At 65.5% G+C, this 54,674-nt stretch carries 59 protein-coding genes (2 of these 59 only partly in view); 20 read left to right on the plus strand and 39 right to left on the minus strand.

The annotated features are described in order from the left end of the window. The 4 genes from HPF_RS18625 to HPF_RS18640 form a co-directional block, all read left to right on the plus strand. Positions 1 to 170: the end of a nucleotidyltransferase domain-containing protein gene (locus HPF_RS18625; protein ID WP_133157488.1), read on the plus strand. 475 nt of this gene lie to the left of the window's left edge; only the last 170 of its 645 coding nucleotides appear in the window; its start codon lies beyond the left edge, outside the window; the stop codon is at positions 168 to 170. After that, complete coding sequence (locus HPF_RS18630; RefSeq protein WP_133157489.1) at positions 148 to 564, plus strand: hypothetical protein; 417 nt, start codon at positions 148 to 150, stop codon at positions 562 to 564. The genes HPF_RS18625 and HPF_RS18630 overlap by 23 nt, the downstream gene beginning before the upstream one ends. 226 nt (positions 565 to 790) lie before the next feature. Continuing rightward, entirely contained in the window at positions 791 to 1,330 is a 540-nt protein-coding gene (locus tag HPF_RS18635; RefSeq protein ID WP_133157490.1) for a helix-turn-helix domain-containing protein, read from the plus strand. After that, the gene (locus HPF_RS18640; protein ID WP_133157491.1) at positions 1,323 to 2,033 is read left to right on the plus strand and encodes a nucleotidyl transferase AbiEii/AbiGii toxin family protein; all 711 of its coding nucleotides are present in this window, start codon (positions 1,323 to 1,325) and stop codon (positions 2,031 to 2,033) included. The genes HPF_RS18635 and HPF_RS18640 overlap by 8 nt, the downstream gene beginning before the upstream one ends. Before the next feature lie 116 nt (positions 2,034 to 2,149). Here the strand turns inward: HPF_RS18640 and HPF_RS18645 are convergent, their stop codons facing one another. The 3 genes from HPF_RS18645 to HPF_RS18655 are packed head-to-tail and all read right to left on the minus strand — an operon-like array spanning position 2,150 to position 5,374. Next, complete coding sequence (locus HPF_RS18645; RefSeq protein WP_133157492.1) at positions 2,150 to 2,611, minus strand: tellurite resistance TerB family protein; 462 nt, start codon at positions 2,609 to 2,611, stop codon at positions 2,150 to 2,152. Between the two features lie 26 nt (positions 2,612 to 2,637). Further along, on the minus strand, positions 2,638 to 3,552 hold the full coding sequence (locus tag HPF_RS18650) for a DUF3014 domain-containing protein (RefSeq protein ID WP_133157493.1): 915 nt from the start codon (positions 3,550 to 3,552) through the stop codon (positions 2,638 to 2,640). A 58-nt stretch (positions 3,553 to 3,610) separates the two neighbouring features. After that, entirely contained in the window at positions 3,611 to 5,374 is a 1,764-nt protein-coding gene (locus HPF_RS18655; protein ID WP_133157494.1) for a T6SS phospholipase effector Tle1-like catalytic domain-containing protein, read from the minus strand. 140 nt (positions 5,375 to 5,514) lie between these two features. On the opposite strand from HPF_RS18655, the gene HPF_RS18660 reads away from it, so the two are divergent. Both HPF_RS18660 and HPF_RS18665 read left to right on the plus strand, forming a co-directional pair. Further along, complete coding sequence (locus tag HPF_RS18660) at positions 5,515 to 6,336, plus strand: hypothetical protein (protein WP_079365446.1); 822 nt, start codon at positions 5,515 to 5,517, stop codon at positions 6,334 to 6,336. Positions 6,337 to 6,431: 95 nt separating this feature from the next. Continuing rightward, positions 6,432 to 6,836, plus strand: coding sequence for a hypothetical protein (locus tag HPF_RS18665; RefSeq protein ID WP_066157845.1), 405 nt, complete (start codon positions 6,432 to 6,434; stop codon positions 6,834 to 6,836). Between the two features lie 27 nt (positions 6,837 to 6,863). Here the strand turns inward: HPF_RS18665 and yghU are convergent, their stop codons facing one another. After that, positions 6,864 to 7,688, minus strand: a complete 825-nt coding sequence (gene yghU / locus HPF_RS18670) for a glutathione-dependent disulfide-bond oxidoreductase (protein ID WP_133157495.1) — start codon at positions 7,686 to 7,688, stop codon at positions 6,864 to 6,866. A 129-nt stretch (positions 7,689 to 7,817) separates the two neighbouring features. Between yghU and HPF_RS18675 the strand changes: the two genes are divergently transcribed. After that, positions 7,818 to 9,365 carry a sensor histidine kinase gene (locus tag HPF_RS18675; RefSeq protein ID WP_165961742.1) on the plus strand — a complete coding sequence of 516 codons (1,548 nt, stop codon included), beginning with the start codon at positions 7,818 to 7,820 and terminating at the stop codon, positions 9,363 to 9,365. A 19-nt stretch (positions 9,366 to 9,384) separates the two neighbouring features. Here HPF_RS18675 and HPF_RS18680 read toward each other — a convergent pair whose 3' ends face one another. Beyond that, entirely contained in the window at positions 9,385 to 10,344 is a 960-nt protein-coding gene (locus HPF_RS18680; RefSeq protein ID WP_066157837.1) for a chemotaxis protein, read from the minus strand. Between the two features lie 168 nt (positions 10,345 to 10,512). Between HPF_RS18680 and HPF_RS18685 the strand changes: the two genes are divergently transcribed. After that, the gene (locus tag HPF_RS18685; RefSeq protein WP_133157497.1) at positions 10,513 to 11,142 is read left to right on the plus strand and encodes a hypothetical protein; all 630 of its coding nucleotides are present in this window, start codon (positions 10,513 to 10,515) and stop codon (positions 11,140 to 11,142) included. Here the strand turns inward: HPF_RS18685 and HPF_RS18690 are convergent. Next, entirely contained in the window at positions 11,139 to 12,077 is a 939-nt protein-coding gene (locus HPF_RS18690; protein ID WP_133157498.1) for a M14 family metallopeptidase, read from the minus strand. The genes HPF_RS18685 and HPF_RS18690 overlap by 4 nt on opposite strands. A 43-nt stretch (positions 12,078 to 12,120) precedes the next feature. On the opposite strand from HPF_RS18690, the gene HPF_RS18695 reads away from it, so the two are divergent. The 9 genes from HPF_RS18695 (at position 12,121) to HPF_RS18735 (ending at position 21,960) form a co-directional block, all read left to right on the plus strand. Continuing rightward, positions 12,121 to 12,438 carry a DUF2322 family protein gene (locus HPF_RS18695; RefSeq protein WP_133157499.1) on the plus strand — a complete coding sequence of 106 codons (318 nt, stop codon included), beginning with the start codon at positions 12,121 to 12,123 and terminating at the stop codon, positions 12,436 to 12,438. Between the two features lie 243 nt (positions 12,439 to 12,681). Then, complete coding sequence (asd, locus tag HPF_RS18700; protein WP_066157830.1) at positions 12,682 to 13,812, plus strand: aspartate-semialdehyde dehydrogenase; 1,131 nt, start codon at positions 12,682 to 12,684, stop codon at positions 13,810 to 13,812. Between the two features lie 282 nt (positions 13,813 to 14,094). Further along, positions 14,095 to 16,707 carry a FimV/HubP family polar landmark protein gene (locus HPF_RS18705; protein WP_341785640.1) on the plus strand — a complete coding sequence of 871 codons (2,613 nt, stop codon included), beginning with the start codon at positions 14,095 to 14,097 and terminating at the stop codon, positions 16,705 to 16,707. A gap of 47 nt (positions 16,708 to 16,754) precedes the next feature. After that, positions 16,755 to 17,552 (plus strand): tRNA pseudouridine(38-40) synthase TruA, encoded by a 798-nt coding sequence (gene truA / locus HPF_RS18710; RefSeq protein ID WP_127805379.1) that lies wholly within the window; start codon positions 16,755 to 16,757, stop codon positions 17,550 to 17,552. 5 nt (positions 17,553 to 17,557) lie between these two features. After that, entirely contained in the window at positions 17,558 to 18,232 is a 675-nt protein-coding gene (locus tag HPF_RS18715; protein WP_133157501.1) for a phosphoribosylanthranilate isomerase, read from the plus strand. 42 nt (positions 18,233 to 18,274) lie between these two features. After that, entirely contained in the window at positions 18,275 to 19,567 is a 1,293-nt protein-coding gene (trpB, locus tag HPF_RS18720) for a tryptophan synthase subunit beta (protein WP_133157502.1), read from the plus strand. Beyond that, positions 19,564 to 20,373, plus strand: a complete 810-nt coding sequence (trpA, locus tag HPF_RS18725; RefSeq protein ID WP_133157503.1) for a tryptophan synthase subunit alpha — start codon at positions 19,564 to 19,566, stop codon at positions 20,371 to 20,373. Before trpB ends, trpA begins: the two co-directional genes overlap by 4 nt. A gap of 52 nt (positions 20,374 to 20,425) precedes the next feature. Then, positions 20,426 to 21,304, plus strand: coding sequence for an acetyl-CoA carboxylase, carboxyltransferase subunit beta (gene accD / locus HPF_RS18730; protein ID WP_133157504.1), 879 nt, complete (start codon positions 20,426 to 20,428; stop codon positions 21,302 to 21,304). Further along, positions 21,301 to 21,960 (plus strand): LON peptidase substrate-binding domain-containing protein, encoded by a 660-nt coding sequence (locus tag HPF_RS18735; protein WP_066157803.1) that lies wholly within the window; start codon positions 21,301 to 21,303, stop codon positions 21,958 to 21,960. Before accD ends, HPF_RS18735 begins: the two co-directional genes overlap by 4 nt. On the opposite strand, the gene nagZ is transcribed toward HPF_RS18735, so the two are convergent. From nagZ to HPF_RS18845, 22 genes are all read right to left on the minus strand, one after another. After that, positions 21,961 to 23,052, minus strand: a complete 1,092-nt coding sequence (gene nagZ / locus HPF_RS18740; protein ID WP_133157505.1) for a beta-N-acetylhexosaminidase — start codon at positions 23,050 to 23,052, stop codon at positions 21,961 to 21,963. It lies immediately after the preceding gene. A 1-nt stretch (position 23,053) separates the two neighbouring features. Then, positions 23,054 to 23,446, minus strand: coding sequence for a holo-ACP synthase (gene acpS, locus HPF_RS18745; RefSeq protein WP_133157506.1), 393 nt, complete (start codon positions 23,444 to 23,446; stop codon positions 23,054 to 23,056). Further along, positions 23,443 to 24,219 (minus strand): pyridoxine 5'-phosphate synthase, encoded by a 777-nt coding sequence (locus HPF_RS18750; RefSeq protein ID WP_207959209.1) that lies wholly within the window; start codon positions 24,217 to 24,219, stop codon positions 23,443 to 23,445. The genes acpS and HPF_RS18750 overlap by 4 nt, the downstream gene beginning before the upstream one ends. Before the next feature lie 2 nt (positions 24,220 to 24,221). Further along, the gene (gene recO, locus HPF_RS18755; protein ID WP_133157508.1) at positions 24,222 to 25,022 is read right to left on the minus strand and encodes a DNA repair protein RecO; all 801 of its coding nucleotides are present in this window, start codon (positions 25,020 to 25,022) and stop codon (positions 24,222 to 24,224) included. Between the two features lie 6 nt (positions 25,023 to 25,028). Further along, positions 25,029 to 26,060: a GTPase Era gene (gene era / locus HPF_RS18760; RefSeq protein WP_133157509.1), complete on the minus strand. Its 1,032-nt coding sequence runs from the start codon at positions 26,058 to 26,060 to the stop codon at positions 25,029 to 25,031. A gap of 39 nt (positions 26,061 to 26,099) precedes the next feature. Further along, positions 26,100 to 26,804 carry a ribonuclease III gene (rnc, locus tag HPF_RS18765; RefSeq protein ID WP_066157787.1) on the minus strand — a complete coding sequence of 235 codons (705 nt, stop codon included), beginning with the start codon at positions 26,802 to 26,804 and terminating at the stop codon, positions 26,100 to 26,102. A gap of 34 nt (positions 26,805 to 26,838) precedes the next feature. Further along, complete coding sequence (locus HPF_RS18770; RefSeq protein ID WP_066157784.1) at positions 26,839 to 27,186, minus strand: DUF4845 domain-containing protein; 348 nt, start codon at positions 27,184 to 27,186, stop codon at positions 26,839 to 26,841. A gap of 26 nt (positions 27,187 to 27,212) precedes the next feature. Then, the gene (gene lepB, locus HPF_RS18775) at positions 27,213 to 28,193 is read right to left on the minus strand and encodes a signal peptidase I (protein ID WP_424955181.1); all 981 of its coding nucleotides are present in this window, start codon (positions 28,191 to 28,193) and stop codon (positions 27,213 to 27,215) included. Next, on the minus strand, positions 28,193 to 30,001 hold the full coding sequence (gene lepA, locus HPF_RS18780; RefSeq protein ID WP_066157781.1) for a translation elongation factor 4: 1,809 nt from the start codon (positions 29,999 to 30,001) through the stop codon (positions 28,193 to 28,195). The genes lepB and lepA overlap by 1 nt, the downstream gene beginning before the upstream one ends. 517 nt (positions 30,002 to 30,518) lie before the next feature. After that, complete coding sequence (locus HPF_RS18785; RefSeq protein WP_207959211.1) at positions 30,519 to 31,961, minus strand: DegQ family serine endoprotease; 1,443 nt, start codon at positions 31,959 to 31,961, stop codon at positions 30,519 to 30,521. 112 nt (positions 31,962 to 32,073) lie between these two features. After that, positions 32,074 to 33,108: a MucB/RseB C-terminal domain-containing protein gene (locus HPF_RS18790; protein ID WP_207959213.1), complete on the minus strand. Its 1,035-nt coding sequence runs from the start codon at positions 33,106 to 33,108 to the stop codon at positions 32,074 to 32,076. A 7-nt stretch (positions 33,109 to 33,115) separates the two neighbouring features. Continuing rightward, positions 33,116 to 33,766: a sigma-E factor negative regulatory protein gene (locus tag HPF_RS18795; protein WP_241559736.1), complete on the minus strand. Its 651-nt coding sequence runs from the start codon at positions 33,764 to 33,766 to the stop codon at positions 33,116 to 33,118. Between the two features lie 42 nt (positions 33,767 to 33,808). Beyond that, on the minus strand, positions 33,809 to 34,453 hold the full coding sequence (rpoE, locus tag HPF_RS18800; protein ID WP_133157511.1) for an RNA polymerase sigma factor RpoE: 645 nt from the start codon (positions 34,451 to 34,453) through the stop codon (positions 33,809 to 33,811). Positions 34,454 to 34,510: 57 nt separating this feature from the next. After that, on the minus strand, positions 34,511 to 34,966 hold the full coding sequence (locus HPF_RS18805) for a hypothetical protein (RefSeq protein ID WP_133157512.1): 456 nt from the start codon (positions 34,964 to 34,966) through the stop codon (positions 34,511 to 34,513). Between the two features lie 32 nt (positions 34,967 to 34,998). Continuing rightward, positions 34,999 to 36,243 (minus strand): beta-ketoacyl-ACP synthase II, encoded by a 1,245-nt coding sequence (gene fabF, locus HPF_RS18810; RefSeq protein ID WP_066153365.1) that lies wholly within the window; start codon positions 36,241 to 36,243, stop codon positions 34,999 to 35,001. A gap of 7 nt (positions 36,244 to 36,250) precedes the next feature. Next, positions 36,251 to 36,490 (minus strand): acyl carrier protein, encoded by a 240-nt coding sequence (gene acpP, locus HPF_RS18815; protein WP_066153362.1) that lies wholly within the window; start codon positions 36,488 to 36,490, stop codon positions 36,251 to 36,253. A gap of 102 nt (positions 36,491 to 36,592) precedes the next feature. After that, entirely contained in the window at positions 36,593 to 37,354 is a 762-nt protein-coding gene (fabG, locus tag HPF_RS18820; RefSeq protein ID WP_133157513.1) for a 3-oxoacyl-ACP reductase FabG, read from the minus strand. A 14-nt stretch (positions 37,355 to 37,368) separates the two neighbouring features. Continuing rightward, positions 37,369 to 38,319 carry an ACP S-malonyltransferase gene (fabD, locus tag HPF_RS18825; RefSeq protein WP_133157514.1) on the minus strand — a complete coding sequence of 317 codons (951 nt, stop codon included), beginning with the start codon at positions 38,317 to 38,319 and terminating at the stop codon, positions 37,369 to 37,371. A 59-nt stretch (positions 38,320 to 38,378) separates the two neighbouring features. Then, positions 38,379 to 39,356 (minus strand): beta-ketoacyl-ACP synthase III, encoded by a 978-nt coding sequence (locus tag HPF_RS18830; RefSeq protein WP_133157515.1) that lies wholly within the window; start codon positions 39,354 to 39,356, stop codon positions 38,379 to 38,381. Between the two features lie 19 nt (positions 39,357 to 39,375). Continuing rightward, a complete protein-coding gene (gene plsX, locus HPF_RS18835) occupies positions 39,376 to 40,437 on the minus strand; it encodes a phosphate acyltransferase PlsX (RefSeq protein WP_066153348.1) in 1,062 nt (353 codons plus the stop codon). A gap of 149 nt (positions 40,438 to 40,586) precedes the next feature. After that, entirely contained in the window at positions 40,587 to 40,769 is a 183-nt protein-coding gene (gene rpmF / locus HPF_RS18840; protein ID WP_011794326.1) for a 50S ribosomal protein L32, read from the minus strand. Positions 40,770 to 40,899: 130 nt separating this feature from the next. Next, positions 40,900 to 41,454, minus strand: coding sequence for a YceD family protein (locus HPF_RS18845; protein ID WP_066153345.1), 555 nt, complete (start codon positions 41,452 to 41,454; stop codon positions 40,900 to 40,902). 47 nt (positions 41,455 to 41,501) lie between these two features. On the opposite strand from HPF_RS18845, the gene HPF_RS18850 reads away from it, so the two are divergent. After that, the gene (locus HPF_RS18850) at positions 41,502 to 42,116 is read left to right on the plus strand and encodes a Maf family protein (RefSeq protein ID WP_066153343.1); all 615 of its coding nucleotides are present in this window, start codon (positions 41,502 to 41,504) and stop codon (positions 42,114 to 42,116) included. After that, on the plus strand, positions 42,113 to 42,910 hold the full coding sequence (locus tag HPF_RS18855) for an SAM-dependent methyltransferase (protein ID WP_066153340.1): 798 nt from the start codon (positions 42,113 to 42,115) through the stop codon (positions 42,908 to 42,910). The genes HPF_RS18850 and HPF_RS18855 overlap by 4 nt, the downstream gene beginning before the upstream one ends. Positions 42,911 to 42,922: 12 nt before the next feature. Here HPF_RS18855 and galU read toward each other — a convergent pair whose 3' ends face one another. The 7 genes from galU to HPF_RS23785 form a co-directional block, all read right to left on the minus strand. Further along, entirely contained in the window at positions 42,923 to 43,810 is an 888-nt protein-coding gene (gene galU, locus HPF_RS18860; RefSeq protein WP_079365468.1) for a UTP--glucose-1-phosphate uridylyltransferase GalU, read from the minus strand. A gap of 26 nt (positions 43,811 to 43,836) precedes the next feature. Then, the gene (locus tag HPF_RS18865; protein ID WP_127807345.1) at positions 43,837 to 44,820 is read right to left on the minus strand and encodes a S49 family peptidase; all 984 of its coding nucleotides are present in this window, start codon (positions 44,818 to 44,820) and stop codon (positions 43,837 to 43,839) included. Between the two features lie 11 nt (positions 44,821 to 44,831). Next, on the minus strand, positions 44,832 to 45,206 hold the full coding sequence (locus HPF_RS18870; RefSeq protein WP_371836591.1) for a Rieske (2Fe-2S) protein: 375 nt from the start codon (positions 45,204 to 45,206) through the stop codon (positions 44,832 to 44,834). A gap of 9 nt (positions 45,207 to 45,215) precedes the next feature. Next, entirely contained in the window at positions 45,216 to 45,875 is a 660-nt protein-coding gene (locus HPF_RS18875; protein WP_133157516.1) for an HAD family hydrolase, read from the minus strand. 90 nt (positions 45,876 to 45,965) lie between these two features. Beyond that, a complete protein-coding gene (locus HPF_RS18880) occupies positions 45,966 to 46,316 on the minus strand; it encodes an H-NS histone family protein (protein WP_243721619.1) in 351 nt (116 codons plus the stop codon). A 34-nt stretch (positions 46,317 to 46,350) separates the two neighbouring features. Next, complete coding sequence (locus tag HPF_RS18885) at positions 46,351 to 47,337, minus strand: RluA family pseudouridine synthase (RefSeq protein WP_133157517.1); 987 nt, start codon at positions 47,335 to 47,337, stop codon at positions 46,351 to 46,353. Positions 47,338 to 47,613: 276 nt separating this feature from the next. Further along, positions 47,614 to 47,970 carry a hypothetical protein gene (locus HPF_RS23785; RefSeq protein WP_207959215.1) on the minus strand — a complete coding sequence of 119 codons (357 nt, stop codon included), beginning with the start codon at positions 47,968 to 47,970 and terminating at the stop codon, positions 47,614 to 47,616. On the opposite strand from HPF_RS23785, the gene HPF_RS18890 reads away from it, so the two are divergent. Next, complete coding sequence (locus HPF_RS18890) at positions 47,969 to 50,872, plus strand: Rne/Rng family ribonuclease (protein WP_133157518.1); 2,904 nt, start codon at positions 47,969 to 47,971, stop codon at positions 50,870 to 50,872. The two genes, HPF_RS23785 and HPF_RS18890, sit on opposite strands and share 2 nt — an antisense overlap. Before the next feature lie 105 nt (positions 50,873 to 50,977). On the opposite strand, the gene HPF_RS18895 is transcribed toward HPF_RS18890, so the two are convergent. The 4 genes in view from HPF_RS18895 to hemC are tightly spaced (at most 3 nt apart) and all read right to left on the minus strand, a layout consistent with a single transcriptional unit that may run on beyond the window. Continuing rightward, positions 50,978 to 52,291 (minus strand): heme biosynthesis protein HemY, encoded by a 1,314-nt coding sequence (locus HPF_RS18895; RefSeq protein WP_341785642.1) that lies wholly within the window; start codon positions 52,289 to 52,291, stop codon positions 50,978 to 50,980. Then, on the minus strand, positions 52,291 to 53,433 hold the full coding sequence (locus tag HPF_RS18900; RefSeq protein WP_133157519.1) for a uroporphyrinogen-III C-methyltransferase: 1,143 nt from the start codon (positions 53,431 to 53,433) through the stop codon (positions 52,291 to 52,293). The genes HPF_RS18895 and HPF_RS18900 overlap by 1 nt, the downstream gene beginning before the upstream one ends. Next, on the minus strand, positions 53,430 to 54,275 hold the full coding sequence (locus HPF_RS18905; RefSeq protein WP_243721620.1) for a uroporphyrinogen-III synthase: 846 nt from the start codon (positions 54,273 to 54,275) through the stop codon (positions 53,430 to 53,432). The genes HPF_RS18900 and HPF_RS18905 overlap by 4 nt, the downstream gene beginning before the upstream one ends. A 3-nt stretch (positions 54,276 to 54,278) precedes the next feature. Continuing rightward, positions 54,279 to 54,674, minus strand: the 3' portion of a protein-coding gene (hemC, locus tag HPF_RS18910; RefSeq protein ID WP_127807342.1) for a hydroxymethylbilane synthase. Its footprint extends 561 nt past the window's final position; 396 of the gene's 957 nt are visible here — the last part of the coding sequence; its start codon lies beyond the right edge, outside the window — the gene reads right to left on this strand; it ends in the stop codon at positions 54,279 to 54,281.

The raw sequence follows: 54,674 nt of genomic DNA on the forward strand, positions 1-54,674 counted from the left end.
CCAGCCAGACATTGGGCCGCACGATCAACCCGGCGCTGTACGCCGCCGCCGATTTCCGAGCCCGGCTGCAGGGCGACAATGCGTTCATCAACCGCGTGATGCAACAGCCAAAGATATGGCTGATCGGCCAGGAGGAATCACCGCAGCATGAGCCCACTCCACCCACTTGAAAACCTGAGCCGCATGGGCGGCTCGCTCAAACCGGAACCGCCCGACGCGGCCGAGATCGCCGGCTTGCTGCGCACAGGCCGCGCCCGTCTGGCGGATGCAGGCAACACCACGTTGGCGTTGGAGAGCCGCTTCGACCTGGCCTACAACGCGGCACATGCGCTGTGCCTGGCCGCGCTGCGCGCCAAGGGCTACCGCGCCGCCAACCGCTACATCGTCTTTCAGGTGCTACCGCACACGCTGGGGCTGGGGCCCGAGGTCTGGCGCGTGCTGGACCTGTGCCACAACAAGCGCAACCAGGGCGAGTACGAGGGCTTGCTGGAGGTGGACGAGCGGCTGGTGAAGGATCTGATCACGGCCACGCAGAAAGTGGCCGACGCGCTCGGCGCAGGGTGACTCCGACCTTATTGCGCTTGTCTTCGCCCTCTGCGGGCAGGCGCCCGGCGCCGACCAGCGCCACCACCTGGAACTCCGGCCCTTTGCTGACGTGCAGCGTCAACACCTTGATGCTGTCGTGCGCGGGGTCGTACACGCCCAAGTGCTTGATGGCTCACATGGCCCAGATAAAAAAAGTGTTTCCCATAGTTGACATTTCAGCCATATTAAACAGAATGGGAAACAAATGCCAGCCAAACCACCCCTTCCGACCGCCCAAAGCACCGCCCAGCTGCAAGCCTTGGGCACACAGCTTCGCGCGCGCCGCAAGGCCTTGCGGGTGAGCAGCACAGCGGCAGCGGAGGCAGCAGGAATGTCGCGGGTAACGCTGCATCGCATCGAAAAGGGAGAGCCTTCTGTGGCGGCCGGCGCCTGGGCCAACGCCATGGCGGCGCTGGGTATGTCGCTGGTGGCGCTGAACGCCGAAGACGCCCAAGCCACGCGCCCCGAAGATGTCAATGGGCCGAATCTGGCCAACTGGATACCCGTGCGTGTGCGCCTGGCGGACTACCCGCAGCTCAAGGCACTGGCCTGGCAGGTACACGGCACCGAAGCGCTCACGCCCGTCGAGGCGCTGGGCATTTACGAGCGCAACGCGCGCCATCTGGATACGGCGGCCATGTCGCCCGCCGAGCAGGCGCTGCTTCTGGCCTTGCAAACGGGTCTGGGCAAGGGCCTGGGCCAGGGATTGGGGGATGCGGCAGCAGTGGGTACGCCCGATGTTTGAACGCCCGCACCACCAGCGCATAGCGCATGTGCTGGCCGCGCTGGACGGCGATGTGCTGCGCCAGCACGGCTGCCTGTTTGGCGGGGGCACCTGCATCGCTATGCGACATGGCGAGTACCGCGAATCGGTGGACATCGACTTTCTGGTATCCGACGCAGCGGGTTATCGGGAGCTGCGCCAATTGCTCACCGGGCCAGCCGGGCTCAACGCGGTGATGCGGCCCGGAGCGCAGCCATTGACCATGCTGCGCGAGGTGCGTGCCGATCAGTACGGCTTGCGAACGGTGGTGCAGATGGACGGCCAGGCGATCAAGTTTGAAATCGTCCGCGAGGCCCGGATCGCACTGGAGGCGCCCGGCCCGGACGATGTGGTGTGCGGCATCGCCACGCTGACGCGGCTCGACTTGGCGACGTCCAAACTGCTGGCCAACTCAGACCGTCAGGCGGACGATGGCGTGTTCAGCCGCGATGTGATCGATCTGGCGATGATGGACCTGCGCCTGCCCTTGTTGCGCACGGCACTGACCAAGGCCACACAAGCCTATGGACCTGCCGTAGCGCGCGACCTGACCAAGGCAATTGACCGCCTGCAAGAGCGCCAGGGCTGGCTGGATCGGTGCATGCAAGCCATGGCGATGACGATGCCCAAGGCGGTGCTGTGGCAAAAGATCCGGACCCTGCGCAGGGTGTTGAAGACCCGCTGAGTTCGGGGAATCCGCTGGCGCACCGCCCGCGTAACCCCTGCACAAAACAGCCGCGCTGCCTCCCGCCTGTCTTCGCACTTGACGTTCCTGGCGCCGTTCAGACAGGATCGGCCCTCTCAGGCTGCCGCCGCCTTCGCCCGCATCTTGGCGGCGATGTACTCGCCATGGGTCACGTGCAGCAGGCCGGCGATCTTGCTGATGACGTAGTTTTCGTGCGCGTCCAGGTGGGCGTCGGCATAGGCCACGTGCCACAGCGATTCGACCAGTTCGATCTTTTGCGGATGCGTCAGGCGGTCGTTGACCCGGCTGGTGAAGGCATGGAAGTCGTTGGCGGTGCGGGCGGTGTCCTGCGCGAGCGCCATCAGGTCGTCCACGGACGCGGGCTGCAGCGCAAAGCGGTCACTGAGCGCACGGATCACGGCCTGGTGCTCGGCCACGGTGTGGCCGTGGTCGGCGCGCATCACCTCTACCAGCAGCACGGCGGTGGCCAGGTGCAGCGCCTGCTCGGCCTCGGCGGCCGAGTGGGCGGGGTCGATGTCGAGGAAGGTATCGAGCAGGTGCCGGAAGGCTTTGAGCATGGGCGGGGTCGTTTTTTTTTCAGGGCCTACTTCTTCACCAGATGCCCGCGGATGTCGGCCAGCTTGGCCTGCAGGCGGCGCTGGTTGTCCGCGCCGACACGCAGCAGGATCTTGCGCCCGGCCGACAGGTTCTGCAGCTGCGGGTCGGCAAACTCGTAGCGCACCCAGGGCAGTTGCGAAGGCACGGAACCTTTGACTTCCACCAGATGCACAGCCGGCGCCTGCGCGGGCACGGGTGTGTCGATGAGGTGGTCGATCACCTGCACCAGCCGGTCGTTGAAGTAGCGCCCCGGGAAGCCCTGCTCCGCGTAGGCCTGCTGGACCAGCGGGTAGAGGCGGCGGTACATGCCCACCGCCTGGGCGGTGTCGACCGACTCGATCAGGCTCACCAGCGGCTGGTAGCGCCGGCTGTTGTCGGGGTGGATGGTCTCGGCGCCGTCGGCGCTGTTGCGCTGGGTGGTGAAGCGTTGCGGCGTGGGGCTGACGGGCCAGACGGTGACCGGCGCGTGCGGCCGCGCGAGGTTGTCCACGGTGGCTACCACGTGAGGAAGAAAGCCGTCGATCTGCAGGAAGTTGAGCACGTTCTTGCGGCCGATCAGTCGCTCCAGCATCTGGTTCACCTGCGGCCCGGCGTCGGCCAGCGCAGGCAAGGGCTCTTTGTCGGCCTGGCCGTCGGCGCCGGGTTCGGCGGCGTCGATGGGGTGTTCGACGGCGGGTGTGGTGGGTGCGGCGGCGGGAGCGGCTGGCTGTACGGGCTCGGCGGGTGCGGCAGGTGCGGCGGCAACCGGTGCGGCTTCGGGTGCGGGCACCGCCTGGTTGCGCTTCCAGGCGTAGTAGCCGCCTGCGGCCACCAGGGCGAGCACGATGGCCACCACGAGCAGGGAGGGAGTGCGGGAAGGTTCGGGGGGACGGTACTCGTCGCGATCCAGTTCAGGTTCCATGGGCCTCATCTGCGCCGTAGCGGGTGGACAGGCGGACCATCCTACGCGTCTGGAGGGGTCAGGTCCACCCTGCGCCCCGACCTCCCGCCCTGCCCGGCCACAGCACCAGCCACACCACCCCCACCAGCCCCAGCCACTTCAGCAGCGCGAGCAGCGACATCAGCGCGCCGGTGATGGCCGCGACGAAAAAGTACTCGCTGTGGGTGAGCGTGACCGTGAGCCAGGTGAACAGGTTTTCGCCGACGTCGGAAAACACCATCAGCGGCAGTGCCCAGCCCAGGCGGTTGAGCCAGCGCGAAACGGGCTGCCCGACGCGCCGCAACCCGGCGCCGCGCGCAAACCCGGCCACGCAGAAGCGCGACAGCACCTGGGCGTAGGCCACGATGAGCCCCAGGTCCCACAGCAGCGACCAGCGCGGTGAGCCGAACAGGTTCACTTGCTGCAACCCCGTGATCAGGCCCTCCCAGATCTGTCCCCTTTGGACAGCGGCCAGACCGTCGTAGAACCAGAACATCTGCCAGCGCACAAAGTCCAGGTTGGTGGCCAGGAACGCCGGGTAACTGGAGACCGCCTGCCACAGGTCGGCCCGGAAGCTCAGTTGCGCATAGTGTTCGGACTTCAGCAGCATCTGCCCGATGCCGCCGTACAGCACCAGGAAGGCCAGGCACCAGCCGAGGATGGGCAGCCAGGGCCGGGGCCGCGCCCAGTCGGTGTCTTTCGGGAAGGCCACGGCAAGGGACTGGACGCTGGGGTGTTCTTCGGCGGGGATGGTCTGCCGGCCGCCGGCGCCGTCGTCGACCCGGCCCGGCGTGCGCACCGCCATGCCGGTGACGGCCCACAACGGGGTGCGGTGCAGTTCGCTGTGGGCCACGGGCACCAGCGGCTTGGGGCTGGGCAGGTCGGCGTACAGCGCTTCCAGCACCTGCTGGTCGCTCATCGGCTGGCCGTCCGCCGTGTTCAGGCGAAGGCCGCATTGCACGGCCTCGCCCACCAGCCAGCCCATGGCGCGGTCGGCCAGCGCCAGCCGGTCGGGCGCGTAGCCGCCCCCCACATCGCAGTGGGCGCCGGAGAACCAGAGCTGTTTGAGCGACACGGGCAGGCCGCGATCGGACCGGTACTGGCCGTTGGGGTCGACGTACTGCCGGGGAGCGAACTGCGCGCGGTATTCGTCCAGGGCCAGCGCCTGCCGGACGTTGAGGAAGCGCTTGCCGCCCACGTCGGCGCGCGCGGTGAACTGTTTGGAAAACGGCGGCATGCCCACGGACGCCACCGTGTCCCAGACGCCCACGAAATGGATGTTGACGTGCTGTTCGAAGGGGTCGGCGAACAGTTGCGTGGCCTGCCGGGCGATGCGGCGCGCGCTGTCGCCGCGGCTGTCGCGGTCCGAGAAGTAGACGTGCAGCAGCGACGGCACCATCGAGACCATGTGCGGCTGCAGGATGCCGAACATGTTGACCAGCCCCGCCACGCTGCGCGCCGTGAAGGCCCCGCGGGAAAAGCCGAAGACGTAGAGCTCGTCGCCGGGCTGGTAGCTCGACATGAGGAACTGGTAGCACTCGGCCATGTTCTCGTAGACCCCGCGGCCGAAGGCCAGGCCGGCCAGCCGCTCGCCGTAGCGGTTGATGCTGTCCCACACGGTGGCGCCGGGCAGCTCGCCCGGGTTGCCGACGCCGGGGTCGTAGAACACCAGCTGCTGCTCATCGCCGTGGGTGCGGAGCAATTGGCACAGCCGCACGACGTTGGTGTCGTTCTCGCCACCAGTGAGGTTGTTGTTGGTCCCGTCGCAGCAGAGCACGATCTGGCGTGGCGTCGAAGCGTTCATGGGTCTGCTCCTTCACAAGCCGTGGGAGCTGCAAGTGTGATCCGAAAAATGACCGGCCACTCCCCCCTGAATGAGGGAGGCGCAGGCCTGCGTTGAGGAGTAGCTTGGCAGCACCTCTCACCAACCATTCGGAGGTTTCCATGGGCGACACGAACGACAAGCCACCGGCCAAAGAGGGCTGGCTGGTCAAGCTGAATCTGGTGCTGACGATGGTGCTGGCGGCACTGGGTTTCTGGCTGAACTTCAACTCCCAGCAGCAGAAGCTGGCCTTCGACGAGCAGAAGCTGGCCATCGAAAAGCTGCAGTCCCTGCTGGCCACGAACCGCGATCAGCGCGAGGAGCGCGGCTCGCGCGAGCAGATGCGGCTGCAGCTGTTCGACAAGGTGTCGGTCTCCCTGCAGAAAGGCGAGGACCGGCATGTCGAGGCGGCGCGCGCGCTGGTCGAAAGCCTGCTGTCCACGAACGACCCGGTCGAGTCCGAGCTCCGGGTGGGCCTGATCCGCGCGCTGTCCCTGGGCGCGCCGCCGGCCAAGCAACAGGAGCTGATCGAGGCCGCCAACAAGGAAGCGACTTTCAGGACCGAGCAGAAGGCACTGGAAGCCGACGTGCTGCGGCGGGCGGAAAAGCCCTTTGCACGGGAGAGCCCCCTGGCTGCATACCGGGTGGATGTCTTCTACTGCGCCGGGGTGTCGGCGGCCGCCAATGAAAGCAAGGCCCAGTGGGTCCAGAAAACGCTCAGGGAACGCATCGCTGGCATACAGGTGCGGGTCAGGGAACTGGCGCCGTCCATCAACGCCAGTCCGGGCTATGGCATCACCCGCAGCGAGGTGCGGTATGAAACCGCCACGGAAGCCCGCGCCGCCGAAGAGCTGGCCAGCATCCTCTCCACCGGCGGCACCCGGCTGCCGCTGAGGCCCGTGAACAACGCCACGCCCCTGTACCTGAGCGTGTTTGCCTGCTGACCTGCGGCTTTGTCCTACACGCGCCTCAGGCTTCGTCGGACGCGCGGGCTCTGCGGGTTCAGGGATGATCGGTCCACCATCACAGGAGACCCACCATGAATGCACTGGCTTGCAGCGTTTTCTCCGTCGCCCTCTGTGGATCCCTCGTCCCTGCGTGGGCCGCGGGCGACCGGCCGTCCGTGCAGGCGCAATACCAGGCCGACCGCCAGGCCTGCCTGTTGCTCACCGATCCCGTGGCGCGGCAGGACTGCCTGCGAGAAGCCGGAGCGGTGCGCCAGGAGGCGCTGCAGGGTCAGCGTGCGCCCACACCCGATGCCGCCACCCTGACCCGCAACGCCTTGGTGCGCTGCCAGGTGCACCCGGCGGGCACCGAGCGCGACATGTGCGAACGCATGGTGCGGGGCGAAGGCCGGGTGCAGGGTGATGTGGCCAGCGGCGGTGTGTTGCGCGAGCTCACGGTGACGGTGCCCGCCCCGACGCCGGTCGACGCCGCGCGTTGACTCCGAAGCACCGCTGGCGGGGCCGCTTCAGTGCCGCTCGGGCACCTGCCCTGCCTCGTCGCCCCACACGCGGTTGATGCGGCGGCCACGCTGCACCGCCGGGCGCTCGCCAATGGTTTTCGCCCAGCGCAGCACGTGCGTGTACTCGTGCACCGAGAGGAACTCGCCCGCGTTGTAGATCTTGCCCTCGACCAGGGCGCCGTACCACGGGTAGATGGCGATGTCGGCGATGCTGTATTCGTCACCCGCCATGAAGGTGTGCGTGGCCAGGTGGCGGTTGAGCACGTCGAGCTGGCGCTTGGTTTCCATCGCGAAGCGGTTGATGGGGTACTCGAACTTCTCGGGCGCGTAGGCGTAGAAATGCCCGAAACCGCCGCCCAGGTAGGGTGCAGAGCCCATCTGCCAGAACAGCCAGTTCAGCGCCTCGGTGCGCGGCCCGTGCGCCTTGGGCAAAAGAGCGCCGAACTTCTCGGCCAGGTACAGCAGGATGGAGCCGGACTCGAACACGCGCGTCGGCGGTTCGGTGCTGCGGTCCAGCAGGGCCGGGATCTTGGAGTTGGGGTTGACCTCGACGAAGCCGCTGGAGAACTGGTCGCCCTCGCTGATCTTGATCAGCCAGGCGTCGTATTCGGCGCCGCTGTGGCCCAGGGCCAGCAGCTCTTCGAGCATCACCGTCACCTTCACGCCGTTGGGCGTGGCCATCGAATACAGCTGCAGCGGGTGTTTGCCCACCGGCAGGGCCTTGTCGTGCGTGGGGCCGGCGATGGGGCGGTTGATGTTGGCGAACTGACCGCCATTGGCCTGGTCCCAGGTCCAGACAGCGGGGGGGGTGTAAGGGGTGTTGGTGCTCATGAGCCCATGCTAGTCCAGCGGCAGAAACCCTGCCATGGCACAACCCCAAAGAGGTGTGGCATGCGCAGAGGCCCTGTGATAGCCTGCTCCGGGAAGATCCGCCACCGACCTGACCAGACGCCCGGGTCCATGCTGTCCACCCTCCACCACACCGTTCTGCAAAGCATCATCGACCACCTGCCCAGCGGGGTCACGATGTTCGATGCCGGGCAGCGTCTGGTGGCCTACAACCAGCAGGCGCGCAAGCTGCTGGATTTTCCGGACGAGCTGTTCGCCCACGGCATGCCCACGCTGTACGACTTTGCCCTGTTCAACGCACGGCGGGGTGAATACGGACCAGGCGACCCCGAACAGCAGGCACAGGCGGTGAGTGATCGCGCCAGGTCACTGCAACCGCATGTGTTCGAACGCCAGCGGCCCGACGGCACCGTGATCGAAATTCGCGGCACCCCCTTACCCACCGGCGGATTCGTCTCGATCTACACCGACGTCACCGAACGCAAGCGCTCCGAGCAGGAAGCCCGCCGCCTGGCGGTCTATCTGGACGCCGTGATCAACGCGCTGCCGCAGGGTGTGACGGTGATCGACGAGCACTTGGTGATCCGGCTGTGGAACCGCAGTTTCGAGCAGTTGCTGGACCTGCCCGAGGGTCTGATGAAACCGGGGGTGACCTTCGAGGATGTGGCCCGCAGCAACGCCCAGCGCGGCGAGTACGGTGAAGTGGACGTGGAGGCCAAGGTGGTCGAAGCGGCTGCGCTGGCGCGCCAGTTCCTGCCGCACCGGCTGATCCGCCAGCGCCCGAACGGGCGCACGCTGGAGATCGTGGGCAGCGCCCTGAGCATCGACGGGCAGATCCGCGGCTTTGTCACCACCTACACCGACGTCACCGAGCTGCGCGAAGCCCAGCAAGCCCTGGAGCGACTGAACGCCGAGCTGGACCAGCGGGTGACCGAGCGCACACGGGCGCTGCAGGACCTCAACAAGGAGCTGGAGTCGTTCACCTACTCGGTGTCGCACGACCTGCGCACGCCGCTGCGCAGCATCCAGGGCTTTTCCACGCTGCTGCTGGAGACCGAGGCGGAGAAGCTCAGCGAGCAAGGCCGCACTTCGCTCCAGCGCATCCAGTCCAACGCCGGCCGCATGGGCTCGCTGATCACCGATCTGCTGTCCATGGCCCAGCACAGCCGGGGGGATCTGGACCTGCAGCAGGTGAACCTGAGCGCCATGGCGCAGGGGGTCGCCAACGAGCTGCAGCGGGCCGACCCGGACCGTCAGGCCGACTGGCGCATCGTGCCCGGGTTGTGGGTGCAGGCCGATCCGGGGCTGCTGCGGCTGGTGCTGCAGAACCTGCTGGGCAACGCATGGAAGTACACCGCGCGGCGGGACATGGCGGTGATCGAACTGAGTGGCAGCGGCGAGATCGACCGCATGTGCTGGTTCGAGCTGCAGGACAACGGCGCCGGGTTCGACATGCAGTACGCCGACCAGCTGTTCCAGCCCTTCCAGCGGCTGCACCGTCCGCACGAGTTCGAGGGCACGGGCATCGGGCTGGCAATCGTGCAGCGCATCCTGCAGCGCCACGGGGGCTCGATCAACGGACAGGCCGAGATCGGCCAGGGTGCACTCTTCCGCTTCTGCCTGCCCTGCGTGCAGGCCCAGGCGCCCCAGGGACTCTGAACCGCCCGGGACCTGGGGCTCAGTGCACGAGCACCTTTCTCAGGGCCGACGCCAGCTCCGAAGCCACGAACTTGGCCACGTAGGCGTCGGCGCCCACGGACTGCACATGGGCCTCGTTGGTCGAACCGGTGAGGGAGGAATGGATGACCACCGGGATGGACTTGAACCGCGGGTCCTGCTTGATGTTGCGCGTGAGTGTGAAGCCGTCCATGACCGGCATCTCCAGGTCGGTCAGCACCAGGGCCACACGGTCGGCGGCCGAACGACCCTCGGCGCGGGCTTCGTCGTCGATCGACTGCAGCCGGTCCCAGGCCTCCTGCCCGGTCTTGGTCATGACAAAGCTCACCCCCATGGCACCCAGCCCCTGCTCGATCAGCATGCGCGCGACCGGCGAATCGTCGGCGGCCAGCACGATCGAACCGGGGGGCAGGACCACCTGGTCGCCCACGGCGTCGAGGGCGGTCTCGTTGGCAGCTGCCGGCATCACGCTGCGCAGAATCTGCTCCACGTCCAGCACCTGCACCAGACGCGTGCTGCCGTTCTCGCCCGCCAGCTTGGCAATGCTGGTCACCAGGTCACCGCCATTGCCTTCGGCGGCCAGCACGTCGCTCCACTCCAGCCGCACGATCTCATCCACTTCCTCCACGGCAAAGGCCTGGGTGGTGCGGGCGTACTCGGTGACCATCAGGATGCTGTGCCCGCGCTTGGGCGTGCAGCCGACCATGGCGGGCAGGTCGATCACAGGAATGATCTGGCCACGGATGTTGGCCACGCCCAGCACCTGTGGCGGTGCGTTGGCGATGCCCGTGATCTTGGGCATGACCAGGATTTCGCGCACCTTGAAGACGTTGATGCCGAACAGCTCGCGGCGGTCGCTGCCGGGCGCCTCGCCCAGGCGGAACAGCATCAGCTCGAACTGGTTGTTGCTGGTGAGCTGCGCGCGCTCGTTGACGTCGTGCAGCGTGGTACTCAGGCTCATGGGGGCTCCGGAGGGAATATCACTTGCAGGATACGAAGCAAGCGCCCAAGCCTAAGTCCGGATCAGCGCGGCGAAAACCCGCTTATTCACTCGCCCTGTGCACCAGCCGCAAAACGGAGGACACTTGATTCACAGTTCATGCCCGCCGCCAACCCACCCGCTCCCGCCATGACCCGACGCCCCCGAAAAGCCATCGACGCGGAACCCGCCAGCATTCCGGACGCTTCGCCCATCGGTCGGGCGCTGCTGTCGCTGATCGGCAAGGTGCCCTCCTCCCGGGAGCCGGTGAGCAGCGCACCCATGGACGACGCCCGCAAGGCGGCCAACGCGGCGGCGGCCAAGGCCGCGCTGGCCGCAGGCGCGCTGGCGCTGCCGCCCGGCGTGGTGGGCTGGCTGACCATCCTGCCGGAGATGATGGGCGTCTGGAAGATCCAGCGGCAGATGGTGGCCGACATCGCAGCGCTCTACGGCAAACACGCCACGCTCACGCCCGAGCAGGTGGTGTACTGCCTGTTCCAGCACACAGCGGCGCAAGGGGTGCGCGACCTGGTGGTCCGTGTCGGTCAGCGCACGCTGGTGCGGCGCGCCTCGCCGGTGCTGATCCGCACGATCACGCGGCGGATCGGCGCCAGGCTGGCCCAGAAGGCCGCGGGCAGAGGCGTGGCGCGCTGGATTCCGGTGATCGGCGCCGTCGGCATGGGCGCGTATGCCTACTACGACACCGCGCAGGTGGCGGCCACAGCCATCGACCTGTTCGAAGGGGTGATCGAGGTGGAAGCGGTGGAAGTCGGCGCTTAGCCACCCCAGCTTGCGAGTGCGAAGCCGATCGCGGCGCGGACCGCCGCGGTCTGCGCCAGATTGCATTGGGACGGTGTCGCCCGCGGACTGTCCGGGTACACCTCGGTGGTCGTGGTGTAGCGCGCTCCCGTGATGCTGGCGCACAGGCCGAGCTCGCGCAACGGATACCGGATCACACCGGGCGCCACCATGGGCGAGCCAATGATGCCGCCGGCCGTGTCGGCGGGCGCGATGTGCGTGACCCTGGAGACCTCGTCGATGATGGCCTGCTGGAACCCGGGTTGGGGGTTCTCGGTGTCGTCCACCAGATAGAAGCCATCGGGAATCGTGCCGGGTTCGAAGGCCTCGCCGTCGCGGGCCGCCTTGGCCGGCCGGAACTCGGATTCGTCGCTGTCGGTGGTTTCGTGCAGGTCGATGTGAGCGATGAACCGCCCTTTGAACGGCGCGACCAGACGCATCAGCGCCGCCGACTCGGGCGCCGGGCTCGGCTCGCGGAACGAGCGGTTGGGGTCGACGGCATCGTGGTTCCAGCGCTGGACGCGCTCATAGGCCCATGGACTGACGCAAGGCACCACCAGCAGGTTGACCCGGTCACTGAACGCCGCGGCATCCTGCGCCAGGAACTGCAGGGCGCCATGAACGCCACTGGTCTCGTAGCCATGCACACCGCCGGTGACCAGGACGACCGGCAAGTCGCTGCCCCACCCCCGACTGCGAACGGCCAGCAACGGCAGACGCCCGTCGCCGGACTCCACCTCTCCATAGGTCTGCACGTCGAAATGACCGCGCAACCGGTCCACCGCCGCCACCACGTCGTCGCGGTGGGAGCGCTGTCGCCGCTGGCGCGAGCGCCAGAGGGCCCGCTCTTCCGGGCCCCAGGGCTTGCCCGGCGTTCCGATGGGATAGAAGGATGTGGTGGCCTCTGAAGACGTCATGGACGGACTTTCTGTGGTGCGGTGGCACAGCGACAATGCAGCCATGAATTTTGCCGAACGCCTCAGATCCCTTCCGTCGGTCGCCCACCTTGCGTCGCTGGACCTGCTCGACGCCAGCGGCGCCCTGGTGGCCAGCATCCACAACCAGCCTGGTCAGACCGGCTCGCTGGCGGTCTACCACGCGCTCGCCAAGCAGTACGGCGGCACCATCACGCCCGAAGCCGCGGCACTGGGCCTGCAGTGGTACGGAGAACACACGGCGGACGCCCTGGCGAACCCCGGCAAGCACCCCAACATCGACCGGCTGCTGGCCTGGTCGCAGGGAACGGCCATCTATCTGGTGCGGCCACACAACGCCTGACCGGCGGTCAGATTCACGTCAAGGGGCGTGAACTACAATTGCGGGCTATGTTTGACGCCAGCCCGTTCTCCCTGAACACCGCACCCGCCGCCATGGCCGGTGTTGCTGCGCGCGCGATCTCCATCAAAACCACGACCATTAAGGGCTGATCCAGCCTGGTTCGTCGTGCGCCCTCCCCGGCCAGACGAGCCGGGCAAGTCGGTCTGGTCTGGACCTGTTTATTCACTTGAAAGGGCATTCTCAATGAGCAAGTTGGTTGGTCTGGTCGGCTGGCGCGGCATGGTCGGCTCCGTTTTGATGGATCGCATGGTCGAGGAAAAGGACTTCGACCTGATCGAGCCGCTGTTCTTCTCCACCTCCAACGCCGGCGGCAAGGCGCCTGCCATGGCGAAGAACGAAACCACGCTGCAGGACGCGAACAACATCGACGCCCTCAAGCGCTGCGAAATCATCATCACCGCACAGGGTGGCGACTACACCAACGAGGTCTACCCCAAGCTGCGCGCCGCCGGCTGGAACGGCCACTGGATCGACGCCGCCTCCGCCCTGCGCATGGAAAAGGACGCCGTCATCGTGCTCGACCCGGTCAACATGCCGGTGATCAAGAACGCCTTGGCCAAGGGCGGCAAGGAATGGATCGGCGGCAACTGCACCGTCTCCTGCATGCTGATGGGCGTGGGCGCGCTGTACAAGGCCGGTCTGGTCGAGTGGATGAGCACCCAGACCTACCAGGCCGCCTCGGGCGGCGGCGCCCAGCACATGCGCGAACTGCTGACGCAGTACGGCACGCTGAACGCCGAGGTGAAGGCCCTGCTGGACGACCCCAAGAGCGCCATCCTGGAAATCGACCGCAAGGTCATCGCCAAGCAGCGCAGCCTGAGCGGCGCCGAGACCGCCAATTTCGGCGTGCCGCTGGGCGGTTCGCTGATCCCCTGGATCGACAAGGACCTGGGCAACGGCATGTCCAAGGAAGAGTGGAAGGGCATGGCCGAGACCAACAAGATCCTGGGCATGGGCGAAGGTTTCGGCTCGGCGCCGATCCCGGTGGACGGGTTCTGCGTGCGCGTGGGCGCCATGCGCTGCCACAGCCAGGCCCTGACCTTCAAGTTGAAGAAGGATGTGCCGGTGGCCGACATTGAGGCCATGATCGCCGCCGACAACCCCTGGGCCAAGGTGGTGCCGAACACCCGCGAAGCCACCATCAGGGACCTGACGCCGGTGGCCGTGACCGGCACCATGAGCATCCCGGTCGGCCGCATCCGCAAACTGGCCATGGGCCCCGAGTACGTGGGCGCCTTCACCATCGGCGACCAGCTCCTGTGGGGCGCCGCCGAGCCGCTGCGCCGCATGCTGCGCATCCTGCTCGACGCCTGATTCGTCACTACTTCTTACTTACATTCACAAAAAAGCCGGCCTGCGCGCCGGCTTTGTCGTTGTGACGCCGCAACGCGAACAACGCCCGTGGGCCGACCAAAGGCCACCCCGGAAACTCAAGCGGATTCTCAGCTTGTCACCGTAATGCGTTGATGTTAAGGTCAATTCTCGGTTTTTTACGTCGAGGTTCAAGTGCCCAAATCCACCCGCCATACCCCCTTGTTCGGGACCATGACCACCCTCGGGGGCGTCGGTCGCAGAGGAACTTCGCGGTTACATGCCGTGGCAGCAGCTGCACTGCTGTCTGCCGGCCTCATGCAGCACGACGACGCGCTCGCTCTCGCGCTTGGTCGCGTGGCGGTGCAGTCCTCGTTGGGCGAGCCTTTGCGGGCCGAGGTGGATGTGCTCGAAATCACGCCCGAAGAGGCCTCCAGCCTGCGCGTCGGACTGGCGGCACCGGAAGCCTTCAGGTCCTCGGGTATGGACCTCAGTTCGGCCATCGCCGGACTCCAGATCACCCTGCAGCGCCGGGCGGACGGCCGTGCATACCTGAGCGTGGTGGGCTCGCGCCCTGTCAACGAGCCCTTCGTGGACATGGTGCTAGAGGCCAATTGGTCGTCCGGCCGGCTGGTGCGGGAATACACACTGCTGCTGGACCCACCCAAGACCACGGCGGCGCCACCAGCACCGCTCAACGCTGCCGCGGCAGCACCTGCGCCAGCCCCGGCGGCTCGCAGCAATGCCGCCGCAGCACCCGCTGCCCCGAGCCGAGCGGCCACCCCATCGGCGGCCGCAACCCCCAAGGCAGACAAGCCCGCTGCGGCAGCCCCTGCGGCGGCCAAGCCGGCAGCAGCGCCCTCCGCCGACGGCCCGTCCAAACAGGTCACCACCAAGGCTGGCGACACCGCTGGCCGCATCGCAGCGGCCAACCTGCCCGCCAATGCATCGCTTGACCAGATGCTGGTGGCCATGCTCCGCGCCAATCCGCAGGCGTTCATCGGCAACAACGTCAACCGGATGAAAGCCGGCGCGATCCTGAACCTGCCGACCGAAGCAGCATCCATCGGCGTCTCTGCCGGAGAAGCCAAGCGCATCGTGGCGGCCCAGAGCCGCGACTTCAACGAGTTCCGTCGCCGGCTGGCGGGTGCAGTCCCCGAAGCACCTGTGGCGGCCGCCGACCGCCAGGCGTCCGGCAAGGTGCAAACCGAAGTCGAAGACAAGAAGCCGGCCCAGTCGGCTCAGGACAAGCTGACGCTGTCCAAGGGCGCGGTTGCGGGCCAGGATGCCAAGGAAGACAAGATCGCCCAGGAACGCCAGGCCAAGGAAGCATCGACCCGGGTGGCAGAGCTTTCTCGCAACATCGACGAGCTGTCCAAGCTGGGACCGGCCGCGGCATCGGGTGCGCCAGCGGCTCCTGCAGCCAAACCCGCCGCCAGCACCCCGGCCCCGTCTCTGCCTGTGGGGGCTCCAACCGCACCAGCTGCGGCGCCCGCACCTGTGGCCGCCACACCTGCCGCCCCCTCCCCGGAACCGGCCGCAGCCCCGGCCCCCCCAACCCCTACCGCGGAATCTGCACCTGCTCCGGCGCCCGAGGCGCCTGCCGCCGCTGAGCCTCCTGCTCCCCCTCCGGCACCAGCCCCAGCTCCTGCACCGAAACCACGTCCAGCGCCTGCCCCCGCGCCTGTCGAAGAGCCGTCGTTTGTCGGCCAGCTGATGGACAACCCCATGGTGCTGCCTGGCGCGGCCGCCCTGCTGGCGTTGCTCGGAGGCTTCGCGTTCTACCGCACGCGCCAGAAGAAGAAGGGCAGCGGCGTCGACAGCTCCTTCCTGGAAAGCCGCCTGCAGCCCGACTCGTTCTTTGGCTCCAGCGGGGGGCAACGCATCGACACCAACGAAGCCGCGGCGTCCGGATCGTCCATGGTGTATTCGCCCAGTCAGCTGGACGCCGCCGGTGATGTCGATCCCGTGGCGGAGGCCGACGTCTACCTCGCCTACGGCAGGGACCTGCAAGCCGAGGAGATCCTCAAAGAAGCCATGCGCAGCGCACCCACCAGGGTCGCCATTCACAACAAGCTGCTCGAGATCTATGCCAAGCGCCGCGACTCGAAGGCTTTCGAGGTGGTCGCCACGGAGGCCTATGCACTCACGCAAGGCCAGGGACCGGAGTGGGAGCACGCCTGCGAACTGGGCAAGGAACTGGATCCTGCCAACCCGCTGTACCAGCCCGGAGGAAGTCCGGCGGTCAAACCCGGCGCGGCCGTGCCGATGGCCACCGGCGCCACCATCCCGTTTGGCAGCAGCACGCTGGGAGACAACGCCAAGTCGGGAGACGCAGGCGACCTGGATCTCGATCTGGACTTCATGGAAGAGTCCTCGCGCTCGCCGCTGGCTGCCGCCAACGGCAAGGCCGACGCTCCGGTGTCGGCAATGGATGACCTTTCCCAGACCGACGCCCTGACCCCTGAGCCAGCCCAGTTGGCCGACCCGGCGTCGCGGCCCATGGATTTCGATCTTGACTTCCCGTCAGACCCCATGCCGCTGACCTCAATGCCCGCGGCAGAGCAGCCTACTTTCGACCATGCGGAAGTCCTGCCCGACTTCGACATCGAGACACCGGCGAGTGCGCCCGCAGCTGCACCAGCCTCTCCGGAACTGATGTCCTTTGATCTGGGCGACCTGAGCCTCGACCTCAATGGCAAACCCGAGGCGGGCGATCCGCTGGCGGGCAACGAGCTGGGCGCGGAAAGCCCGCTGGAAACCAAGCTCTCGCTGGCAGAGGAGTTCCGCGCCATCGGCGATCTGGAAGGCGCGCGCTCCCTGGCCGAAGAGGTGCTGGCAGAAGCATCGGGCTCTCTCAAGACCAAGGCCAGCGCTTTCCTGGCAGACCTCTCCTGACCCCCGCATCCTCCGCTCCTCTCCCCGACGCGCCCACTCCGGCCCCGATGCCGGCCGGTGGGCGCATCGCATTGGGCGTGTCCTACAACGGCCGGAACTACGACGGCTGGCAGAGCCAGCCCAGCGGCCAAACGGTCCAGGACAAGCTCGAAAGGGCCCTGGCCCGCTTTCTGGATGTGCCTGCGGTGAATACCCTTTGCGCCGGGCGCACCGATGCTGGCGTGCACGGACTGAACCAGGTGGTGCATTTCGACAGCCCGCTGGTGCGGCCTGAAAACGCCTGGGTGCGCGGCACCAACAGCTTCCTGCCGCCCGACATCGCCGTGCAATGGGCGCGCAAGGTGCCACCAGGCTTTCACGCACGGGCCAGCGCCACCGGCCGGCGCTATGCCTACGTACTGCTCGAATCGCCCGTGCGCCCCAGTGTGGACCAGGGACAGGTGGGCTGGGTGTTCCGCCCGCTGGACCTGGCCGCCATGCAAAGCGCTGCCAACGCGCTGCTGGGCGAACACGACTTCACGTCGTTCCGAGCGTCGTCCTGCCAGGCTCACAGCCCGGTCAAGGACATGCGCCGCATCGAGATCGCCCGGCGCGGTGCCTACTGGCGCTTCGAATTCGAAGCCTCGGCCTTCCTGCACCACATGATCCGCAACATCATGGGCTGCCTGATTGCTGTCGGAACCGGGAACCGCCCGCCGTCGTGGATGGCCGAGGTGCTGGCCGCCCAAAGCCGCGACGCCGCCGCGCCCACCTTTGCACCCGACGGCTTGTATTTCCTGGGTCCGGTCTACGATCCGTCCTGGAACATCCCGGACCGCACACCCGCTTTCGACTGGTTGCCCTGAGCCCCATGCCCCACCGCACCCGCATCAAGATCTGCGGCCTCACGCGCGAGGCCGATGTGGACGCCGCCGTCCATGCCGGGGCCGACGCCATCGGCTTCGTGCTCTACCCGCAGAGCCCGCGCTTTGTCAGTCCGGAACGAGCGGGCGAACTGGCTCGCCGGCTACCGCCCTTCGTCACACCCGTGCTGCTGTTCGTCAACGCCAGCCCCGAGTTCATCGCCCAGGGTCTGGCCGCTGTGCCCAACGCCCTCCTGCAATTCCACGGCGACGAAACGCCGGCCGACTGCACAGCCGCCTGCCGACCGTTCGTCCGCGCCGCGCGCATTCCCCCTGGCCCGGCCGGCGCGGGCTTCGATCTCCTAAAATACGCGTCCGACTTCACCGCAGCCCAGGCCATCCTGCTCGACGCCCACGTCGAGGGCTACGGTGGCGGCGGTCAATCTTTCGACTGGACGGCTTTCCCTTGGTCACACCCCACACTAAACGCCAGCTCTCGCCTCGTTTTGTCTGGTGGACTCACGCCTGCAAACGTGACCGATGGCATTCGCCTCGTGCGGCCTTGGGCCGTTGACGTGAGCTCCGGGGTCGAAGCCGCCAAAGGCATCAAGGACCCAGACAAGATGCTCGCCTTCGTGGCCGCCGTGCGCGCGGCCGATGCACAGAACCCCCGCCCCAGCTGACCCGTCTTCGGGTGGCTCGGGCCCAGCAACGAGACACCCCACATGGACACCAGCACCTACCAGCAACCCGACGCCCGCGGCCACTTCGGCATCTACGGTGGCAGCTTCGTGAGCGAGACGCTCACCCACGCCATCAACGAGCTCAAGGCCGCGTACGCCAAGTACCAGCACGACCCCGCCTTTCTGGCCGAATTCCGCAAGGAACTGGCCCACTTCGTCGGCCGGCCCAGCCCGGTCTACCACGCCGAGCGCATGAGCCGCGAAGTCGGCGGCGCGCAGATCTTTCTCAAGCGCGAGGACCTCAACCACACCGGCGCGCACAAGATCAACAACGTGATCGGCCAGGCCATGCTCGCCAAGCGCATGGGCAAGCCGCGCGTGATCGCCGAGACCGGCGCCGGACAACACGGCGTGGCCACCGCCACCATCTGCGCCCGCTACGGCCTGGAGTGCGTGGTCTACATGGGCAGCGAGGACGTCAAGCGCCAGAGCCCCAACGTCTACCGAATGAAGCTGCTGGGCGCGACCGTCGTGCCCGTCGAGTCGGGCAGCAAGACGCTGAAGGACGCGCTCAACGAAGCCATGCGCGACTGGGTCGCCAACGTGGACAACACCTTCTACATCATCGGCACCGTGGCCGGCCCGCACCCCTACCCGATGATGGTGCGCGACTTCCAGAGCGTGATCGGCAACGAATGCCTGGTGCAGATGCCGCAGATGCTGAAAGAAGCCGGCTGTGTGGGCGAGCAGCCCGACGCCGTGGTCGCCTGCGTGGGCGGTGGCAGCAACGCCATGGGTATCTTCTATCCCTACATCAACCACACCGGCACGCGCCTGATCGGCGTGGAGGCGGCGGGGGAAGGCCTGGACAGCGGCAAACATTCTGCGTCGCTGCAGAAGGGCAGCCCCGGCGTGCTGCACGGCAACCGCACCTACGTGCTGCAGGACGACAACGGCCAGGTGACCGAAACGCACAGCGTCAGCGCGGGCCTCGACTATCCCGGCGTCGGCCCCGAGCATGCCTTCCTCAAGGACATCGGACGCGCAGAGTACGTCGGCATCACCGACAAGGAGGCGCTGGAGGCCTTCCACTACCTCTGCCGCACCGAGGGCATCATCCCCGCGCTGGAATCGAGCCATGCGGTGGCCTACGGCATGAAGCTGGCCAAAACGATGAAGCCCACGCAGTCGGTGCTGGTCAACCTCTCCGGCCGCGGCGACAAGGACATCGGCACCGTGGCCGACCTGTCCAACGCCGACTTCTACTGCCGCCCCAGCTGCCGCGGCCAGTCCGTCAAGGGCGGCGCCGATTCCGTTGTGAAGGTGTCCAAATGAGCCGCATCGAAAAAACTCTGGCCGACCTGAAGGCCCAGAACCGCAAGACCCTGATTCCGTTCGTCACCGCTGGCTTCCCGTATGCCGACATCACGCCCAAGCTGATGCACGGCATGGTCGAAGGCGGTGCCGACATCATCGAACTGGGCGTCCCGTTCTCCGACCCGTCCGCCGACGGCCCGGTGATCCAGAAAGCGGGCGACCGCGCGCTGTCGCTGGGCATCGGCCTGGCGCAGGTGATCGCCATGGTGCGCGAGTTCCGCAAGGAGAACGACCGCACGCCGGTGGTGCTGATGGGGTATGCCAACCCGATCGAGCGCTACGACCAGAAGCACGGTGCGGGCAGCTTCGTGCGCGACGCCTCGGCCGCCGGCGTGGATGGCGTGCTGGTGGTGGATTACCCGCCCGAAGAATGCGAGGAGTTCGCCGCCGCCCTGCGCGCGGCGAACATGGACCTCATCTTCCTGCTGGCCCCCACCAGCACCGACGAGCGCATGGCGCAGGTGGCGCGCGTGGCCAGCGGCTACGTCTACTACGTCTCGCTCAAGGGTGTGACCGGTGCTGGCTCGCTGGACGTGGGCCAGGTGGAGGCGATGCTGCCGCGCATCCGCACGCATGTGAGCATCCCCGTGGGTGTGGGCTTCGGCATCCGCGACGCCGAGACCGCCAAGGCCATTGGCAAGACCGCCGACGCGGTGGTGATCGGCAGCAAGATCATCCAGCTGATCGAGGATGAGCCCTTCGAGAAGGTGGTGCCGGTGGCGGCCCACTTCATGCGCACCATCCGGAAAGCGCTGGACGCATAATCCGCCATCTTTAAGCCGGCCCCAGAGTCCGGCCCATCGTTAGGAGTTTCCGATGTCCTGGCTTGAAAAACTGCTGCCGCCCAAGATCACGCACACCGACCCGGCCGAGCGCCGCAGCGTGCCCGAGGGTCTGTGGATCAAGTGCCCCAGCTGTGAGGCCGTGCTCTACAAGACGGATCTCGAGAAGAACCAGAACGTCTGTCCGCACTGCAGCCACCATCACCGCATCGGCGCCCGCGCGCGCCTGAACGCCTTCCTGGACGCCGAAGGCCGCTACGAACTGGCGCAGGAGGTCCTGCCGGTGGACGCGCTGAAGTTCAAGGACAGCCGAAAGTACCCCGAACGCCTGAAGGAAGCCCTGGAAGCCACGGGCGAGACCGACGCGCTCATCGTCATGGGTGGTGCGGTGCAGGGCATCAGCCTGGTCGTCGCCTGCTTCGAGTTCGACTTTATGGGCGGCTCCATGGGCTCGGTGGTCGGTGAGCGTTTCGTGCGCGGCGTCGAGGAAGCCATCGCCCAGAAGGTGCCCTTTGTCTGCTTCACCGCCACCGGCGGCGCGCGCATGCAAGAGGGCCTGCTGTCGCTGATGCAGATGGCCAAGACCAACGCATCGCTCACGCGCCTGGCCAAGAAGAATCTGCCCTACATCAGCGTGTTGACCGACCCGACCATGGGCGGTGTGTCCGCCGGCTTCGCCTTCGTGGGCGACGTGGTGATCGCCGAACCCAAGGCACTGATCGGTTTCGCCGGCCCACGCGTGATCGAGAACACCGTGCGCGTGAAGCTGCCAGAAGGCTTCCAGCGCGCCGAGTTCCTGCAGAGCAAGGGCGCGGTGGACTTCATCTGCGACCGCCGCGAGCTGCGCAAAACCGTGGCCAGCACCTTGGCCATGCTGCAGCGCCAGAGCGCCGACGCGGTGGTGCCGGATTGAGCGAAACGCCGCTGACGCTGAACCAGCTGCCGCTGTTCCCGCTGCAGACCGTTCTGTTTCCCGGCGGCTGGATGCCGCTGCGCATCTTCGAGGTGCGCTACCTGGACATGATCAAGCGTTGCCACGCGGCGGGAGCGCCGTTCGGTGTGGTCTGCCTCAGCGAAGGCAGCGAGGTGCGGCGCGCCGACCCGGCTTCGCCCGACGGCTTTGCGCACGAGGCGTTTCACCAGGTCGGCACCATCGCCCGCATCGAGCAGATCGAGCACCCGCAGGCCGGCCTGATGCTCATCCACTGCCGCGGCCAGCAGCGCTTTCACATCACCGCCAGCCGTCGCCTGCCCCACGGCCTGTGGGTGGCCGACGTGCGGCTCGATGAGCCCGAGCGGGTCGTGGCGGTGCCGGAACACCTGCGCAGCACGCGGGACGCCCTGCAACGCGTGCTGGCCAACCTGCGCGAGCGCGAACCCGGATCCATGAACGAGCTGCCGCTGCAGCCGCCCTACCAGTGGGACGACAGCGGCTGGGTCGCCAACCGCTGGGCCGAACTGCTGCCCGCACCCGCCGAACTCAAACAACGGTTGATGGCGCTGGACAACCCGATGCTGCGGCTGGAGCTGATTTCGGATCTGCTGGACAAGCTCGGCGTCGAGCGGTAGTCAGGGGATCAGCGACAGCGCCTGCATGTAGCGCGCGCTGACCATCAGACGGTCCCAGTCCATGGCCGGGCCCTGCGGCAGCAGGGCCTGCCGCCGCTCTTCGCTGGCGGGGTTGGGCACCCAGTCGCCCTGCACCAGCGCCTTGGACAATGCCTCGATCGCTTCGTCGATGGGCGCGCCGCCATCCACCACGCTCTGGTTGCACAGCAGCACCATGTCGCCCCCCGCACCGAGCGCTGCCAGCGCCGCCTCGGTGAAGCTCACGCCCCGACCGTCGATGTGGCGCGCGGCTTCCATGCTCAGGTCGTCGCTGAAGATCGCGCCGGTGAATCCCAGGCGGTGCCGCAGCACCTCCTGCAGCCAGCGTGCTGAAAAGCCCGCAGGCCGGCTGTCCACCTTCGGGTAGATCACATGCGCAGGCATCACCGCGTCCAGGCTGGCCGAGAGCCAGCCGTAGGGCGCCGCATCGTCGGCCAGGATGGCCTTGAGGCTGCGCCGGTCGACGGGAATGGCCAGGTGCGAATCGGCCTTCACAAAGCCGTGGCCCGGGAAGTGTTTGCCACAGTTGCCCATGCCACTGGTGCGCAGGCCATGCATCAGCGCCTGTGCCAGCACCGCCACCATGCGCGGGTCGCGGCCGAACGAGCGGTCGCCGATCACCGAACTTTCGCCGTGGTCCAGATCGAGTACCGGCGTGAAGCTCAGGTCGACACCGCAGGCGCGCAGTTCTGCGCCGAGCACGTAGCCGGCGGCGGTGGCCGCGTTGGTGGCCCGCATCGCAGGACCACCCTCGCCTTCGCCCCGCGCCGGGGCCGAGAGCCACAGCTGTCCGAACGCCGCCATGGGGGGCAGGTGGGTGAATCCGTCGGTGCGGAAACGCTGCACGCGGCCGCCCTCGTGGTCGACCGCGATCAGCAGGTCCTCTCGCACCGACTTGACCTGTTCACACAGCGCCGTCAGCTGCTCCCGGCTGTGCCAGTTGCGTCCGAAGAGGATGATTCCGCCGACCAAGGGGTGTGCCAGGCGCTGGCGGTCGGTGTCGGTCAGCTCGAATCCGGCGACATCGATGATCAACGGGGCGTGTGTGTGCATGTCAGTCTCTCTCCACCACCACGAAGCTCGCGGCGTAGTCGGTCTCGTCGGTCACGGTCACGTGGGCGCGCAGGCCCTGGGCCTCGAACCAGGTTTTCAGCGCGCCATGAAGCACGATCACCGGCTGGCCGCTGGGCTGGTTGAGGATTTCGCAGGCTCGCCAAGTCATGGGCATGCGCATACCCAGGCCGATGGCCTTGGAGAACGCCTCCTTGGCGGAAAACCGGGTCGCCAGGTAGCGCAGCCCGCGCCCGGGCCAGCGTTCGCTGCGGCGCTGCCAGATCGCCAGCTCCTGATCGCCCAGCACCTTCCGCACGAAGCGCTCGCCCTGGCGCTCGAAGGTCGCTTCGATGCGCCGGATATCGCAGACGTCGGTGCCGATGCCGAAGATCATCGGAACGCTTCGGCGACGCAGCGGTTGTAGTCGGTCACGGTGGCGGCGTAGCCCAGCTCCAGCGCATCGGCGATGAGCGCGTGACCGATCGACACCTCGGCCACACCCGGCACCGTGCGCAGAAACTCGGTGAGGTTCTCGCGGTTGAGGTCATGGCCCGCGTTCACACCCAGCCCTGCTTCCAGGGCCGCCTGCGCCGCAGAGCGGTAGCGTTCGAGCTGCTGCCCACGGTCAGGGGTGTGCCAGGCGGCGGCATAGGGCTCGGTGTAGAGCTCCACTCGGTCAGCCCCCACGGCCCGGGCCGCCGCCATCTGTCCGGGCTCCGGGTCCATGAACAGACTCACACGAGCGCCCAGGGCTTGGGCCTGCGCGATCACGGGCTGCAGCCGGTCGGCGTCCTGAGGAAAGCTCCAGCCGTGGTCGCTGGTGAACTGGCCTTCGCTGTCGGGCACGAAGGTCAGCTGGTGCAGCGGCAGGCCACGCGCCCGGACCTCGCGCGCGACATCCATGAGGTTGTGGAACGGATTGCCTTCGATGTTGTATTCGCGGTCCGGCCAGTCCTGCATCAGCTCGGCGAGATCGAACACGTCGTGGCTGCGGATGTGGCGCTCGTCCGGCCGGGGATGCACCGTGATGCCTCGCGCACCGGCTTCGAGGCACAGGGTGGCCGCGCGGGTGACGGAAGGAATGCCCAGGTGGCGCGTGTTGCGCACCAGCGCGACCTTGTTGAGATTGACCGACAGCGCGGTCGGGTGGTGAGCAGCGTGGGCCATGGTCAGGAGGATGTGGGGCCGGAAGAAGCAACCGGATCAGGAACCGCTTTCGGCCGGACCAGCGACTGCAGGTCCAGCAACAGCTGGCGGGTCCGGAACACCCGGACGCCACTATGGTAGTGCAGCAGTGCGCGCAACTGAGGCTGCAGGCTCTGCTGGCAGCCAGAGCAGGCGCGCAGGCTGGCTATCAGCGGGTCACGGTCATTCAGCGCGGTCTGCAACAGCAGCCACTGGCTGGCTTCGAGCGAGTGCACATCGTCGCCGTGCGCCACACGCAGTCCGGACTCGGCGCCCAGCACATAGGAAGTCCCCTCCTGCAGAGGCGCCAGCGTGCTGCCTTCGCAAGACAGATCGGGCAGCAGTCCGGTGTCGCGCAACAGCAGCAGCTCGAAGGCGCGCAGCACCAGCTGCTGCGCATCGGACCGCTCGGCCAGCAGCTGCACCGCCAGCGTGTAGTGGTCGAACAGACCGGGGTGCGGATCATCGCGCGCCAGCAGGCGCATCAGCAGCTCGTTGAGGTAGCTGCCCGAGAGCAGCGCATCGCCGGTGGGCATGACGTGCCCGCCCTGCCACTGTGCCGCCTTGAGCGTGCGCACTTCTGCGTCGCCACCCCAACTCAGGGCCAGCGGCTGCAAGGGCAGCAGCACAGGACGGAACTGCGAAGTCGGCTTCTTGACCCCCTTGGCCACCAGGGCGATGCGTCCGTGGTGGCGGGTGAAGACTTCCAGGATGAGACTGGACTCGCTCCAGTCGTAGCGGTGCAGGACGAATGCGGGTTCTTCAGAAGTCCGGCGCGTGGCCATGACCCGTCACTCGTAACCGAACGACCGGACGCGCGCGTCGTCGTCGGCCCAGCCGGAGCGCACCTTGACCCACAGCTCCAGGAACACCTTGCAATCCCAGATCTTTTCGAGCTCCTGGCGGGCCTCGGTGCCGATGCGCTTGAGCTTCTCGCCCTTTTCGCCGATCACCATGCCCTTGTGTCCCTCGCGCTCGACCACGATGGTGGCCGCGATGCGCTTGAGCCCGCCCTCTTCCTCGAACTTGTCGATCACCACGGTCGAGGTGTAGGGCAGTTCGTCGCCGGTCAGCCGGAACAGCTTCTCGCGCACCATCTCGGCCGCCATGAAGCGCTCGCTGCGGTCGGTCAGCTCCTCGGGATCGTGCATCCAGGCCTGTTGCGGCAGGTACTTGGCACAGATCGCGAACAGGCGCTCGACATCCCGGGCGTTCTTGGCCGACATCGGCACGAACTCGGCAAACGGGTGTTTCTCCTGCATGGACTTGAGCCAAGGGGCCAACTCGCCACGCCTGTGCACCAGATCGAACTTGTTGGCCAGCAACACCACAGGCACGTTCGAGGGCAGCAGCTCCATCACCTTGGCGTCCGCCGGATGGAAATGCCCCGCCTCGACAACAAACAGGATCAGATCGACATCGGTCACCGCGCCGAGCACGGTCTTGTTGAGCGCACGGTTCAGCGCGTTGCCGTGCCGCGTCTGGAAGCCAGGTGTGTCGACGAACACGAACTGGTTCGGGCCCACGGTGCGGTAACCCGTGATGCGGTGGCGCGTGGTCTGCGCCTTGCGCGAGGTGATGCTGATCTTCTGTCCCACCAGCGCATTGAGCAGCGTGGACTTGCCCACGTTGGGCTTGCCGACGATGGCCACATAGCCACAGTGCTGCTGCTCCGGCGCCACAGGTTCGTGCTCCTGTGCCGGGTCGGCGACGGCCTCTGCTGGCGTCTTGCGCAAGGCCTTGGCCAGCATGGCCTCGAGCGATGCGTCGGTGGGAACAGGGGCCGCAGGGGCACTGGAGGGAGGACGGGAGGATTTGCTCATGAATGGATCCGGACAGAAACCGGCCAAGCGCCGAGATCGTCAGCCGCCCGCCTTGGTGGGTGCGGGCTCGGCGGCCCGCAAAAACGTCAGCATCGCAGCCGCTGCCGCCTGCTCTCCAGCCCGCCGCGACGCACCGATGCCGCGCTCGCTGCGACCGGCCTCCGGGACCGTGCACTCGACGTCGAAGGTCTGTCGATGCGCCTCACCCATGGTGGCCACCACCCGGTACTGAGGCAGTTGCATCTTGCGCGCCTGCAACCACTCCTGCAAATCGGTTTTGGGATCCTTGCCCATGGCCCCCATCTGGGCACTGAGTTCGATATCACCATACAGGCGCCGCACCAGCAGCGAAGCAGTCTCGAAACCGGCGTCCAGATACACCGCCCCGATCAAGGCCTCCAGGGCGTCCGCGAGAATGGAGGGGCGCTTGTGTCCTCCGGACCGCTTTTCGCCGTCACCCAGCCGCAAACAGGCCGAAAGACCCAGGCGTGTCGCGATCTGATGCAACGTGTCCTGCTTGACCAGGTTGGCCCGCACACGTGAGAGATCACCCTCTGGCAACTGACTGAGTTTTTCGAACAGCAGACCAGACACAGCCAGACTCAGCACCGAATCGCCCAGAAACTCCAGCCGCTCGTTGTGGTCCGCCGAAAAGCTGCGGTGAGTCAACGCGCGTTCAATCAGGCGCGGACTGGAAAACACATGTCCCAGGCGTTTTTGCAACGCCGTCAATTCCTGGCTCAAAGGCGTGCGCCCGCGGCCGGACAGCCACCCAGTGTCATTGAGAGGATCCGTTGTACTTCATCACCAGGTAGGCAGGACCCGCCAGCGGAATTTCACGAACATAGTCGAACGACACCACCACTTTGTCACCCTGCTTGCCGATCTCCAGATCCTTGCCAGAGATGCTGCTGATGTCATCAATCTGGGCGGCCTTGTCGAACAGGGAGCGCACCTCGGCAACGGTCGATCCGTCCGCAGCCTTCTTCACCGCCTTCTGCACCGCCAGATATTCGATGTAGGTGGGCACCACCTGGGCGACCACCACACCAGCGAAGGCCAGCAAAATGCCCACGAACAACAACCCGAAAAACGTCAGGCCGCGTTGCCGCTGTTTCTGCTTCATCACCCCACCTCCAGTAGTTGCGTGTCTTACTCGAACGAACCGATCCGCCCGAAATCGCCAAAATTCATCCAGACAAAGAAGGCCTTGCCCACAATGTTGGACTCTGGGACAAAACCCCAGAAACGCGAATCGAGCGAGTTGTCCCGATTGTCACCCATCATGAAATAGTGCCCAGGGGGTACTTTGCACACGACGCCTTCGGCCGGATAGCGACAATTTTCACGGAACGCAAAATCCGTGATGGGCGACACGAACGGCGGCCGCATGTCGTCGTTGAGGGTGTTGTAGCGCCGACCACCCAGCTCCTCACCGAACTGTTTGGTATAGCGCATCTGCTCGCCATCAAAATAGTCGGGCTGGTTGATGCGGGGCACGGGCTGGCCGTTGACCGTGAGGCGCTTGTTCAGATAGGCCACCTCGTCGCCTGGCACGCCAATCACCCGCTTGATGTAGTCCAGGCTCGGTTGCGGGGGATAGCGAAACACCATGACGTCCCCACGCTGCGGTTCGTTGTTGGCAATCACCTTGGTGTTGATCACCGGCAGCCGCACGCCGTAGTGAAACTTGTTCACCAGAATCAAGTCCCCGACCTGAAGTGTCGGAATCATCGAGCCCGACGGGATCTTGAACGGTTCGAACAGAAAGCTCCGCAGCACAAACACCGCCAGGATCACCGGGAACAGGCCGGCGGTCCAGTCCAGCCACCAGGGTTGCGCCAGCAGCTTGTGGCGCGCCATCGACAAATCTTCGTCCGAGGACTGTGCAAAACCTTGGCGAGCCAGTTCAGCCGCACGTTCGTTGAGCGTCGACACCAGCCGCTCCGCGTCTCGCCTACGCTTCGGGAAGAAATAGAACTTTTCGGCCAGCCAGTAAACACCCGTGACCGCCGTGGCCAGAAAAAGCAGCAGCGCAAAGTTCCCCTCGATGGCGCCAAAGAAAAACGCCGCCGCGTAGGCCCCGAAAGCCGCCAGGATCACCGCGGTGATCGCGCCCATGGTCTGTTGCATCACTCCTCCACCTGCAGGATGGCCAGAAAAGCCTCCTGGGGCACTTCGACCGAGCCGATCTGTTTCATGCGTTTCTTGCCTGCCTTCTGCTTTTCGAGGAGCTTGCGTTTGCGGGTGATGTCACCGCCGTAGCATTTTGCCAGCACGTTCTTGCGCAGCGCCTTGATGGTCTCGCGTGCGATCACGTTGCCACCAATGGCCGCCTGGATCGCCACGTCGAACTGCTGGCGGCTGATGATCTCGCGCATCTTGGCCGCCACGGCTCGGCCGCGGTACTGGGACTGGGAGCGGTGCACAATGATGGACAGCGCGTCCACCTTCTCGCCGTTGAGCAGGATGTCGACCTTCACCACGTCGGACGGCCGGTATTCCTTGAACTCGTAGTCCATCGACGCATAGCCGCGGCTGACCGACTTGAGCTTGTCGAAGAAGTCCAGCACGATCTCGCCCAGCGGCATGTCGTAGGTCAGCATGACCTGCTTGCCGTGGTAGGCCATGTTCAGCTGCACCCCGCGCTTCTGGTTGGCCAGCGTCATCACCGCACCCACGTATTCCTGCGGCATGTACAGGTGCACGGTCACGATGGGTTCGCGAATCTCTTCGATGCGGCCCTGGTCCGGCATCTTGGACGGGTTCTCCACCATGATGACTTCGCCGTCGGGCTTGACCACCTGGTAGACCACGCTGGGCGCGGTGGTGATCAGGTCCTGGTCGAACTCGCGCTCCAGCCGCTCCTGCACGATCTCCATGTGCAGCAGCCCCAAGAAGCCACAACGGAAACCAAAGCCCAGTGCCTGCGACACCTCGGGTTCGTAGTGCAGCGCGGCGTCGTTGAGCTTGAGCTTTTCGAGCGCGTCGCGCAGCGCGTCGTACTCGCTGGCCTCGGTCGGGTACAGGCCGGCAAACACCTGCGGCTGCACCTCCTTGAAGCCGGGCAACGCTTCCTCGGCAGGGCCGAGGTTGTTGGGCAGCTTCTTTTCCAGCGTGATGGTGTCGCCCACCTTGGCGGCCTGCAGCTCCTTGATACCGGCAATGATGTAGCCCACCTCGCCCGCCTCCAGCGACTCGCGCGGCTGGTTGGCCGGCGTGAACACGCCCAGGTTGTCGGCGTTGTAGGCGGCGTTGGTCGCCATCATCTTGAAACGCTCGCCCTTTCGCAGGCGGCCATCGACCACGCGCACCAGCATCACCACGCCCACATAGGTGTCGAACCAGCTGTCCACGATCATGGCGCGCAGCGGTGCGTCCGGGTTGCCCTTGGGGTGGGGAATGCGCGCGACCACGGCCTCGAGGATGTCCTCAACACCCATGCCCGTCTTGGCCGAGCAGGGAATCGCATCCGTCGCATCGATGCCGATCACATCCTCGATCTCGGCCTTGGCGTTGTCCGGATCGGCGTTGGGCAGATCCATCTTGTTCAGCACCGGCACCACCTCGACACCCAGGTCCAGCGCCGTGTAGCAGTTGGCCACGGTCTGCGCCTCCACCCCTTGGCTCGCGTCCACCACCAGCAGCGCGCCTTCGCACGCCGACAGCGAGCGCGACACTTCATAAGAGAAGTCCACGTGGCCGGGTGTGTCGATCAGGTTGAGGTTGTAGACCTTGCCGTCGCGCGCCTTGTACTGCAACGCTGCGGTCTGCGCCTTGATGGTGATGCCGCGCTCTTTCTCGATGTCCATGGAGTCGAGCACCTGTTCGCTCATCTCGCGGTCGGACAGGCCGCCACAGCGGGAGATGATGCGGTCGGCCAGCGTGGACTTGCCATGGTCGATGTGCGCGATGATCGAAAAATTGCGGATGTGGTGCATCGGAAAACAGCCAGAAACCAGGCCCCGCCACTCTCTGGAAGGCCATAAAAAAGGGCGCGTCAACTGGTGACGCGCCCGTAACCAACAATCAATGGCAACTGCGATAGTTGGGATTTCATTGTAGGCAAAAAGCCCCGGCTGCACAGCCCGAAACCACCCTCTACCGCCTGTTGCAACGCAGCAACGGGAAACTTATTCACAGGTCGTCCACAACAAAATGAACATGTTGTGCGCCACCTGTGGAGCAAGCGAGAACAACTTGAGGGCGCTCTCACATCGTGAACGCTGAACATTGTTCGACACTGCAATCAAGGTCTTGGAGCCCCGATTTTATCGAAATCAGTCAACTTGCACCTAAAGATTGTGAGTGTTCACAAACTTTCGGTTCAAACGGAAGACCCAAACGATAGTGGGCACCCTGTGGCAAAACAACCAACTTCCGGAACAAGCCCTTAAAACCAAGCGGGATCAAGGGTTTATTCGAGGCAGCTCAGAGAATTTCGAGCTTTGTGTCGGCTCAGCGCTGAGGTCGAATCACCGCGTACTGGGCCCACTCACCGCGCCGGAAAAGAACATTCACCGGCTTGGACTTGTCCAGCTTGGCCAGCACCGCCTCCAGTTCCTTCACGCTGCCCACTTCGGTGTTCGCGACCGCCACAATCACGTCGCCCTCCTTGAGCCCGGCACGCGCCGCCACCCCTTCCGCCGTCTCGACACGCACCCCCGACTTGATGTTCAGTTCTTTTTTCTCTGCAGCATTGAGATCACCCACGGTCAGCCCCAAAGAGGGCAGGCTGCTCGAAGCGGGCGGCTTGGCCTCCGGTGCTGCAGCCTTCCGGTCGCTGCGCTCAGGCTCCAGCTCGGCCACCGTAATACTCAGATCGCGCTGGGCGCCGCGCCGGAACACCGTCATCGAACTGCGATTGCCCGGCTTTGTATTGCCGACGATGCGCGGCAGGTCGACCGACCGTTCGATATCCCGGCCATCAAATTTCAGGATCACGTCACCCGGTTCGAGTCCGGCCTTGGCGGCAGGTGAGTTCGCTTCCACCGCGTTCACCAGAGCACCACGCGCCTGCCCCAGACCGATGGATTCGGCCACCTCTTTGCTCACCTGACCGATTTGCACACCGATGCGACCGCGGGTCACACGACCACTGGAACGCAACTGATCGGAGACCCGGACGGCCTCATCAATGGGGATGGCAAAGGAGATGCCCTGAAACCCACCCGAGCGGGAATAGATCTGGCTGTTGATGCCTACCACCTCACCGCGCATGTTGATCAGAGGCCCTCCCGAGTTGCCCGGGTTGATGGCGACATCGGTCTGGATGAACGGAAGGAAATCCCCGGTGTCACGCTTCTTCGCACTCACGATACCGGCGGTCACCGTGTTCTCAAGACCGAAAGGAGAGCCGATGGCCATCACCCATTCGCCGACCTTGAGCCGGTTCACATCACCGATGCGGACAGCGGACAGCCCGCTGGCGTCGATCTTCACCACAGCCACGTCGGTTCGCTTGTCGGCGCCCACCAGCTTGGCCTTGAACTCGCGTTTGTCGGGAAGGGTGACCACCAGTTCGTCGGCGCCATCGACCACATGCGCGTTGGTCATGATGAGGCCATCGGAACTGAGAATGAACCCGGAGCCCACCCCGCGGGGCTGGGCCTCTTCACCGGATCCGCCGCGTTCCTGGCGTGGACCGCGCGGCACAGCACCGGGAGGAACCGGTATGCCGAAACGACGGAAGAACTCAAGCATCTGTTCGTCGGTGCTGCTTCCCCCATCGGCGTTGGCGCGCTCCAGCGTCCGGATGTTGACCACGGACGGCCCCACCTGATCAACAAGATCTGTGAAATCCGGCAGCCCGCGCATCTGCTGCGCATGGGCGGGGGCAGGCAATGCAGACGCCCCGACCATGACCAGCCCGATCAGTGAGGCACTCAGCAGCAACGACATCGCTCGACGGGAACGGAGGACGGTCATATTCATGTTCATCCTTGCGGTGAGAGAGTTTTTGCAGACACAGGAATCACCCGACAGCCACACCATGGTGGCTGAGTCTCAGGTTTCAACGGGCGCGTTCAAGAACAGAAGCAAACCGCATGAGCGTGGCCGGGGGCACCTCACCGAGCGCAGTCAGCCAATAGGCACCAATGCGTCTGGTGAGGGAGTGGGTCGCGCCGGTCACGGCCGACTTCTCCGCTCCATGGCGCTGCGGATCAAACGGCTCAACAAACAGCGAGACCGAAGCCAGACCGTCCGAAAACACCCACTGCATGGGAGCTGCCCCGGATGCGCCGGTGTCGTCTTCCCTGGTGTGGCAGCTCATGGACTGGAAACCGGGAACGGGTTCCTTCAATCGCCAGCCCTCCGCCTCAGGCGTGGTCTTGCGCAGGGTCTGACGGTGCACTTCATAGCCCTTGGTGTCACCCATGAGCCGTTTGAGCTTGTCCATTCGGACCGGCGCATCCAGCTGCAACTCGGAAAACGCCACCTGTTCCAGCACCGAGCCCTGCTCCCCCAGGGTCTGCAGCTTCACCACCAGGCCCGTCTTCTTTTCCGACCAGATGCGATAGCCGAAACGCAGTGCATCGCGTGGGGCGATCTGCACCACGTCGGCCAGATGACCCGCAACCCTTTCAACGCCCGATTCGCTCACACTGTAAAAGTCAGGAATGGCATTGCTGGGTGTGCGCAGCAGCTCTGGAAACACGCCCAGCGACTCGCGCTTGTCCACCCAGGCCACCTTGTGATCCGGCGCAAAGGTGATCACGTCGTTGTTGTGGCGAATGGTCGAGCGTGGCGCACCCGTCAGCGTCTCCACGCGCTCCATCTGTTGTGTGCCATCGCAGACATGCCAGATGCGCGAGGCAGACATCGCCGATCCAGCCGATACGACCAGGGTCCCCGTGTAGGCGCGCTGCCGGGAGGCCTCATGCATGCGCGTGAGCCACTCGGTGATGGACCGAGAGGACGGCGACGTTACAGGCGCGGGCTGTGCAAAGGACGACTGCCACAACCCCAAAGCCAGCAGACCCACCGCAGGCCAGCGGGTCCAGGCCTTGCGCGCCGACGACATGCCCAACGAAGCAGCACTTCCCATGTCGGCCTCAGCGCTGCGGAGCAGCATCGTAGGTTGCGTTGCGAAGGAATCCGGCGGGAGCCTGAAGCGCAGACATCCCGCCAAACTGGCGGTGCTCGGACAGCAACTGTTCCAGCCGGGCATCGCGCAGCACCTGACCCTGCGCAGTCTGCACAACCACCGGTTGAATTGTCGACGCGGACTCGGACATCGGGGTGGCGCTGGCCATCTGGGGACCGGCCAACTGACCGTCCTGCCCCCCTGTTCCGATGGTCCAGGTCACGGCGACGACGGCGGCAAGCGAAGCGAGGCCCGCCACCAGCTTCCAGCGAAACACCGCATCATTGGCCGCCACGGGCCGGCCTACTCCAGCCTGTCGCACCACAGGCTGAGGCAGCGCCAAAGGTTCATCGCGCAAACGGGCCATGACCGCCCCAGCAAACGCCGCTCCGCCGACCGAGCCCTGCACGGGTCGCCCACGCAGAGCGTCGCCAATCAGCTCGTAGGTATGCCCATCGGACAGCAGGGCTGCCATCTCCTCAGAGCCAGGCGCGAGCAGCAAATCCAAGTCGTCTGTGCGCACCTCTCCGTCCAGCAGTGCGGAGAGCGCCTCGCGGCTGCGCTCCCGGACAAGCATCTGCCCTGAATCTGTGGTTTCATGGATTGGGACGGCATTCATGTTCGACATCCGATACGGTGTTCCGGCATCAACAAATCAATCTCACCAGCGCTTGCCGGATTGACGCTCCAGCATGGGCTTGATTCGGGAAGAGATCGCTTCGCGGGCTCGGAAGATCCGGGAACGCACCGTTCCGATCGGACAATCGAGCGCCAGGGCAATCTCTTCATAACTCAACCCTTCGATTTCACGCAAAGTGATGGCCATTCGCAACTCGTCTGGCAATGCGTCCATCACCGCGTTCACTGCCTGGGCAATCTCTTTGCTGGCCAACACCGCCTCAGGGGTCTCGGTGTCGGCCACGCTGCTGTTTAGTTCGCGTTCCGCCGAAGAAGTTTCGTCTTCGTCCGCGGAATTGAGCTGGGACTGGAATACCAGTGGGTCCCGCTTGAGCTCCAGCAGCTGCTTCTTGGCGGTGTTGACGGCAATCCGGTAGAGCCAGGTGTAGAACTGGGCATCCCCCCGGAACTGGGCCAGTGCCCGGTAGGCACGGATGAACGTCTCCTGGGCGATGTCCTGAACGAGATCGCTGTCGCGGACCATGCGCCCGATCAGGCGTTCCACACGGCGCTGGTATTTGATGACCAAGAGCTCATAAGCCCGCATTTCCCCGGCCAGTGTGCGCTGGACCAGCATGGCATCGCTGTCGGGAGAGGGTGGGGCTGAGTGGTCGTCGGAAGAAGTCATGCAGAGGGTGTGAGGGCCGCGGAAATATACCCCAAAGGTTCGAGCCGACGCTCGCCGTCAGGCATGGGCCAGGAGCGCCCGCCGGAGATCCAGCCATCGGGACGGCTCCGCCAACCGCTCCACCCAGATCCAGGTGCGCGCACCGTCGGGATTGTGCAGGCGCAGCAACATGGCCCGTTGCAGGTCATACACGCGCTCTACCCTTTTCAGTTCCACACCTTCCCGATACGCCTCACTGGCCCAAGACCAGACACCCGACGAGCCCTGAGGAGCCTCGGGCTGCATCCGATCCGACTGCCATGCGAGCTTTCCTCGCGGCATCCGCCGCCAAGCCCACATCGACCCCAACAGCCACACGCACCAGACCACGCCACAGAACACGGCCGTCCGCCATGATCCGTAGAGGAAGCTCATGAGCACGCCCAGCAAGCCCGACACGCCGGCACCCCACATCAGACGGGCGCAAAAAGACGAACGCCCCACCGGGTACGTGACCGATGGGGCGTTGCGCATGTTCGGGAAGGACCGCGTCCGAACAGAGTTCGTCAGACGCGCTTGAACACCAGGGTGCCGTTGGTACCGCCGAAGCCGAAGTTGTTCTTCACCGCGACATCAATCTTCATGTCCCGCGCAGTATTGGCGCAGTAGTCGAGATCGCACTCGGGATCCTGATTGAAGATGTTGATGGTCGGAGGGCTCTTCTGATGATGCAACGCCAGCACCGTGAACACGCTTTCAATGCCGCCAGCCCCGCCCAGCAAATGACCCGTCATGGACTTGGTCGAGTTCACGACGATCTTGCTGGCATGGTCACCGAGCGCCGCCTTGATCGCATTGCTCTCGTTCACATCGCCCAGCGGCGTCGAGGTTCCGTGGGCATTCAGGTAGTCCACCTGGTCGGCATTGATCCCCGCGTTGCGCAGCGCATTGACCATCGCGCGACGGGGCCCGTCCATGTTCGGCGCCGTCATGTGGCCGGCATCGGCGCTCATGCCATACCCGATCACTTCGGCGTATATCTTGGCACCGCGCGCCTTGGCGTGCTCGTATTCTTCGAGCACCATCACCCCGGCGCCCTCTCCGAGCACGAAACCGTCGCGGTCCTTGTCCCAGGGTCGTGAGGCCGTTTTGGGATCGTCGTTGCGGGTGGAAAGCGCCCGCATGGCGGCGAAGCCACCCACACCCAGAGGAGAGACCGTGGCTTCGGAGCCACCAGCGACGATCACATCAGCATCCCCATATTCAATCTTGCGAGCGCCTTCGCCAATGCAGTGCAAGCCCGTGGTGCAGGCCGTCACCACAGCCAGGTTCGGCCCCTTGAACCCAAAGCGCATCGAGACATGTCCAGAGATCATGTTGATGATCGATGCGGGGACAAAGAACGGCGAGATCCGCCGTGCGCCACGGTTGACATACTCGGCGTGGGTTTCTTCGATCAGCGGAAGCCCGCCGATACCGGACCCGACGATGCAGCCGATGCGCGTGGCCAGTTCGTCATCCAGCGCCTCGCCCGTAGGCAGGCCCGAGTCGACCACGGCCTGGTGGGCTGCGGCGATTCCGTAATGGATGAAGGTGTCCATCGACCGCGCCTCTTTGGCACTGATGTAGGACTCCAGATCAAACCCCTTGACCTCACCAGCGATCTTGCAGGACATGCCCGAGGCATCGAACTTGGTGATCAGGTCAATGCCGGACTGTCCGGCGACAAGGTTAGCCCAGGCTTCTGGCACCGTGTTACCCACGGGCGAGACACAACCCAGGCCGGTCACGACAACGCGACGACGGCTCATGGATGCATCAGGCCTTCTGGTGCGACATCGCGTAGTCGATGGCGTTCTTCACCGTGGTGATCTTCTCGGCGTCTTCGTCGGGGATCTCGATACCGAATTCGTCTTCCAGGGCCATCACCAGTTCCACCGTGTCCAGGGAGTCGGCGCCCAGGTCGGCCACAAAAGCCTTCTCAGGGGTCACTTGCCCTTCTTCCACGCCGAGTTGCTCGGCAATGATTTTCTTCACACGTGCTTCGATATCGCTCATAAGTCCCTCTGAGGGTGGTTGGATGACAAACCGCCATTTTAGCCGGGCTAGGAAGTAGCCCCTAGGTGGCCCGCCGGACGGCTCCGCGGCGGTAAGAGTGGATCAGGCCATGAACATGCCACCGTTGACGTGCAGTTCCTGCCCCGTCACGTAGCCGGCCTGCGGGCTGGCCAGGTAGGCCACTGCATGCGCGATGTCAGAAGGTTTGCCCAGATGCCCCAAGGGAATCTGGCCCAGCAGGGCCTTTTGCTGTTCTTCGGGCAGCGAGGCCGTCATGTCGGTCTCAATAAAGCCAGGCGCCACACAGTTGACCGTGATGTTGCGGCTGCCGAGTTCGCGCGCCAACGCGCGGGTCATGCCCGCAACGCCAGCCTTCGCAGCGGCGTAGTTCGCCTGGCCAGGGTTGCCAGAGGCGCCGACCACACTGGTGATGCTGATGATGCGCCCATAGCGCTGCTTCATCATGGGTCGGATCACCGCCCGGCTCATACGGAATACTGCCTTGAGGTTGGTGTCGAGCACCGCATCCCAGTCCTCATCTTTGAGGCGCATGGCAAGCATGTCGCGCGTGATGCCGGCGTTGTTGACCAGCACGTGCAGGGCGCCATGGGCTTTGGTCATTTCGTCGATCAAGGCCTCGGCGGCAGCGCCATCGTTCACGTCAAGCTTCACCCCTCGGCAGCCCTCAGCCGCTCCAGGCACCGCCTTCAGCGCATTCGAGATCTTGGCTGCCCCCTCATCGGAAGTGGCCGTGCCGACGACGATCAGCCCCTTCGACACCAGTTCGGCCGCGATGGACGCGCCAATGCCACGGGAAGCACCGGTCACCAGGGCCACTTGGCCCGCAAATTTCACTTCGGACATACCAGTCTCTCCCTTCAGGCCAGCAGGTTTTTCACTTCGGCCAGCGTGGCCGGGTCGTAGAGCGCCGCGCCGGTCAGCTCGCCGTCGATGCGCTTGGTCATGCCAGCCAGCACCTTGCCAGGGCCGCATTCGACCAGCGTGGTGATGCCACGTGCTTTGATTGCACGCACGCACTCCACCCATCGAACCGGACCGAACGCCTGGCGAAACAGTGCATCGCGGATGCCATTCACATCGGACTCCACCGACACATCAATGTTGTTGAGCACCGGAATCCGGGGTGCCGCCAGTGGCGTGGTCGCGAGCTTCTCGCGCAGCTTGTAGGCCGCAGGTTTCATCAGGCTGGAATGGAACGGCGCCGACACTGGCAACGGCAGGGCCCGCTTGGCGCCGTTGGCCTTGAGCACCTCGCAAGCCTTCTCAACCGCAGCCTTGCTGCCAGCGATCACGGTCTGAGCCGGGTCGTTGAAATTGACCGCCTCCACGACCTCGCCACTGCCCGGGGGGAAGAAAGCCTGCGCCTCGGCGCAACCCGCGATCACCTTGTCCGAGTCCATGCCCAGGATGGCGGCCATGGCCCCAGTTCCGACCGGCACCGCTTCCTGCATGGCCGCCGCACGAAAACGCACCAGCGGCGCCGCTTGCGCCAGAGTCAGCACGCCAGACGCCACCAGGGCGCTGTATTCACCCAGCGAATGCCCAGCCACCACGGACGGAGCTGCCCCGCCTTCGGCGCACCAGACACGCCAGGCAGCGACACCCGCCACCAGCATCACGGGCTGGGTGTTGGTGGTCAGCGCCAGCGCTTCCTTGGGGCCTTCCTTGATCAGAAAGCCAACGTCTTCACCCAGGGCATCGGAAGCCTCCTGGACGGCCAGGGCCACCTCCGGATGGTCGCCCCAGGCGTCGAGCATGCCGACTGACTGAGAACCTTGGCCGGGAAAGACGAATGCAAATTCGGTCATGGACGTATCAGCAATGAATCAACAAGAAACGGGGAAAGGAGCCAACCGCCAAAGCGGCGTCAGAAGTCCAGCAGCACCGAACCCCAGGTAAAACCTCCGCCCACACCTTCCAGCAACAAGGTGTCGCCTTTCTTGACCTGGCCGTTGCGGACCGCATGATCCAGCGCCAGTGGGATCGAAGCCGCAGAGGTGTTGCCATGCTGGTCAACAGTGACCACCACCTTGTCCATGGGCAGCTTCAGCTTGCGCGCCGTGCCGGTCATGATGCGGATGTTCGCCTGATGGGGAATCAGCCAGTCGATGTCGGCCTCGGTGCGGCCAGCCTTCGCCAGCACAGCACGCGCGGTCTCCTCCAATACACCAACAGCCAGCTTGAAGACGGCCTGACCATCCATCTTCAGCAAAGGATCACCCAGGGTCTGGCCACCGCTGACGTGCCCCGGCACACACAGAATGCCCACGTGCTTGCCGTCCGCATGGATATCGGTCGCCAAGATCCCCGGCACATCGCTGGCTTCGAATACCACAGCACCGGCACCATCGCCAAACAGCACACAGGTGGTACGGTCATTGAAGTCCAGCAGGCGCGAAAACACTTCGGCCCCCACCACCAGCGCCTTGCTGGCAGATCCTGTGCGGATCATTGCATCGGCAACCGTGAGCGCATAGATGAAGCCGCTGCAAACGGCCTGCACATCGAACACCGGGCAGCCTGCAATGCCCAGTTTGTGCTGGAGGATGGCGGCCGTCGAAGGAAACACCATGTCGGGTGTCGATGTGGCCACGATGATCAGATCAATATCGCCCGGCCCAACCTGGGCGGCCGACAATGCCTTGCGGCAGGCTTCAGCGGCCAGATCGCTCGAGAAGACGCCGTCGCCCACAAAATGCCGCGCCCGGATCCCCGTGCGCTCAACGATCCACTCGTCACTCGTTTCAACACCCCGCGATTTCAAAAGACCCACCATGTCGGCATTGGTCAGGCGCTGAGGCGGCAGGCAACTACCGGTGCCAGTGATGCGGGCAAAACGTGTCATGCGGGCGGGGGAGAAGGTCTCAGATCGTCGGAATGCTCTTGAGATCGCTGGGGATCGCTTCTGGATCGATGAGCGGTGCTGCGTGTGCAATACGCTCCCGGACTTTCTCGAGCAACTGATTGTGGGCTGCATCATAAGCCCGGGCCAAGGCCTGCTCAAAAGCGAAAGCGTCGGCCGACCCGTGGCTCTTGAACACCAGCCCACGCAAACCCAGCAGTGCTGCGCCGTTGTAGCGGCGATAGTCCATCCGCTTCTTGAATGCAGATATCACTGGATAAGCAAACAATGCCCCCAGTTTCGTGAAAATGCTGCGCGAAAACTCGGCCTTGATGAAACCACCAATCATGGTCGCCAGCCCTTCGCTGGCCTTGAGCGCCACATTGCCGACAAATCCATCGCACACCACGATGTCTGTCGTGCCCTTGAAGATGTCGTTGCCCTCGACATTGCCGAAAAAGTTCAGATCACCGGTGTTGGCCGCGTTTCGCAACAGAACGCCGGCCTGCTTGATGACCTCGCTACCCTTGATCACCTCCTCACCAACGTTGAGCAACCCCACCGTCGGATCTTCCCTGCCCGAGATCGCCACGACCAAGGCAGATCCCATGACGGCAAACTGGAGCAGGTGCTCGGCGGTGCAATCCACGTTGGCCCCCAGGTCCAGCACGGTGGTCGCTCCACCACGGGCGTTGGGCATCTGGCTGGCGATGGCTGGGCGGTCAATGCCTTCCATCGTCTTGAGCAGGTACCTGGAGATGGCCATCAGGGCGCCGGTGTTTCCGGCGGACACCGCCGCCTGCGCCACGCCATCCTTGACGTGCTGGATTGCCACGCGCATGGAAGAATCCTTCTTCCGGCGCATGGCCACCTCGACCGGGTCGTCCATCGTGACCACCTCGGACGCATGCACAACCCGGCAACGGACGTTGTTGAGCAACTGGGGCCAAGATTTGAATGCCTCCGGCTGCCCCACCAGAAGCAACTGGGCCTGCGGGTGGCTGGCAAGAAAGGCCGCGCAGGCCGGCAAGGTGGCCGCCGGACCGACGTCTCCTCCCATGCAATCCACGGCAACGGTAATCATGTCAATGTCCCGATGCGGGCACTGCAACGCAGCGCCACCAACAAGAAAAAAGCCCGCATGGTGCTCATGCGGGCCCGTACTGGACCTGTTTGCAGGCGGCAATCACGGCATCCGGCGCTCAGACGCGGCAGGATGGAGCCGCCCAGAACTCAAGCCTCGGACTTGTTCTTCAGCACCTGGCGACCACGGTAGAAGCCGTTGGGGCTGATGTGGTGGCGCAGATGGGTTTCGCCGGTGGTCGGCTCCACGGCGATGCCGGGCACGGTCAGGGCATTGTGCGAACGGTGCATGCCGCGCTTGGAAGGGGACTTTTTGTTTTGCTGGACGGCCATGATGGGCTCCTGGAATCGGTTGGGTGTCGGTGGGTTGCGCCAATCAGCAGTCCTGCCCTCTGATCCGGGCGGCAGCGCAAAGCCAAGGATTATAGCCTGAATGACAGGCGGTGCAAAACTCCGACTGCGATCACTTCTTAAGGCGGCTCAGGGTGGCGAACGGATTGGGGCGCACTTCCGACGCAGCCTCGTCACCGTTCACCGTCCCCGCAGAAAGCAGCAAGGGCTGAGGGCAGACGTCATGCATCGGCACCAGAGGCATCGCCATCAACAACTCGTCTTCGATCAGCGCCAGCAGGTCCGGCTTGGGCTCCAAAGCCAGGACATCCTCCTCGCTCTGGTCATCCTCGGCCTCGGCCTTGGATTCGTCGGCAACGAACCTGAACCAGCGATCCACCTCCAGCGGAACAACCACCGGACCGAGGCATCGCTGACACCCCACAGGCAAATCAAGCGCCGCACGCAGGCGCATCCAGACAGACGACTGGCCGGCAGCGTCCGGGCGAATCTCTCCCTGCACCGACCATCGAACCAGAGCGCCGACCTCGCCGTCAGCATGAATCTCGGCAGACAGACGATCAAAGGATGCCAATGAATCCTCGCTCTCCAGCACACCGCCCGCCTCGGCGAAGGCACGGGCATCGAATCGACGAGGGTTCCAGGACCTGTGGGGAGACACTTTCATACGGCCAGTGTAAAAGATGACACCAGAAAGCCGCGGACAATAGGGCGATGAGCGCTCCTTCCTCTCAAATTCCTGCGCCGCCCCAACGCAAGATCATCCTCGGCTCGACTTCTCGCTACAGACGGGAACTGCTCGAGCGCCTGCGCGTGCCGTTCGACACTGAGCGCCCGAACGTGGACGAAACCCCGCTGCCAGGCGAGGCGCCAGCGACTCTGGCGCGGCGGCTCGCTCTGGCCAAGGCCCGGGAGGTGTCCCAGCGCTTTCCGGAAGCAGTGGTGATCGGCAGCGATCAGGTGGCCGACCTCGGTGGCGAACCGCTTGGCAAGCCCGGCACCCATGATCGGGCGATCGCTCAATTGCGGCGCATGCGCGGGCAAACCGTGGTGTTCCAGACCGCGGTTGCCGTGGTCTGCGCGGCCACGGGCTTCGAACAACTGGACCTGGCTGCAGTCAACGTGGTGTTCCGCGACCTCGACGACCAGGAAATCGAACGCTATCTTCGGGCAGAAGAACCGTACGACTGCGCCGGAAGCGCAAAAAGCGAAGGACTTGGCATCGCCCTGCTGTCCCGGATTGACAACGACGATCCCAGCGCCCTGGTCGGCCTACCGCTGATTCGCACCTGCCACATGCTGCGCGCCGCAGGCGTGTCCATCCTGTGAGCACCCCGGCTGCGCCCAAAGGCGCGCTGTTTCTCGTGCCAACGCCGCTGGACTTCGGATGCAGCCCGCAAGATCCGGTGCCATTGGGGCTGCTGTTGCCCGATGACACCATCCAGGTCGCGGCGCGCCTGGTCCACTGGGTTGCCGAGAATGCAAAGAGCACAAGGGCGTTCCTGAAGCGGGTGGACGCCGCACACGGTCTTGCCACCCCTGTGCAAAACCTTCAAATCGTCGAACTGCCCCGCCAGGCCCACAAGAAAGGGGACCATGCACCCGCCGGCACCGCGGATGCACAGGCCAAGTTGCTGCTCGGCCCCGCGCAGCAAGGACACGACATGGGCCTGGTGAGTGAGGCGGGGATGCCCGCGATTGCCGATCCAGGCAGTTCGGTGGTTCGCGCAGCACATGCCCTGGGCATCGACGTCCGCCCCCTCACGGGCCCCGTGTCCCTGATGCTCGCGCTGGCGGCCAGCGGGTTGAACGGTCAATCGTTTTCTTTCGTGGGCTACGTCCCACAAGACCCTGCCGAACGCAGCCGGCGCTTGCGCGAACTGGAGTCCACCGCCCTCAAAACAGGCCAGACCCAGATCCTGATCGAAACCCCCTATCGCAACGCAGCCCTCCTGCAGGCGCTGCTTCAAACGCTGCACCCTCACACCCGGCTGGCGGTGTCTAGCGGCCTAGGTCTTCCACAGCAACGCACCCGCAGCGCGCTGCTGAGCGAATGGAAATCAGGCGCGCTGGCAGCGCAATTGCCGCTAGATCTGCCGTCGGTGTTCCTGCTAGGGCGCTAATAACGCTCCCGGTCAGGCCGCCAGAGCAGCCTGCATGTGCGCGCGCACCGCAGCGCTCAGAGCCGGGTTGGCCAGCGCCAGGTCGATGGTGGCCTGGAGAAAGCCCTCCTTGCTGCCACAGTCGTAGCGCTTGCCGTCGTAGCGGAAGGCATAGACCTTCTCCTCGCCGATGAGCGCTGCGATGCCATCGGTCAGCTGGATTTCGCCGCCTGCACCACGGGGCTGGCGACGGATGCTCTCGAAAACGCCGGGTGTGAGGATGTAGCGTCCCGCCACTGCGAGCGTGGAAGGCGCCACGGCCGGTTTCGGCTTCTCGACCATGGCGAACACTTCGGCGATCTCGGCGTGGGCGCCATGCACGTCCACCACCCCATACCGCCCAGTCTCTTCCTTGGGAACGTCCTGCACCGCCAGCACCGTGCCGGGATGCGACCGGTATGCCTCCACCATCTGCTGAAGCACCGTCGGTCCGCCCGCGTTCTGGCGAGCTCCCAACATCAGGTCGTCGGCCAGCAGCACCGCAAACGGCTCGTTGCCGACCACCCGCTCCGCACAAAGCACCGCGTGCCCGAGACCCAATGGGCGCGGCTGGCGGATGAAGACGCAGTCCATGTCTTCCGGTTTGATGTCGTGCACCAGCTTGAGCAGCTCGGTCTTGTTGCCCCGTTCCAGTTCGTATTCCAGCTCGAAAGCCGCATCGAAATGATCTCCGATGGCGCGCTTGTGGCGCCCGGTGATGAAGATCATCTCGCGGATCCCGGCCGCATAAGCTTCTTCGACCGCGTACTGGATCAGCGGCTTGTCCACCACCGGCAGCATCTCTTTGGGAATCGCCTTGGTGGCTGGCAGAAACCGGGTGCCGAGCCCGCCAACCGGGAACACCGCTTTTTGAATGCGCATTGCCATTTCCTCTCTTAATTTAACTATCACCGCAGTTCAATGCCTGCTCCGCGGGCAGCTTTGAAGATGCCTTCGCCCATGTGCACACCCAGCTCGCGAGCCAGTCTCAGCCCCACGTTTTCTCGCTGGGTGTAGTCCACGATTTCCTCGGCCTTCACCAATTCGCGCGCCACATAGTCCAGACTGCCCAGGCCGTCGGCCAACCCCTGCTGCACGGCCTGCTGGCCGCTCCAGACCAGCCCCGTGAAAGTGTCCGGCGTTTCCTTGAGTCGCGCGCCCCGCCCCTTCTTGACCACCTCGATGAACTGCGCGTGGATCTCGCCAAGCATCGACTGGATATAGGCCCGTTGCGCCTCGTCCTGCGGACTGAAAGGGTCAAGCATGGCCTTGTTCTGGCCCGCCACCATCAGGCGACGCTCCACCCCCACCTTGTCCATCAACCCGGTGAACCCGAACCCTTCCATCAACACGCCAATACTGCCCACGAGACTGGCTTTGTCGACATAGATTTCGTCGGCCGCTGCGGCGATGTAATAGGCAGCCGAGGCGCAGGTCTCCTCCACCACGGCATAGACTTTCTTCTGGTGCAAGGCCTTCAGTCGCGTGATCTCGTCGTTGATGATGCCCGCCTGCACGGGACTGCCACCCGGGGAGTCGATCAACAACACCACCGCCTGGGCGCCTTCGTCGTCGAACGCCGCCCGCACCGAACTGAGCACGTTGTCGGCGCTGGCTTCTGCACCCGACGCGATCTCGCCCTTGACTTCGATCAGCGCGGTGTGCGGTGCGCTCACGGCCCCAGCCATTTCCGCCTGCTGAAACCAGAGCCAGACCACCGAGCCCACGATCGCCAGCCATACCAGCCGGAAAAACAGCTTCCAGCGGCGTGCGGCCCGCTGTTCGCGCAGCGTCTCGAACATCAGCCTTTCAAGGGTTTCCCGTTCCCAGGATCCCTCTTGACGGGAAGGTGCCGATGCGGGCACCGGGTTGTCCAGTGGATCGAGGTTCATGATGGTCTTGGTCAAAACGCCAGCGGCGCAAAAGGATATTGTGCCTGCCAGTACACAACGCCCTCCCGCTCCTGCAGAGGGACCGTCACCAGCCCACCGCGACAAGGCCCGCCCTTGCAGGCACCGGTGGCAGGGTCATAGGCGGCGCCGTGGGTAGAGCACAGCAGCCACTGCCCGCTGTCGTCGAAAAAGCGGTTGGGCTGCCAGTCCATTTCCATGGCCACGTGGGAGCAACGGTTCAGATACGCGTGGACCACACCCCGGAACCGGATGGCGAACGCCCTGCAGGTCTGCCCGGCGTACATCACGTCAAAGGGCACGGCCAGCCCGCCATCCAGCAGGTCGCGGCTGTTGCACAGGGCATGGAGGTCGCTTTCACCGCTCATCGCCATCCCTCAGGCATGTGCCTTCAACCAATCGCTCAGCTCTCCGACCGAGTGGGCGACAAACCTGGGTGACAACGACGCAAACGCGGCGGGTTCGTGGGCGCCATAGCTCACTCCGACGCTGTCACATCCGGCATTGACCGCCATCTGCAGATCGTGGGTCGTGTCACCGATCATCAGGGTGCGGCCAGGGTCGACACCGAACTCGCGCATCAGTTGCTCCAGCATCAGCGGACTGGGCTTGCCGGCTGTTTCATCGGCCGTGCGGGAACCATCAAACACGCCCCGAAGCTCCACGGCATCCAGCGCCTCATCCAGCCCCCGCCGGCTTTTGCCCGTCGCCACCACCAGCCAGTGGTGACGTTCCTTGAGGGATGCCAGCATGGGCAGCACGCCATCGAACAGGCTGATGTCGTGCTGATGGGACAGGTAGTGATGGCGGTAACGCTCACCCAGCCGGGGATACAACTCAGGAGGCACGTCGGGCGCCGCGTGGGCAAGGGCCTGCATCAGGCCCATGCCAATCACGTAGCTGGCCGCCGCCTCGCTCGGAACCGCCCCCCCCACGTCCCGCACCGCTGCCTGGATGCTGCGCACGATGATGGCGGTGGAGTCGAACAGGGTGCCGTCCCAGTCGAAGGCGATGAGGTCGTATTGGCGTAGGCGCATGGAAAGGGAGTCGAAAGCAGTCGATTATTGCTGCGGCTCAACAAAAAAGGCACCCGCAGGTGCCCTGTGTGCGTTGGGGCTCTTACACCCTCAAATGCGGTAATCCTCAAGGCTCTTGCCCGCAGCCAGCACCGCGCGCACCCACTCCGGCTTGCGGCCCGGGCCGCCGGCCCACAGCTCCCCGTTGGGGCCACGGTACTTGGCGACAGCCTTGGATTTCGACTTGGCGGCCTTTTTGGCGCCAGCCGCTGCACCACCCAAATCAGTCACCGTGATGCCATATTCCTTCATCTTCGCTTTGATGTCGGCGATAGCGGCGGCCAGTTCGTTCTTGCGCGCCTGCTCGGCCTGACTCATCAATGCCTGCGCCTGTGCCATCAGTTCAGAATAGGTTGCCATTGCGTTTCCTTTGGTATTGGTAAATTTCAGCGATATGGACATCCCAACGATGCCGGCAGAAATTCTAATGGGATTTTCAGGAGTCTGCCCAAGACCCAAGCTCGGAAGGCAATTCAGAATGTAACTCCATCGACTGACCAGAAATAGGATGAGTCAGGCGCAATCGCCATGCATGAAGAAACATGCGGCGCAAACCAGCCTTCGCCAACAGCCGGTTGAAATCAAAATCCCCGTACTTGTCGTCCCCAACGATTGGATAGCCGGCATGGGACAGATGGACACGAATCTGATGGGTGCGCCCGGTCTTGATCGTGACTTCCAGCAAACTCAATCCATCCGGGCAAACCGCCTCCAGCCCAGAGGGCGCGGGCAGATGTTTACGCACCGCCACGAGCGTAACAGCGCGCATCGCATCGGGATGGGCAGATTCGACCACCCGTACCCGCCGCTCCCCATCGGGCAGCAGGTATTTGTGCAGCGGCTGGTCTAAAACTTTCAGTTTGGAAGGCCAGCGCCCCCGGACCAGAGCCAAATAGGTTTTACCGGTTTCACGCTCGCGGAACTGATCCTGCAGCGACTTCAGGGCACTTTTCTTTTTTGCGATCAACAGCAGACCGCTGGTTTCGCGATCCAGCCGATGGACCAACTCAAGGAAACGGGCATCCGGACGTGACCTGCGCAACTGTTCAATCACCCCGAAACTGACCCCGCTGCCCCCATGCACAGCCACACCCGCCGGTTTGTCTAGCGCCAGAAATGCGTCGTCTTCATGGATGACCGGGAAATCGCGCACAGGAACCGGCTGCGCCGCTTTCTCGGCCGGACGCTCGGACAGCCGGATGGGAGGAATGCGCAACACATCCCCGGCCTGCACCCGGTCGTCTGCCGAAATCCTGCCTTTGTTGCGCCGCACCTCACCCGAACGGATGATCCGGTAGATGTGGGTCTTGGGAACACCCTTGAGCTCACGAAACAGGTAGTTGTCCAGCCGTTGCCCGGCCGAATCCTCGTCCACAAGGAGATGTCGCACGGCCACAGGACCGTCAGAAACTGGAGAATTCAAGGGAAAAACACCATCAGACCTGCGCCATCATCAGGGGCAGCCCCCTATAATGTGTCACGCCAGTCGTGCGTTGTAAGTGATTGATTTTCCTGAGTTTAAGGCAGTCACGTCCAGCGACCCGGAACAGCAAGGCTGAAACCGGATGCGATTGACGACCCGTGCCACCTGTGGCACCCGGCTCGAACCATCCTGCGCACGGCGTCCCTGACGTCACCATGGCGGGAAGCGATCCGGACGGAAGCCGCAGGAGAGCCGACAAAAGAATAGCGAACCAGATTACGGAATACCCCAATCGGTCAGCCCTTCTTGCAACGCCACAGGCGGGCAGGGGCGGCTGACCGAGGACAAAGTGAAGACAGTGACCGAAACGGCAAGATCCATGTCAACGACATCCGTCATGCCCTGCCTGCTCACCCACATCCACGCGCCTACGCCCTGACCCGGCCGCAGGGCCTTGGCGCGCCGCTGTGCGCACAGCCCCTGCCGACAGACCACCCGATGCAGTCGGGACATCACCGGGTCAACGGCTCTCCGGCAATTCCTCCCGTTCGCGTTCTTTCGCTGGCTCACGGCATCCTGGTGTGCGGCCTGTCCGCGCGCCTTGTCAGCGACAGTGAAAAGGAAACGCAACATGAAGCGCATGCTGATCAACGCCACGCAGGCCGAAGAGCGCCGCCTGGCGATCGTGGACGGGCAGAAACTGCTCGACTACGAAATCGAAATCGAAGGGCGCGAACAGCGCAAGGGCAACATCTACAAGGCCGTCGTCACCCGCGTCGAGCCCTCGCTCGAAGCCTGCTTCGTCGACTACGGCGAAGACCGCCACGGCTTCTTGCCGTTCAAGGAAATCTCCAAGCAGTACTTCCAGGGCAATGCCTCGCCCTCCCAGGCCCGCATCAACGACGTGATCAAGGAAGGCCAGGAACTGCTGGTCCAGGTCGAGAAGGAAGAACGCGGCAACAAGGGCGCAGCCCTCACCACCTTCGTGAGCCTGGCCGGCCGCTATGTGGTGCTGATGCCCAACAACCCGCGCGGCGGTGGCGTCAGCCGCCGCATCGAGGGCGAAGACCGCCAGGAACTCAAGCAGGCACTGGACCAGCTGGAGTATCCCAACGGCATGAGCATCATCGCCCGTACCGCCGGCATCGGCCGTGAGGCGGCCGAACTGCAGTGGGACCTGAACTACCTGCTCAAGCTGTGGAACGCCATCGACGGCGCGGCCAAGGGTGGCAAGGGCGCCTTCTTGATCTACCAGGAATCGAGCCTGGTGATTCGCGCCATCCGCGACTACTTCAACAGCGACATCGGCGAGATCCTGATCGACACCGACGACATCTACGAGCAGGCTCACCAGTTCATGAGCCACGTGATGCCCGAGCACGGTCACCGCGTCAAGCGCTACCGCGACGACGCGCCGCTGTTCAGCCGCTTCCAGATCGAGCACCAGATCGAGACCGCCTACAGCCGCGTCGTGCAGCTGCCCAGCGGCGGCGCCATCGTGATCGACCAGACCGAAGCGCTGGTGGCGGTGGACGTGAACTCGGCGCGCGCCATCAAGGGCGGTGACATCGAGGAAACCGCGACCCGCACCAACCTGGAAGCCGCCGACGAGGTGGCGCGCCAGGCCCGCCTGCGCGACCTGGGTGGCCTGATCGTGATCGACTTCATCGACATGGAAGAGTCGAAGAACCGCCGCGAGGTCGAGAACCGCCTGCGCGACGCGCTGCGCCAGGACCGCGCCCGCGTGCAGTTCGGCTCCATCAGTAAGTTCGGCCTGCTCGAAATGAGCCGCCAGCGCCTGAAGCCCACGCTCAGCGAAGGCTCGTCCATCCCCTGCCCGCGCTGCGGCGGTTCCGGCCACATCCGCGACACCGAAAGCTCGGCGCTGCAGATCCTGCGCGTGATCCAGGAGGAGTCGCTCAAGGACAGCACGGCCGCCGTGCTGGTGCAGGTGCCTGTTGAAGTGGCCAGCTTCCTGCTCAACGAGAAGCGCACCGAGATCACCAAGATCGAACTCAAGCAGCGCATCAACGTGCTGTTGGTGCCCAACAAGTCGCTGGACACGCCGAACTACAAGCTCGAGCGTCTCAAGCACGACGATCCGCGCCTGGACAACCTCGACTCCAGCTACAAGCTGGCCGAGGAAGTGGACGATGTGGCCAGCTTCACGCGCCGAAGTCAGGAGCGCACCAACAAGCAGGAGCCGGTGATCAAGGGTGTGCTGCCCGACGGCCCGGCACCAGTGGCTGCGCCCAAGCCCGAGGTGGCTGCGCCCGCACCGGTGGTCGCGTCCCCTGCGGTGGTGGTCGAGCCCGCGCCAGCGCGTGCCGCCGCCCCCGCCGAAAAAGGCTTCTTTGGCTGGCTCAAGAGCCTGTTCGGCATGGCACCCGCTGCAGTACCAGTGACGCCTGCTCCGGCACCGGCCGCTGCTGAGGCGCCGAAGACAGATCGCGGCGAAGGCAAGTCGTCCAGGGACGGCCGTGGTCGTGGTGGCCGCAATGGCGAAGGTCGCGGTGACCGCGGCGAGCGCCAGGGCAACCGCCCGCCCCGCAGCGAAAACCGGGGAGAGCGCACCGAGATCCAGGGCCGCGGCAATGGTGAAGGCCGCCGTGGTGACCACCGCGCCGAGGGTCGCAGCGGCGAACCGCGGGGCGAGCGCGTCGAGGGACAGGGTCGCAACGGAGGTCGTCGCGACAACCGCCGGGACAACCGCCAGGACCAGGTCGCCGACAGCACCGCACTGGAAGGACAGGTCTCCACCACGCCGGCAGGTGAAGCACCTGAGGCCGCCGCCGAAGGCGCTCGCCGCGAACGCCGTGGTGGCCGTGGTGACAACCGCCGGCGCCAGGGGCAGGAGCCCGGCGACAACGCATCACAAGGCGTGGCGGACACCGCGCTGCTCAACGCAGCCCCTGCTGACGCGATGACCTCGGAGCCGTCCGAGGCAGCGCCCGCAGAGATGGCGGAAGGCGATGCCGCCGCACCCCGCGCGCCGCGCGAACGCCGCAGCCGCGACCGCTATGGCCGCGACCGCCGCGAGCGCGCGCCTCGTGACGGTGAAAACAGGGAAGAAGTCCCCGCAGGTGCGGAGCCGGTGGCCCTGGTGACCGCCGACCAGCAGGACGAGCAACGCCCGGTGCGCAGCTACTTCACCCAGCCCGCCAGCCCAGCGCCGTCACAGGTCGAGCCCGCGCCCGTGGTGGTGGCCGAACCGGTCGCGGTGATTCCTGATGTGGTGGCTCCCGCCGCCCCCGCGCCTTCGGTCGCGGCGGCAACCGCCGGCATGCCCAAGGTCGTGCCGTACACGTTGTCGATGGACGACCTGCACCGCGTGGCACAGGCCAGCGGGCTCGAATGGGTCAATTCGGATGCAGCAAAGGTCGCCGAGATCCAGGCCGCCATCGCTGCAGAGCCCAGGCCGATCCATGTGCCCCGCGAACCCAGGCCGGTGGTGCTGGTCGATGAAGGCCCGCTGGTGCTGGTGGAGACCCGCAAGGACCTGCGCGATGTGAGCCTCCCGTTCGAGAACCGCTGATCACGGACTCAGGTTCCCAGCAAAGAAAAAGCCGACCCTGAGGTCGGCTTTTTCTTTGTGTCAATGGTGGCTGCAAGGCAGCGGGCAAACCAGCCCGCCGGCAGTTCAGTCGCCCAGCAGCGCCGCCCGCTTCCACGCGGCCTGGGCACCCGCCTGGTCCTGGCGTTCCTCCGCCAGCAACGCCAGGGCACACCAGGTGCGGCGCAGCAGGGCCGGTTCGCGCAGGCTGTGGCTGGCCTGGCCCAGCAACTGGGACGCCTTGCCCCAGAGCTGGCGCTGCCGGCAGGCCTGACCGGTGAGGTACTGCAGGTAGGCGTTGTTGGGCCACTGCCGCTGGCTCTGTTCGAGACGCGCCAGCCCCGTGGCGTCCAGCCGCATCAGCCCGGGTTCCATTGCCAGCGCCAGCTTGTGCTGCAAGCCCTCATCCAGTGCAGCAAATCCCTGCCAGACGGGTTCCAGCCAGCCACCGGTCAATTCGTGGGCCTGTGCTGCCATGTCTTCGTCAGGCGCCAGGGCCACCAGCCGATGGGCACGCTCCACTGCCGCCAGGATCAGCTCGGGCATGGCGCGCTCGGACGCATCCAGGCGCGACCACACGGATTGCAGCTGGGCCAGGTCGTGCGCCTCGCGCAGCGCGTCCAGCGCCAGACCGCGCACGATGCTGCGCGAGGCCTCTGGCGAAAAGGCGCGGTGCTTGGCGAGCAGACGCGCTGCTTCCAGTGCCTCGGCGGTCGCTCCCCCCAGACGCGCCACCCGAAGCTTCAGGCGCAGCGTCTGGATGCGGCGGGACGCTCCCTGGGGAAGTTCGTCCAGGTGGCTGCGGGCCGCCTGGAGGTCACGGTCTTCGACCGCCCAGCGGACCGCCCGCATCAGGGCACCCTCACGGGCCTCGGTCGACTCCTTGGCCAGTTTCGGATGCAGCGCCGCCTGCAGGTGCTCGTCGCGGGCGCTGCGGTTCTGCAGCGATTGAGCCGCTTCGGCCACCAGCAGGTGGGCCAGTTGCTGGAGTTGTCCACGCCGTGGCCACTGGGCCGCCGGGTGGCTGTTGAGCTGTTCCAGCGCCGCAAGCCCGGCCGCCTGCGCACGGACGAAGCGGCCAGCGATCTGGTTGGACAAGGCGTCCATCAGCGCGCCGACCGCCGCCCGCTCCATCTGCTGGCTGCGCCAGCGCTGCGCCTGGCGGGGCAGCTCGCGGAACATGCTCAATGCCCTCAGGGCCAGGTACAGCAGCACGAAACCCGCCACCAGGCAGAACAGGACAAAGTTGAACGAGACATCGAACCGGTAGGGCGGCCAGAACAGGCTCACCATGGCCTGGTTGTGTCCGGTCAGCAGTGCCAGGGCCACAGCCAGAGCGGCCAGACCCAGCAACCAGAAGACATTGCGCATCGCACCCCGCTGGCGCCGCGGCCCGTTCATCAGCGTCCTCCCGCGGCCACCGCGAGCGCCGCCAGACTCTCTTCGGGCCGGGGCCATTCCGTGAGCACCAGTTCGGCGCGCAGCTGCGTCACTGCGGCCTGGGCCGCCGCGACGTCGGGAGCGGTGGTGTCGAAGTGGCGAGCGAGTGCCGCATCGATGGTCTTGAGGTCGTCCTGCACCGCGTCCATCTGGCGGGCCAGCAGGCCGAGCCGCGCGTTGAGCAGCCGCAGCTTGAGGTTCTCCCGGAGGAAGAACGCCTGCTCCGGCGCCAGCAACACCGCTTCAGGCCGGTCGATGCGGCTCACCCGCACCAGCTCCCGTCCGCTGCGGGTGGTTTCCTCCCACACGCGCGACCAGAAGCCGGACCAGGTCTGCACCGCGCGGTCCCAGCCGCCGGCCGCGGGCGCGACAGGTTCGGCAGGGTTCGCGGATGCTGTCGAGGCGCTGCCGGAGCCAGACGCCTTGCGTGCCGCCGGTGAACGGGGGCCGACGTCGTTGGGCACCGGCCACTGATCCACCCGTTGCACCAGCTCGTCCAGCCGCTGTACCAGCGAGGGCACATCGGCCACCGAGGTGCTGCGGATGCGCTGCACATCGCGCGCAATGGCGCGCTGGACCGGGTTCAGCCGCGGCTGCGCGGCCCGGGCGATGCGCTCATCGGCCGACTGCAGGGCCGCGAGCAACGGCTGCACGCTGCCGGTGAGCTGAGACTGTTGCTGGGCCAGGCGCAGGGAGGACTCCAGATCCTGCACCAGGTTGTCGTCCCGGGACCGGGACAGCGCCAGCATCAGCTCTTCGAGCTGGGAGCGCTGCAGACTGACCTCGGACAGGCGGACCTCGGCCACCGCCAGACGCGCCTGCAGTTCCTTGACCTGGGCCTCGGCCTGCGCCGCCACCGTCCGTGTTTCCGACGACTGGGTTTCGCTGACCTGGGTGCGGCGCGCCAGTTCCTTCTGGGTGAAATCCACCTTCTGCCACAGCAGGCCGGCCATCATCAGCGTCAGCACTGCCAGCAGCAGCGCCAGCGCGCCCAGCCAGACCCCACCGCGCCGGGCAGGTGCAGGGGAGCCTGAGCCGGTGGTCACCACGGGAAGAACCGGGGTCGGCGCAGCGGGGGAAGGTTCGGGAGTGTCGTTGCTCATATCGGGCTCCGCACCGATTCTAGGGCGACCAACACATCGGGCAATGACGGGCGGCTGGTGTACACGTGTACAAAGCCCGCCGCCCGCGCCGCCGCCGCGATCCGTTCGTGGGTGCACAAGGCCCCGGCGCGGGACCAGTCGGCCGCTGGCATCGCCGTCCGCAGATGGGCCACCGCCTCTGAACTGCTGAAGAGCCAGAGGGCATCCTGCTCTGCCAGGGCCCGGTCAGACGGGGTCCACCGGTGCGCATGCCGTTCGTAGGCGGCGCAGGCCTCAACCGCGGCCCCGCGTGCGCGGCACTGCTCCATCAGCCACTCGCGCCCACTGCCCTCGGTCCCACCCATGGGCACGCCGTCGGCCGAGGTGGACACGCCCCGCACCACCAGCAAACGGGCACCAGGCTTCGCCTGAGACGACACCACAGGCCACAGATGCTCGGAATCGAACTGCAGTGCATCGGCCGGTGGCTGGTCGATCCGCTCGGGCCCCAGGCCGAGACGCTGCAAGGCCACCGAGAGCGTTCGCGCCGTGCCCGGCCCCGGCGCCCAGAACCGTGTGCCTGCCCGATGCGTCCCGGCATCAGGAACCACACCGTCGAAAAAGTGCTGCACCGCCGCGGTGCTCACGAACATCAGGGCGTCCCAGTGGCTCCAGCGGGCCTGGACATCGCGCAGCCGCGCGAGGACCTGCGGATCGCGCGGCGCGCCGATGTCGATCAGGGGCAGGCTGTGCGCCTCCCATCCCCGGGCCTGCAGCGCCGCCACCCATGCACCGGCTTCGCCGGCGGGCCGCGTCACGATCACCCGGGACCAGCGGGACGGCACGGCCGCGTGCCCGGCCAAGGCTCAGCCTCCCGCTGCGCGGGCACCACCGGCGCGCAGGGCCTGCGCCACCCGGTGACCCAGGGACTCCGCCTGTTCGAGCGTCTCGACGCGCGCCTGCTCCTGCACCCTCACCACCGCCAAGCGCCCCTCGGGATCGCCCCAGGCGGCGTCCAGGCGCAGGGTCTGCGGCGCCTCGGCGTCCCAGCGGGCATAGGCGGCCAGCGGCATCGAGCAGCTGCCGCCCATGGCGCGGGAAACCGTGCGTTCGGCCGCCACGCGCAACCAAGTGGGCATATGCACCAGCGGCGCAAGGGCCTGCATCAGATCGGTGCGGTCGCTGCGAATCTCGATGCCCAGCGCGCCCTGCCCGGCGGCGGGCAGCGACTGTTCGGGGTCGAAGATGCCGCGGATGCGCGA

This window comes from Hydrogenophaga pseudoflava (genome assembly GCF_004353865.1).
GTDB lineage: Bacteria > Pseudomonadota > Gammaproteobacteria > Burkholderiales > Burkholderiaceae_C > Hydrogenophaga > Hydrogenophaga pseudoflava.

What these genes read in the sequence shown, in the direction of transcription:
- rpoE (WP_133157511.1), bottom strand. Translation starts at nt 34,453, where the DNA reads ATGACTTCTTCCGACGACCACTCAGCCCCACCCTCTCCCGACAGCGAT.
- truA (WP_127805379.1), top strand. Translation starts at nt 16,755, where the DNA reads ATGCCGGCCGGTGGGCGCATCGCATTGGGCGTGTCCTACAACGGCCGG.
- HPF_RS18865 (WP_127807345.1), bottom strand. Translation starts at nt 44,820, where the DNA reads ATGAACCTCGATCCACTGGACAACCCGGTGCCCGCATCGGCACCTTCC.
- HPF_RS18890 (WP_133157518.1), top strand. Translation starts at nt 47,969, where the DNA reads ATGAAGCGCATGCTGATCAACGCCACGCAGGCCGAAGAGCGCCGCCTG.
- HPF_RS18895 (WP_341785642.1), bottom strand. Translation starts at nt 52,291, where the DNA reads ATGAACGGGCCGCGGCGCCAGCGGGGTGCGATGCGCAATGTCTTCTGG.
- recO (WP_133157508.1), bottom strand. Translation starts at nt 25,022, where the DNA reads ATGGCCACGCGCCGGACTTCTGAAGAACCCGCATTCGTCCTGCACCGC.
- fabG (WP_133157513.1), bottom strand. Translation starts at nt 37,354, where the DNA reads ATGTCCGAAGTGAAATTTGCGGGCCAAGTGGCCCTGGTGACCGGTGCT.
- HPF_RS18685 (WP_133157497.1), top strand. Translation starts at nt 10,513, where the DNA reads ATGACCCGACGCCCCCGAAAAGCCATCGACGCGGAACCCGCCAGCATT.
- HPF_RS18660 (WP_079365446.1), top strand. Translation starts at nt 5,515, where the DNA reads ATGGGCGACACGAACGACAAGCCACCGGCCAAAGAGGGCTGGCTGGTC.
- HPF_RS18785 (WP_207959211.1), bottom strand. Translation starts at nt 31,961, where the DNA reads ATGTCGTTGCTGCTGAGTGCCTCACTGATCGGGCTGGTCATGGTCGGG.
- HPF_RS18665 (WP_066157845.1), top strand. Translation starts at nt 6,432, where the DNA reads ATGAATGCACTGGCTTGCAGCGTTTTCTCCGTCGCCCTCTGTGGATCC.
- acpS (WP_133157506.1), bottom strand. Translation starts at nt 23,446, where the DNA reads ATGATCTTCGGCATCGGCACCGACGTCTGCGATATCCGGCGCATCGAA.
- HPF_RS18795 (WP_241559736.1), bottom strand. Translation starts at nt 33,766, where the DNA reads ATGAATGCCGTCCCAATCCATGAAACCACAGATTCAGGGCAGATGCTT.
- HPF_RS18695 (WP_133157499.1), top strand. Translation starts at nt 12,121, where the DNA reads ATGAATTTTGCCGAACGCCTCAGATCCCTTCCGTCGGTCGCCCACCTT.
- era (WP_133157509.1), bottom strand. Translation starts at nt 26,060, where the DNA reads ATGAGCAAATCCTCCCGTCCTCCCTCCAGTGCCCCTGCGGCCCCTGTT.
- HPF_RS18690 (WP_133157498.1), bottom strand. Translation starts at nt 12,077, where the DNA reads ATGACGTCTTCAGAGGCCACCACATCCTTCTATCCCATCGGAACGCCG.
- HPF_RS18770 (WP_066157784.1), bottom strand. Translation starts at nt 27,186, where the DNA reads ATGAAGCAGAAACAGCGGCAACGCGGCCTGACGTTTTTCGGGTTGTTG.
- fabD (WP_133157514.1), bottom strand. Translation starts at nt 38,319, where the DNA reads ATGACCGAATTTGCATTCGTCTTTCCCGGCCAAGGTTCTCAGTCAGTC.
- HPF_RS18750 (WP_207959209.1), bottom strand. Translation starts at nt 24,219, where the DNA reads ATGGCCCACGCTGCTCACCACCCGACCGCGCTGTCGGTCAATCTCAAC.
- HPF_RS18680 (WP_066157837.1), bottom strand. Translation starts at nt 10,344, where the DNA reads ATGAGCCTGAGTACCACGCTGCACGACGTCAACGAGCGCGCGCAGCTC.
- galU (WP_079365468.1), bottom strand. Translation starts at nt 43,810, where the DNA reads ATGCGCATTCAAAAAGCGGTGTTCCCGGTTGGCGGGCTCGGCACCCGG.
- HPF_RS18805 (WP_133157512.1), bottom strand. Translation starts at nt 34,966, where the DNA reads ATGCGCAACGCCCCATCGGTCACGTACCCGGTGGGGCGTTCGTCTTTT.
- accD (WP_133157504.1), top strand. Translation starts at nt 20,426, where the DNA reads ATGTCCTGGCTTGAAAAACTGCTGCCGCCCAAGATCACGCACACCGAC.
- HPF_RS18900 (WP_133157519.1), bottom strand. Translation starts at nt 53,433, where the DNA reads ATGAGCAACGACACTCCCGAACCTTCCCCCGCTGCGCCGACCCCGGTT.
- HPF_RS18880 (WP_243721619.1), bottom strand. Translation starts at nt 46,316, where the DNA reads ATGTCCATATCGCTGAAATTTACCAATACCAAAGGAAACGCAATGGCA.
- yghU (WP_133157495.1), bottom strand. Translation starts at nt 7,688, where the DNA reads ATGAGCACCAACACCCCTTACACCCCCCCCGCTGTCTGGACCTGGGAC.
- trpA (WP_133157503.1), top strand. Translation starts at nt 19,564, where the DNA reads ATGAGCCGCATCGAAAAAACTCTGGCCGACCTGAAGGCCCAGAACCGC.
- HPF_RS18635 (WP_133157490.1), top strand. Translation starts at nt 791, where the DNA reads ATGCCAGCCAAACCACCCCTTCCGACCGCCCAAAGCACCGCCCAGCTG.
- HPF_RS23785 (WP_207959215.1), bottom strand. Translation starts at nt 47,970, where the DNA reads ATGTTGCGTTTCCTTTTCACTGTCGCTGACAAGGCGCGCGGACAGGCC.
- HPF_RS18845 (WP_066153345.1), bottom strand. Translation starts at nt 41,454, where the DNA reads ATGAAAGTGTCTCCCCACAGGTCCTGGAACCCTCGTCGATTCGATGCC.
- HPF_RS18645 (WP_133157492.1), bottom strand. Translation starts at nt 2,611, where the DNA reads ATGCTCAAAGCCTTCCGGCACCTGCTCGATACCTTCCTCGACATCGAC.
- HPF_RS18870 (WP_371836591.1), bottom strand. Translation starts at nt 45,206, where the DNA reads ATGAGCGGTGAAAGCGACCTCCATGCCCTGTGCAACAGCCGCGACCTG.
- lepB (WP_424955181.1), bottom strand. Translation starts at nt 28,193, where the DNA reads ATGCAACAGACCATGGGCGCGATCACCGCGGTGATCCTGGCGGCTTTC.
- HPF_RS18650 (WP_133157493.1), bottom strand. Translation starts at nt 3,552, where the DNA reads ATGGAACCTGAACTGGATCGCGACGAGTACCGTCCCCCCGAACCTTCC.
- HPF_RS18640 (WP_133157491.1), top strand. Translation starts at nt 1,323, where the DNA reads ATGTTTGAACGCCCGCACCACCAGCGCATAGCGCATGTGCTGGCCGCG.
- asd (WP_066157830.1), top strand. Translation starts at nt 12,682, where the DNA reads ATGAGCAAGTTGGTTGGTCTGGTCGGCTGGCGCGGCATGGTCGGCTCC.
- rpmF (WP_011794326.1), bottom strand. Translation starts at nt 40,769, where the DNA reads ATGGCCGTCCAGCAAAACAAAAAGTCCCCTTCCAAGCGCGGCATGCAC.
- lepA (WP_066157781.1), bottom strand. Translation starts at nt 30,001, where the DNA reads ATGCACCACATCCGCAATTTTTCGATCATCGCGCACATCGACCATGGC.
- HPF_RS18830 (WP_133157515.1), bottom strand. Translation starts at nt 39,356, where the DNA reads ATGACACGTTTTGCCCGCATCACTGGCACCGGTAGTTGCCTGCCGCCT.
- HPF_RS18875 (WP_133157516.1), bottom strand. Translation starts at nt 45,875, where the DNA reads ATGCGCCTACGCCAATACGACCTCATCGCCTTCGACTGGGACGGCACC.
- HPF_RS18655 (WP_133157494.1), bottom strand. Translation starts at nt 5,374, where the DNA reads ATGAACGCTTCGACGCCACGCCAGATCGTGCTCTGCTGCGACGGGACC.
- trpB (WP_133157502.1), top strand. Translation starts at nt 18,275, where the DNA reads ATGGACACCAGCACCTACCAGCAACCCGACGCCCGCGGCCACTTCGGC.
- acpP (WP_066153362.1), bottom strand. Translation starts at nt 36,490, where the DNA reads ATGAGCGATATCGAAGCACGTGTGAAGAAAATCATTGCCGAGCAACTC.
- HPF_RS18715 (WP_133157501.1), top strand. Translation starts at nt 17,558, where the DNA reads ATGCCCCACCGCACCCGCATCAAGATCTGCGGCCTCACGCGCGAGGCC.
- nagZ (WP_133157505.1), bottom strand. Translation starts at nt 23,052, where the DNA reads ATGCACACACACGCCCCGTTGATCATCGATGTCGCCGGATTCGAGCTG.
- plsX (WP_066153348.1), bottom strand. Translation starts at nt 40,437, where the DNA reads ATGATTACCGTTGCCGTGGATTGCATGGGAGGAGACGTCGGTCCGGCG.
- HPF_RS18850 (WP_066153343.1), top strand. Translation starts at nt 41,502, where the DNA reads ATGAGCGCTCCTTCCTCTCAAATTCCTGCGCCGCCCCAACGCAAGATC.
- fabF (WP_066153365.1), bottom strand. Translation starts at nt 36,243, where the DNA reads ATGAGCCGTCGTCGCGTTGTCGTGACCGGCCTGGGTTGTGTCTCGCCC.
- HPF_RS18790 (WP_207959213.1), bottom strand. Translation starts at nt 33,108, where the DNA reads ATGGGAAGTGCTGCTTCGTTGGGCATGTCGTCGGCGCGCAAGGCCTGG.
- HPF_RS18630 (WP_133157489.1), top strand. Translation starts at nt 148, where the DNA reads ATGAGCCCACTCCACCCACTTGAAAACCTGAGCCGCATGGGCGGCTCG.
- HPF_RS18675 (WP_165961742.1), top strand. Translation starts at nt 7,818, where the DNA reads ATGCTGTCCACCCTCCACCACACCGTTCTGCAAAGCATCATCGACCAC.